Source organism: Micromonospora sp. NPDC005299 (genome assembly GCF_042872345.1).
GTDB lineage: Bacteria > Actinomycetota > Actinomycetes > Mycobacteriales > Micromonosporaceae > Micromonospora.
The window spans coordinates 393,529-449,966 of record NZ_JBIAKG010000006.1; the positions used below are offsets into that span (position 1 = coordinate 393,529).

General features: G+C 74.1%; 55 protein-coding genes and 1 riboswitch (1 of these 56 running past the window's edge). Of the genes, 46 read left to right on the forward strand and 9 right to left on the reverse strand.

What is annotated here, in order from left to right; all coding sequences use genetic code 11:
* Positions 1-24: 24 nt before the first annotated feature.
* Together aroC and ACFYPD_RS20070 are read left to right on the forward strand one after the other, a co-directional pair.
* Positions 25-1,203 (forward strand): chorismate synthase, encoded by a 1,179-nt coding sequence (gene aroC, locus ACFYPD_RS20065; protein WP_387115412.1) that lies wholly within the window; start codon positions 25-27, stop codon positions 1,201-1,203.
* A complete protein-coding gene (locus ACFYPD_RS20070) occupies positions 1,200-1,709 on the forward strand; it encodes a shikimate kinase (protein WP_387115415.1) in 510 nt (169 codons plus the stop codon). The genes aroC and ACFYPD_RS20070 overlap by 4 nt, the downstream gene beginning before the upstream one ends.
* Here ACFYPD_RS20070 and ACFYPD_RS20075 read toward each other — a convergent pair.
* Entirely contained in the window at positions 1,699-2,472 is a 774-nt protein-coding gene (locus ACFYPD_RS20075) for a cytochrome c oxidase assembly protein (protein ID WP_387115418.1), read from the reverse strand. The two genes, ACFYPD_RS20070 and ACFYPD_RS20075, sit on opposite strands and share 11 nt — an antisense overlap.
* Complete coding sequence (locus ACFYPD_RS20080; RefSeq protein WP_387115421.1) at positions 2,469-2,993, reverse strand: DUF2243 domain-containing protein; 525 nt, start codon at positions 2,991-2,993, stop codon at positions 2,469-2,471. The genes ACFYPD_RS20075 and ACFYPD_RS20080 overlap by 4 nt, the downstream gene beginning before the upstream one ends.
* Positions 2,994-3,131: 138 nt before the next feature.
* On the opposite strand from ACFYPD_RS20080, the gene aroB reads away from it, so the two are divergent.
* The 4 genes from aroB to nusB are packed head-to-tail and all read left to right on the forward strand — an operon-like array spanning position 3,132 to position 5,702.
* Positions 3,132-4,208 (forward strand): 3-dehydroquinate synthase, encoded by a 1,077-nt coding sequence (aroB, locus tag ACFYPD_RS20085; RefSeq protein ID WP_387115425.1) that lies wholly within the window; start codon positions 3,132-3,134, stop codon positions 4,206-4,208.
* The gene (gene aroQ / locus ACFYPD_RS20090) at positions 4,205-4,666 is read left to right on the forward strand and encodes a type II 3-dehydroquinate dehydratase (protein WP_387115428.1); all 462 of its coding nucleotides are present in this window, start codon (positions 4,205-4,207) and stop codon (positions 4,664-4,666) included. Before aroB ends, aroQ begins: the two co-directional genes overlap by 4 nt.
* Before the next feature lie 44 nt (positions 4,667-4,710).
* On the forward strand, positions 4,711-5,268 hold the full coding sequence (gene efp, locus ACFYPD_RS20095; RefSeq protein WP_357566182.1) for an elongation factor P: 558 nt from the start codon (positions 4,711-4,713) through the stop codon (positions 5,266-5,268).
* A 23-nt stretch (positions 5,269-5,291) separates the two neighbouring features.
* Positions 5,292-5,702, forward strand: a complete 411-nt coding sequence (gene nusB, locus ACFYPD_RS20100; protein ID WP_387115614.1) for a transcription antitermination factor NusB — start codon at positions 5,292-5,294, stop codon at positions 5,700-5,702.
* 72 nt (positions 5,703-5,774) lie between these two features.
* On the opposite strand, the gene ACFYPD_RS20105 is transcribed toward nusB, so the two are convergent.
* Positions 5,775-6,263, reverse strand: a complete 489-nt coding sequence (locus tag ACFYPD_RS20105) for a transcriptional regulator (RefSeq protein WP_013285505.1) — start codon at positions 6,261-6,263, stop codon at positions 5,775-5,777.
* Between the two features lie 285 nt (positions 6,264-6,548).
* On the opposite strand from ACFYPD_RS20105, the gene pyrR reads away from it, so the two are divergent.
* The 20 genes from pyrR to ACFYPD_RS20205 all read left to right on the forward strand — a co-directional run bounded on the left by pyrR (position 6,549) and on the right by ACFYPD_RS20205 (position 30,968).
* Positions 6,549-7,130, forward strand: coding sequence for a bifunctional pyr operon transcriptional regulator/uracil phosphoribosyltransferase PyrR (gene pyrR, locus ACFYPD_RS20110; protein WP_387115431.1), 582 nt, complete (start codon positions 6,549-6,551; stop codon positions 7,128-7,130).
* Positions 7,127-8,053, forward strand: a complete 927-nt coding sequence (locus ACFYPD_RS20115; protein WP_387115434.1) for an aspartate carbamoyltransferase catalytic subunit — start codon at positions 7,127-7,129, stop codon at positions 8,051-8,053. Before pyrR ends, ACFYPD_RS20115 begins: the two co-directional genes overlap by 4 nt.
* Positions 8,050-9,327, forward strand: a complete 1,278-nt coding sequence (locus ACFYPD_RS20120; protein WP_387115437.1) for a dihydroorotase — start codon at positions 8,050-8,052, stop codon at positions 9,325-9,327. The genes ACFYPD_RS20115 and ACFYPD_RS20120 overlap by 4 nt, the downstream gene beginning before the upstream one ends.
* Positions 9,324-10,499 (forward strand): glutamine-hydrolyzing carbamoyl-phosphate synthase small subunit, encoded by a 1,176-nt coding sequence (gene carA, locus ACFYPD_RS20125; RefSeq protein WP_387115440.1) that lies wholly within the window; start codon positions 9,324-9,326, stop codon positions 10,497-10,499. The genes ACFYPD_RS20120 and carA overlap by 4 nt, the downstream gene beginning before the upstream one ends.
* Positions 10,492-13,839, forward strand: coding sequence for a carbamoyl-phosphate synthase large subunit (gene carB / locus ACFYPD_RS20130; protein WP_387115442.1), 3,348 nt, complete (start codon positions 10,492-10,494; stop codon positions 13,837-13,839). The genes carA and carB overlap by 8 nt, the downstream gene beginning before the upstream one ends.
* A 94-nt stretch (positions 13,840-13,933) precedes the next feature.
* Positions 13,934-14,950: a quinone-dependent dihydroorotate dehydrogenase gene (locus tag ACFYPD_RS20135; RefSeq protein WP_387115445.1), complete on the forward strand. Its 1,017-nt coding sequence runs from the start codon at positions 13,934-13,936 to the stop codon at positions 14,948-14,950.
* Between the two features lie 28 nt (positions 14,951-14,978).
* Positions 14,979-16,253 carry an adenosylmethionine--8-amino-7-oxononanoate transaminase gene (locus ACFYPD_RS20140; protein WP_387115448.1) on the forward strand — a complete coding sequence of 425 codons (1,275 nt, stop codon included), beginning with the start codon at positions 14,979-14,981 and terminating at the stop codon, positions 16,251-16,253.
* 161 nt (positions 16,254-16,414) lie between these two features.
* The gene (gene pyrF, locus ACFYPD_RS20145; RefSeq protein WP_387115450.1) at positions 16,415-17,254 is read left to right on the forward strand and encodes an orotidine-5'-phosphate decarboxylase; all 840 of its coding nucleotides are present in this window, start codon (positions 16,415-16,417) and stop codon (positions 17,252-17,254) included.
* Between the two features lie 175 nt (positions 17,255-17,429).
* Positions 17,430-17,747: an integration host factor, actinobacterial type gene (mihF, locus tag ACFYPD_RS20150; protein WP_013285515.1), complete on the forward strand. Its 318-nt coding sequence runs from the start codon at positions 17,430-17,432 to the stop codon at positions 17,745-17,747.
* Between the two features lie 25 nt (positions 17,748-17,772).
* Entirely contained in the window at positions 17,773-18,306 is a 534-nt protein-coding gene (locus ACFYPD_RS20155; protein WP_387115453.1) for a guanylate kinase, read from the forward strand.
* A 46-nt stretch (positions 18,307-18,352) separates the two neighbouring features.
* Entirely contained in the window at positions 18,353-18,616 is a 264-nt protein-coding gene (rpoZ, locus tag ACFYPD_RS20160; protein ID WP_007075826.1) for a DNA-directed RNA polymerase subunit omega, read from the forward strand.
* 15 nt (positions 18,617-18,631) lie between these two features.
* On the forward strand, positions 18,632-19,840 hold the full coding sequence (gene coaBC / locus ACFYPD_RS20165; RefSeq protein WP_387115456.1) for a bifunctional phosphopantothenoylcysteine decarboxylase/phosphopantothenate--cysteine ligase CoaBC: 1,209 nt from the start codon (positions 18,632-18,634) through the stop codon (positions 19,838-19,840).
* A gap of 83 nt (positions 19,841-19,923) precedes the next feature.
* Complete coding sequence (metK, locus tag ACFYPD_RS20170; protein ID WP_387115459.1) at positions 19,924-21,129, forward strand: methionine adenosyltransferase; 1,206 nt, start codon at positions 19,924-19,926, stop codon at positions 21,127-21,129.
* 59 nt (positions 21,130-21,188) lie between these two features.
* Complete coding sequence (locus ACFYPD_RS20175) at positions 21,189-23,357, forward strand: primosomal protein N' (RefSeq protein WP_387115461.1); 2,169 nt, start codon at positions 21,189-21,191, stop codon at positions 23,355-23,357.
* 226 nt (positions 23,358-23,583) lie between these two features.
* The gene (locus ACFYPD_RS20180; RefSeq protein WP_387115463.1) at positions 23,584-24,567 is read left to right on the forward strand and encodes an AAA family ATPase; all 984 of its coding nucleotides are present in this window, start codon (positions 23,584-23,586) and stop codon (positions 24,565-24,567) included.
* Between the two features lie 114 nt (positions 24,568-24,681).
* Positions 24,682-25,926 (forward strand): cytochrome P450, encoded by a 1,245-nt coding sequence (locus tag ACFYPD_RS20185; RefSeq protein ID WP_387115617.1) that lies wholly within the window; start codon positions 24,682-24,684, stop codon positions 25,924-25,926.
* A gap of 42 nt (positions 25,927-25,968) precedes the next feature.
* Positions 25,969-26,529: a peptide deformylase gene (gene def, locus ACFYPD_RS20190; RefSeq protein ID WP_387115465.1), complete on the forward strand. Its 561-nt coding sequence runs from the start codon at positions 25,969-25,971 to the stop codon at positions 26,527-26,529.
* A gap of 5 nt (positions 26,530-26,534) precedes the next feature.
* Entirely contained in the window at positions 26,535-27,461 is a 927-nt protein-coding gene (gene fmt / locus ACFYPD_RS20195; protein ID WP_387115621.1) for a methionyl-tRNA formyltransferase, read from the forward strand.
* On the forward strand, positions 27,458-29,029 hold the full coding sequence (locus tag ACFYPD_RS20200) for a transcription antitermination factor NusB (RefSeq protein WP_387115467.1): 1,572 nt from the start codon (positions 27,458-27,460) through the stop codon (positions 29,027-29,029). Before fmt ends, ACFYPD_RS20200 begins: the two co-directional genes overlap by 4 nt.
* Positions 29,030-29,246: 217 nt before the next feature.
* Positions 29,247-30,968, forward strand: a complete 1,722-nt coding sequence (locus ACFYPD_RS20205; protein ID WP_387115469.1) for a M28 family peptidase — start codon at positions 29,247-29,249, stop codon at positions 30,966-30,968.
* A gap of 43 nt (positions 30,969-31,011) precedes the next feature.
* Here the strand turns inward: ACFYPD_RS20205 and ACFYPD_RS20210 are convergent, their stop codons facing one another.
* Positions 31,012-31,902: a septum formation family protein gene (locus tag ACFYPD_RS20210; RefSeq protein WP_387115472.1), complete on the reverse strand. Its 891-nt coding sequence runs from the start codon at positions 31,900-31,902 to the stop codon at positions 31,012-31,014.
* A gap of 87 nt (positions 31,903-31,989) precedes the next feature.
* Complete coding sequence (locus ACFYPD_RS20215; protein ID WP_387115475.1) at positions 31,990-32,877, reverse strand: septum formation family protein; 888 nt, start codon at positions 32,875-32,877, stop codon at positions 31,990-31,992.
* A gap of 259 nt (positions 32,878-33,136) precedes the next feature.
* On the opposite strand from ACFYPD_RS20215, the gene rpe reads away from it, so the two are divergent.
* The 7 genes from rpe to ribH all read left to right on the forward strand — a co-directional run bounded on the left by rpe (position 33,137) and on the right by ribH (position 39,336).
* Positions 33,137-33,817, forward strand: a complete 681-nt coding sequence (gene rpe / locus ACFYPD_RS20220) for a ribulose-phosphate 3-epimerase (RefSeq protein ID WP_387115477.1) — start codon at positions 33,137-33,139, stop codon at positions 33,815-33,817.
* Position 33,818: 1 nt separating this feature from the next.
* A complete protein-coding gene (locus ACFYPD_RS20225; RefSeq protein ID WP_091263806.1) occupies positions 33,819-34,775 on the forward strand; it encodes a response regulator in 957 nt (318 codons plus the stop codon).
* A gap of 82 nt (positions 34,776-34,857) precedes the next feature.
* A riboswitch (FMN riboswitch) is annotated at positions 34,858-35,030 on the forward strand.
* Positions 35,031-35,198: 168 nt separating this feature from the next.
* Positions 35,199-36,260 carry a bifunctional diaminohydroxyphosphoribosylaminopyrimidine deaminase/5-amino-6-(5-phosphoribosylamino)uracil reductase RibD gene (ribD, locus tag ACFYPD_RS20230; RefSeq protein WP_387115480.1) on the forward strand — a complete coding sequence of 354 codons (1,062 nt, stop codon included), beginning with the start codon at positions 35,199-35,201 and terminating at the stop codon, positions 36,258-36,260.
* Between the two features lies 1 nt (position 36,261).
* Positions 36,262-36,873: a riboflavin synthase gene (locus ACFYPD_RS20235; protein WP_387115483.1), complete on the forward strand. Its 612-nt coding sequence runs from the start codon at positions 36,262-36,264 to the stop codon at positions 36,871-36,873.
* Positions 36,873-37,568, forward strand: coding sequence for a nicotinamide riboside transporter PnuC (pnuC, locus tag ACFYPD_RS20240; RefSeq protein ID WP_387115623.1), 696 nt, complete (start codon positions 36,873-36,875; stop codon positions 37,566-37,568). The genes ACFYPD_RS20235 and pnuC overlap by 1 nt, the downstream gene beginning before the upstream one ends.
* Complete coding sequence (locus tag ACFYPD_RS20245; RefSeq protein WP_387115486.1) at positions 37,565-38,833, forward strand: bifunctional 3,4-dihydroxy-2-butanone-4-phosphate synthase/GTP cyclohydrolase II; 1,269 nt, start codon at positions 37,565-37,567, stop codon at positions 38,831-38,833. The genes pnuC and ACFYPD_RS20245 overlap by 4 nt, the downstream gene beginning before the upstream one ends.
* Positions 38,834-38,835: 2 nt before the next feature.
* Positions 38,836-39,336: a 6,7-dimethyl-8-ribityllumazine synthase gene (ribH, locus tag ACFYPD_RS20250; RefSeq protein WP_387115489.1), complete on the forward strand. Its 501-nt coding sequence runs from the start codon at positions 38,836-38,838 to the stop codon at positions 39,334-39,336.
* A 90-nt stretch (positions 39,337-39,426) separates the two neighbouring features.
* Here ribH and ACFYPD_RS20255 read toward each other — a convergent pair whose 3' ends face one another.
* Positions 39,427-40,137: a hypothetical protein gene (locus tag ACFYPD_RS20255; RefSeq protein ID WP_387115492.1), complete on the reverse strand. Its 711-nt coding sequence runs from the start codon at positions 40,135-40,137 to the stop codon at positions 39,427-39,429.
* A 190-nt stretch (positions 40,138-40,327) separates the two neighbouring features.
* Here ACFYPD_RS20255 and ACFYPD_RS20260 point away from each other — a divergent pair, with 190 nt between their 5' ends.
* The gene (locus tag ACFYPD_RS20260; protein WP_387115495.1) at positions 40,328-42,331 is read left to right on the forward strand and encodes a GAF domain-containing sensor histidine kinase; all 2,004 of its coding nucleotides are present in this window, start codon (positions 40,328-40,330) and stop codon (positions 42,329-42,331) included.
* Between the two features lies 1 nt (position 42,332).
* On the forward strand, positions 42,333-43,007 hold the full coding sequence (locus ACFYPD_RS20265; RefSeq protein ID WP_387115498.1) for a response regulator: 675 nt from the start codon (positions 42,333-42,335) through the stop codon (positions 43,005-43,007).
* A gap of 141 nt (positions 43,008-43,148) precedes the next feature.
* Here the strand turns inward: ACFYPD_RS20265 and ACFYPD_RS20270 are convergent, their stop codons facing one another.
* Positions 43,149-44,402: an MFS transporter gene (locus tag ACFYPD_RS20270; protein ID WP_387115501.1), complete on the reverse strand. Its 1,254-nt coding sequence runs from the start codon at positions 44,400-44,402 to the stop codon at positions 43,149-43,151.
* Positions 44,399-45,049, reverse strand: a complete 651-nt coding sequence (locus tag ACFYPD_RS20275) for a winged helix-turn-helix domain-containing protein (protein ID WP_387115504.1) — start codon at positions 45,047-45,049, stop codon at positions 44,399-44,401. Before ACFYPD_RS20275 ends, ACFYPD_RS20270 begins: the two co-directional genes overlap by 4 nt.
* A gap of 250 nt (positions 45,050-45,299) precedes the next feature.
* Here ACFYPD_RS20275 and ACFYPD_RS20280 point away from each other — a divergent pair, with 250 nt between their 5' ends.
* From ACFYPD_RS20280 to pheT, 10 genes are all read left to right on the forward strand, one after another.
* Positions 45,300-45,563 carry a phosphoribosyl-ATP diphosphatase gene (locus tag ACFYPD_RS20280; RefSeq protein ID WP_091263821.1) on the forward strand — a complete coding sequence of 88 codons (264 nt, stop codon included), beginning with the start codon at positions 45,300-45,302 and terminating at the stop codon, positions 45,561-45,563.
* Between the two features lie 43 nt (positions 45,564-45,606).
* Positions 45,607-46,452, forward strand: a complete 846-nt coding sequence (gene hisG, locus ACFYPD_RS20285; protein WP_387115507.1) for an ATP phosphoribosyltransferase — start codon at positions 45,607-45,609, stop codon at positions 46,450-46,452.
* Entirely contained in the window at positions 46,449-47,411 is a 963-nt protein-coding gene (locus ACFYPD_RS20290) for a DMT family transporter (RefSeq protein ID WP_387115510.1), read from the forward strand. Before hisG ends, ACFYPD_RS20290 begins: the two co-directional genes overlap by 4 nt.
* Positions 47,408-47,881 (forward strand): PH domain-containing protein, encoded by a 474-nt coding sequence (locus ACFYPD_RS20295; protein WP_387115513.1) that lies wholly within the window; start codon positions 47,408-47,410, stop codon positions 47,879-47,881. The genes ACFYPD_RS20290 and ACFYPD_RS20295 overlap by 4 nt, the downstream gene beginning before the upstream one ends.
* Before the next feature lie 315 nt (positions 47,882-48,196).
* A complete protein-coding gene (infC, locus tag ACFYPD_RS20300; protein ID WP_387115516.1) occupies positions 48,197-48,847 on the forward strand; it encodes a translation initiation factor IF-3 in 651 nt (216 codons plus the stop codon).
* A gap of 19 nt (positions 48,848-48,866) precedes the next feature.
* Positions 48,867-49,061 (forward strand): 50S ribosomal protein L35, encoded by a 195-nt coding sequence (gene rpmI, locus ACFYPD_RS20305; protein WP_151461610.1) that lies wholly within the window; start codon positions 48,867-48,869, stop codon positions 49,059-49,061.
* 32 nt (positions 49,062-49,093) lie between these two features.
* Complete coding sequence (gene rplT / locus ACFYPD_RS20310; protein ID WP_046564689.1) at positions 49,094-49,486, forward strand: 50S ribosomal protein L20; 393 nt, start codon at positions 49,094-49,096, stop codon at positions 49,484-49,486.
* A gap of 32 nt (positions 49,487-49,518) precedes the next feature.
* Complete coding sequence (locus ACFYPD_RS20315) at positions 49,519-50,403, forward strand: TrmH family RNA methyltransferase (protein ID WP_387115519.1); 885 nt, start codon at positions 49,519-49,521, stop codon at positions 50,401-50,403.
* Positions 50,404-50,573: 170 nt separating this feature from the next.
* The gene (gene pheS, locus ACFYPD_RS20320) at positions 50,574-51,647 is read left to right on the forward strand and encodes a phenylalanine--tRNA ligase subunit alpha (protein ID WP_387115522.1); all 1,074 of its coding nucleotides are present in this window, start codon (positions 50,574-50,576) and stop codon (positions 51,645-51,647) included.
* Positions 51,648-51,687: 40 nt separating this feature from the next.
* The gene (pheT, locus tag ACFYPD_RS20325) at positions 51,688-54,237 is read left to right on the forward strand and encodes a phenylalanine--tRNA ligase subunit beta (protein WP_387115525.1); all 2,550 of its coding nucleotides are present in this window, start codon (positions 51,688-51,690) and stop codon (positions 54,235-54,237) included.
* Positions 54,238-54,287: 50 nt separating this feature from the next.
* On the opposite strand, the gene ACFYPD_RS20330 is transcribed toward pheT, so the two are convergent.
* Entirely contained in the window at positions 54,288-56,003 is a 1,716-nt protein-coding gene (locus ACFYPD_RS20330) for a beta-1,3-glucanase family protein (RefSeq protein ID WP_387115528.1), read from the reverse strand.
* 231 nt (positions 56,004-56,234) lie between these two features.
* Between ACFYPD_RS20330 and argC the strand changes: the two genes are divergently transcribed.
* Positions 56,235-56,438: the 5' end (the start) of an N-acetyl-gamma-glutamyl-phosphate reductase gene (gene argC / locus ACFYPD_RS20335; protein ID WP_387115530.1), read on the forward strand. 798 nt of this gene lie beyond the right edge of the window; only the first 204 of its 1,002 coding nucleotides appear in the window; its start codon is at positions 56,235-56,237; the stop codon falls past the right edge of the window.

Below are 56,438 nucleotides of genomic sequence, written 5' to 3' on the forward strand. Positions count from 1 at the left end.
ACCGGGCGTGACAGACTGACCGCTGTGTTGCGCTGGCTGACTGCAGGTGAATCGCACGGACCCGCCCTCGTCGCGCTGCTGGAGGGGGTGCCCGCCGGCATCGAGGTGACCACCGGGGAGATCTCCGGCGAGCTGGCCCGGCGCCGGCTCGGCTACGGCCGGGGCGCCCGGATGGCCTTCGAGCAGGACGAGGTCGAGATCATCGGCGGGCTCCGGCACGGCGTGACGCTGGGCAGCCCGGTGGCCATCCGGGTGGGCAACTCGGAGTGGCCGAAGTGGCGCACCGTGATGGCCGCCGACCCGGTCGACGCGGAGGAGCTGGCCGGGCAGGCCCGCAACGCCCCGCTCACCCGCCCCCGCCCCGGTCACGCCGACCTGGCCGGCATGCAGAAGTACGGCCACACCGACGCCCGGCCGATCCTGGAGCGGGCCAGCGCCCGCGAGACGGCCGCCCGGGTCGCCGTGGGCACGGTCGCCAAGGCCCTGGTCAAGCAGGCCCTCGGCGTCGAGATCGTCTCCCACGTGGTGGAGCTCGGCCCGGTCGGCGTCAAGCCCGGCCTGCGCCCCACCCCGTCCGACGCCGCCCGGATCGACGCCGACCCGCTGCGCTGCCTCGACCCGGAGGCCAGCGCCCGGATGGTCGCCGAGGTCGACGCCGCCAAGAAGGCCGCCGACACGCTCGGCGGCGTGGTCGAGGTGCTGGCGTACGGGGTGCCGCCGGGCCTGGGCAGCCACGTGCAGTGGGACCGCAAGCTCGACGCCCGGCTGGCCACCGCGCTGATGTCGATCCAGGCCATCAAGGGCGTGGAGATCGGCGACGGCTGGTCGCAGGCGCGCTCCCGCGGCTCCGAGGCGCACGACGAGATCCTGCCCACCGCCACCGGCGTGCGTCGGGTGACCGACCGGGCCGGCGGGCTGGAGGGCGGCATCACCACCGGCGAGCCGCTGCGGGTGAGGGCCGCCATGAAGCCGATCTCCTCGCTGAACCGCGCGCTGTCCACCGTCGACGTGCTCACCGGCGAGCCCGCCACCGCGATCAACCAGCGCTCCGACGTGTGCGCGGTGCCGGCCGCGGCGGTGGTGGCCGAGGCCATGGTGGCGCTCGTGCTGGCGGAGGCGGCGGTGGAGAAGTTCGGCGGCGACTCGGTCGCCGAGATGCGCCGGAACCTGTCCGGCTACCTCGACGCCCTGGTGATCAAGTGAGCACCCGGCCGGTCTGCGTGCTGGTCGGGGCGCCCGGCTCCGGCAAGACCACGGTGGGGCGGGCGCTCGCCGGGGCGCTCGGCGTCGAGTTCCGGGACACCGACACCGACATCGAGCAGCTCGCCGGCAAGCCGATCCCGGAGATCTTCGTGGACGAGGGGGAGGAGCACTTCCGTACCCTCGAACGGGCCGCGGTGGCGGCGGGGCTGGCCTCGCACGCGGGGGTGCTCGCCCTCGGCGGCGGCGCGGTCCTCGCCGAGGAGAACCGCGCCGCGCTGATCGGGCACACCGTGGTGCACCTGTCGGTGGAGCTGCCCGACGCGGTGAAGCGGATCGGCCTGGGGGCCGGCCGGCCGCTGCTGGCGCTGAACCCGCGCGCCACCCTCAGGCACCTCATGGAGCAGCGCCGTCCGCTCTACGCCGAGGTGGCCACGGCGACGGTGCTCACCGACGGGCGTACCCCGGAGGAGATCGCCACCGAGATCGCGGCCCTGCTCAAGCCCTGACCGCCGCGGGCCGGGGCGCCCGCTCCGGCCGCCAGGTGACGAGCAGGGCGAGGGCGAGCAGGATCTCGGCCAGGTCGCCGCCGTAGTACATCACCGTCGCGCCGGCCCGCAGCTCGTCCCCGGTCGCCGCCACGTCCACCAGCAGGCCGGCGTAGAGGAGTTGGGCGAGCACGGCGTGCGCCGCCACCCCCGCCCCGAGCACGACCAGCCGGACCGGGACCCGGGGCCGGTGCGGCCCGGGATCCGGCCCGGCGATCGACCAGGTGAACAGGTAGCCGCTGAGCACGAAGTGCAGCAGCACCAGCCCGTGCAGCGCCGGATGGGTGAGGGTGGCCCGGTGGAGCGGGGTCAGGCACAGCAGCCACAGTCCGCCCGCGGTGAGCAGCAGCCCGGTCACCGGGTGGGCGAGCACCCGGAGGGCCGGATGCCGGAGCAGCCCCAGCGCCGCGCGACCGACCCGCCGGTCCACCGTCCGCAGCGCCAGCGTGCCGGGTGCGCCGAGGACCAGGGCCAGCGGCGCCAGCATGCCGAGCAGCAGGTGCTGCGCCATGTGCCCGGGCAGGTCGGCGACGGGCAGCAGCAGCCCGGCGGCGAGCAGCGCCGCGCCGAGGCCGAAGCTCGCCGTCCGCCGGTGGTCCCACCCGGGCCGGCCCGGGTCCCGTTGCCGCAGCGCCGCCGCGAGGTAGGCCCAGAACAGCACCAGGGGTACGAGCGCGGCGGCCGGGAAGCCGCCGGCTGCGTGCCCGGCGTGGGCGAGGCTCACCGTCGCTCCGGGGCGCAGAGGTCGACGACGGAGGCCGGCCGCTGCACCGCCCAGCCGACCGCGACGAAGACCACGCCGAGGGCCAGGAAACCGAGGTCCCACCAGAGCTGGTGCGGGCCGCCGTGCACGTGGTGGATGCCCAGGATCTGGTGGTCGACGATCCCCTCGACCAGGTTGAACAGGCCCCACCCGACCAGCGCCCAGCCCCACAGCGCGGGGGAGCGCCACAGCCGGCCCCGGGACCGGGTGACCCGGGCGTAGAGCAGGGCCAGGCCGGTCAGCACCGCCACCCAGGTGACCGTGTGGAACAGCCCGTCCCAGAGCGTGTTCATCTTCAGCCCGGCCACCGTGTCCACGGGGTAGAACTTGATCCCGACCCGGTCGCTGTCGGTGCTGCTCAGCAGGTGGTGCCACTGGAGCACCTGGTGGAGCAGGATGCCGTCGACGAAGCCGCCGAGTCCCACGCCGAGGATCGTCGCCGGCACCCGGATGTCCGCGCCGTCGATGGTGGGTCGGGTCATGCCTGCACCTCCGCCGTTGGGGGTTTCGTCCCCACCGTTACTGCCCGCTCCTGCCCGGTCAAACGCCGGTGACGCCGCGTCGGCCACGGAGTGGACAGTCGCCGCCCCGGCGCCGCCCGCTCGACTAGGCTGCCCGCGATGGACGAGGTGACCCGGATCCCGGTCGGCGGCGAGCGGCCGTACGACGTGCTGGTGGGACGCGACCTGCTCGACCCGCCGCCCCGGCTGCTGCCCGGCGCCGAGCGGGTGGCCTTCCTGCATGCGCCCCCGCTCAAGGGGCTGGCCGAGGAGCTGGCCGAGCGGGTACGCGCGGCCGGGGTGACGCCGCTGCTCATGGAGGTGCCGGACGCCGAGGCGGGCAAGCACGTCGACGTGGCCGCGGCCTGCTGGGACAAGCTCGGCGAGGCGGGCTTCACCCGTACCGACGCGGTGGTCGGGGTGGGCGGCGGCGCGGTCACCGACCTGGCCGGGTTCGTCGCCGCCACCTGGCTGCGCGGGGTGCGCTGGGTGCCGGTGGCCACCTCCCTGCTCGGCATGGTCGACGCCGCCGTCGGCGGCAAGACCGGGATCAACACCGCGGCCGGCAAGAACCTGGTCGGCGCCTTCCACCCGCCGGCCGGCGTGATCTGCGACCTGGCGACGCTGGACAGCCTGCCGCCGGCCGACCTGGCCGCCGGGATGGCCGAGGTGGTCAAGTGCGGGTTCATCGCCGACCCGGTGATCCTCGACCTGGTGGAGCGGGACCCGGCCGCCGCGCTGGACCCGACCGGGCCGGTGACCCGCGAGCTGATCGAGCGGGCGGTGCGGGTCAAGGCGGACGTGGTCTCCGGTGACCTGCGCGAGTCCGGGGTGCGTGAGGTGCTGAACTACGGGCACACGCTGGCCCACGCGATCGAGAAGGTGGAGGGCTACCGCTGGCGGCACGGGCACGCCGTCGCGGTGGGCCTGGTCTACGCGGCCACCCTGGCCCGGCTGGCCGGGCGGCTGGACGGGGCCACCGCGGAGCGGCACCGGGCCGTCGTGGCGGCGCTCGGCCTGCCCACCGGCTACCGGGCCGACGCCTGGCCGGAGCTGCTGGCCGCCATGCGGGTGGACAAGAAGGCCCGGGGCAGCCGGCTGCGCTTCGTGGTGCTGGACGGCCTGGCCCGCCCGGCGATCCTGGAGGCACCGTCGGACGAGCTGCTGGCGCGGGCGTACGAGGAGATCAGCGCATGAGGGTGTACGTGCTCAACGGGCCGAACCTCGGCCGGCTCGGCACCCGCCAGGTCGACGTCTACGGGGTCACCAGCTACGCCGACCTGGTGACCATGTGCGAGCAGACCGGTCGCGAGCTGGGGCTGGACGTGGTGGTCCGGCAGACCGACGCCGAGCACGAGCTGCTGGGCTGGCTGCACGCGGCGGCCGACGAGGGTGCGGCTGTGGTGCTCAACCCGGCCGCCTGGTCGCACTACTCGATCGCGGTCCGGGACGCCTGCGCCATGCTGCGCGGCCCGCTGGTCGAGGTGCACATCTCCAACATCCACGCCCGGGAGGAGTTCCGGCACCACTCGGTGGTCTCCGCGGTGGCCACCGGGGTGATCTGCGGGCTGGGCGTGGACGGCTACCGGCTGGCCCTGCGGCACCTCGCCGCGGCCGGTCCGGCCAGCGCCGGGCAGTCGGTTCGACACAGCTAGTAGACTTCGTGGGTCTGTCCGCCAATTGAAGATCAAGGCAGGAAATGGCCTCCACCAACGACCTCAAGAACGGCCTGGTACTCAACCTCGACGGCGAGCTGTGGGCCGTCGTCGAGTTCCAGCACGTCAAGCCCGGTAAGGGCGGTGCGTTCGTGCGTACCACGCTGAAGAACGTGCTGTCCGGGAAGGTGGTCGACAAGACCTTCAACGCGGGCACCAAGGTCGAGACCGCCACCGTCGACAAGCGCACCATGCAGTACCTCTACGCCGACGGCGAGGACTACGTCTTCATGGACCTGGAGACGTTCGACCAGATCACCGTCCCCGGCGGCACCGTCGGCGAGGCGGCCAACTACCTTCTCCCCGAGGCCGAGGCCACCGTCGCCACGCACGAGGCCGTGCCGCTCTACATCGAGCTGCCGACCTCGGTCGTGCTCGAGGTCACCTACACGGAGCCGGGTCTGCAGGGCGACCGGTCGACCGGCGGCAACAAGCCGGCCACCGTCGAGACCGGCGCGACCGTGCAGGTGCCGCTCTTCATCACCACCGGCGAGAAGATCAAGGTCGACACCCGCGACGGCCGTTACCTCGGCCGAGCCTGATGGCCGAGGGTGCCAAGCAGCAGATGCCGGCGCGCCGCAAGGCGCGCAAGCGGGCGCTGGACGTGCTCTTCGAGGCCGACCTGCGGGACCGGCCGCCCGTCGAGGTGCTCGCCGGCTACCTGGAGCGGATCGAGAAGCCCCGCCCGGAGCACATCGGCTACGCGGTCGGCCTGGTCGAGGGCGTCGCGGCGCACCTGGACCGGATCGACGAGGTGATCGCCAGCTACGCCGAGGGCTGGACGCTGGACCGGATGCCGGCGGTCGACCGCAACCTGGCCCGGATCGCGGTCTACGAGCTGCTCTACGTCGACGAGATCGACGACGCGGTGGCGATCAGCGAGGCCGTCGAGCTGGCCCGGCAGATGTCGACCGACGACTCGCCGCGCTTCCTCAACGGCATTCTCGGCCGCATCGCGGAGTACGCGACCCGCTGAGGCGTCAGTTCCGAACGCGACGAAGGGCCCGTGCCGGACGGCACGGGCCCTTCGTTCGGGCGACTGCGAAGGTCAGGACGCGAAGAACGCGCGCGGGTCGGCGACCAGCACACCGTGCTCGGTGAGCCGCTCGATCAGGCCCGACGGCGAGGCGTCGTAGACGATCGCGAGGGCGCGCAGGTCGTCGGCGCGGATGGAGAGCACCCGGCCGTTGTAGTCGCCGCGCTGCTGCTGGATGGCGCGGGCGTACCGGGCGACGTAGGCCAGGTCCTCGGAGGCCTCGTCGTAGAGCCGCTCCAGGTCCAGAACGATCTTGCTGGTGGGCTCGTGGCGCACCCCGCTGCCGTCGGGCAGCAGCTCCGAGACGGGAACGCGGTAGAAGTCGGCCAGCTCCGCCAGGCGGGACACGGTGACGGCGCGGTCGCCGCGCTCGTACGAGCCGACCACCACGGCCTTCCACCGCCCGTTCGACTTCTCCTCCACACCCTGCAGGGACAGGCCCTGCTGCTGGCGGATGGAGCGCAGGCGGGCGCCCAGCGACTTGGCGTATTCAGAGGGCATTCGGACACTCCCAGTGCTGCTCGGGGTTCTCCCAGCTATCGCTACGGAGCGTGACGGTACGGGGATTGCGACACGCGGTCAAGTGTTCGTGACGACCCCGAGCGGCCGGGCGTACGGGTTGTCCGCATTTCTCCACGCTGACCCGCTGGTCAGTCCCGACGGTGGCCGGCCCGGTGACCGCTGGTAACGTGGCGTGAAGCCCCGGTCCGGGCCCTCCGCGGCCCGCCGGAGTCAACCAGACGTCCTTTAACGACCCGTCCCGTGAGGCGGGGAAGGAGGTCCGCCGTGGCCTACCCACCGGCTGCCCACCCGTCGCCGCCGCGACAACCCTCGGTGAAGGTGATCCTCGCCGCCGCCGACGTGTCGCGGGTGGTCGACCGCATCGCCCACCAGATCCTCGAGAAGACCCAGGGCGCCGCCGACACCGTGCTGCTCGGCGTTCCCACCCGCGGGGTCCCGCTCGCGAGGCGGCTCGCCGCCCGGATCAGCACCTTCGAGGACGTGACCGTCCCGGTCGGGGTGCTCGACATCACGCTCTACCGCGACGACCTGCGCCGGCATGCCACCCGCGCGGTCGGCCCCACCGACCTGCCCCCGGGCGGGATCGACGGCCGGCGGGTGATCCTCGTCGACGACGTGCTCTTCTCCGGGCGCACCGTGCGGGCCGCCCTGGACGCGCTCAGCGACGTCGGCCGCCCGGCCTCGGTGCAACTCGCCGTCCTGGTCGACCGGGGGCACCGCCAGTTGCCGATCCGCGCCGACTACGTCGGCAAGAACATCCCCACCGCGCTCGCCGAGAGCGTCAAGGTCACCCTGGCCGAGACGGACGGCGCGGACGAGGTCCGGCTCCACGGAGGTGCCGCATGATTCGCCACCTCCTCTCGGGGGCCGACCTGGACGCGGCCACCGCCATCCGGATCCTGGACACCGCGGCCGAGATGGCCACCGTGGCCGGGCGCGAGGTCAAGAAGCTGCCCGCGCTGCGCGGCCGGACCGTGGTCAACCTCTTCTACGAGGACTCCACCCGGACCCGGATCTCGTTCGAGGCGGCCGCCAAGCGGCTCAGCGCCGACGTGATCAACTTCTCCGCCAAGGGCTCCAGCGTGGCCAAGGGGGAGAGCCTGAAGGACACGGCGCTCACCCTCCAGGCCATGGGGGCCGACGCGGTGGTCGTCCGGCACCCCGCCTCCGGCGCCCCGCACCGGCTGGCCAACTGGGTGGACGGCTCGGTGGTCAACGCCGGCGACGGCACCCACGAGCACCCCACCCAGGCGCTGCTCGACGCCTACACGATGCGGTCCCGGCTGGGTCGCCTGGACGGCCTGCACGTGGCGATCGTCGGCGACGTGCTGCACTCCCGGGTGGCCCGGTCCAACGTGCTGCTGCTCTCCACCCTCGGCGCGAAGGTGACCCTGGTCGGCCCGCCGACCCTCATCCCGGTCGACATCTCTCCCGCCCTGGCCCCCGGCACCGACGTCTCCTACGACCTCGACACCGTTCTTCCCGGTGTGGACGTGGTGATGATGCTGCGGGTGCAGCGGGAGCGGATGAACGACTCCTACTTCCCCTCCGCCCGCGAGTACGCCCGCCGCTACGGGCTGGACGGGCCGCGGATGCGCCGGCTGCCCGAGCACGCGATCGTCATGCACCCCGGCCCGATGAACCGGGGGATGGAGATCACGCCCGAGGTGGCCGACTCGCCCCGCTCCACCATCGTCGAACAGGTCGCCAACGGGGTCTCCGTGCGGATGGCCGTCCTCTACCTGCTGCTCGGAGGGAACAACCGGTGACCGCGTACCTGATCAGGAACGTGAGTGTGGTCGGCGGCGCGCCGACCGACCTGCTGATCCGCGACGGCGTCGTGGCGGAGACCGGCGCCGGCCTGGCCGCGCCGGACGCCACGGTGCTCGACGCCACCGGCCTGGTGGCCCTGCCCGGCCTGGTCGACCTGCACACCCACCTGCGCGAGCCGGGCCGGGAGGACGCCGAGACCGTGGAGTCCGGCTCCCGGGCGGCGGCACTCGGCGGCTACACGGCGGTCTGCGCCATGGCGAACACCTCGCCGGTGGCCGACACGGCCGGCGTGGTCGAGCAGGTCTGGCGGCTCGGCCGGGAGGCCGGACTGGTCGACGTGCAGCCGATCGGCGCGGTCACCGTCGGCCTGGCCGGCGAGCGCCTCGCCGAGCTGGGCGCGATGGCCGACTCCGCGGCCCGGGTGCGGATCTTCTCCGACGACGGGCACTGCGTCGCCGACCCGAAGCTGATGCGCCGGGCCCTGGAGTACGTCAAGGCGTTCGACGGGGTGATCGCCCAGCACGCCGAGGAGCCCCGGCTCACCGAGGGCGCGCAGATGCACGAGGGCGAGGTGTCCACCCGGCTCGGGCTGACCGGCTGGCCGGCGGTCGCCGAGGAGGCGATCATCGCCCGTGACGTGCTGCTGGCCGAGCACGTCGGCAGCCGCCTGCACATCTGCCACGTCTCCACCGCCGGCAGTGTCGAGGTGCTGCGGCACGCGAAGGCGCGGGGGGTGAAGGTCACCGCCGAGGTGACCCCGCACCACCTGCTGCTGACCGACGAGAAGGCCACCACCTACGACCCGGTCTACAAAGTCAACCCGCCGCTGCGCACCGCGGCCGACGTCGCCGCGCTGCGGGCGGCCCTGGCCGAGGGCGTGATCGACATCGTCGCCACCGACCACGCGCCGCACGCCGTGGAGGACAAGGAGTGCGAGTGGGCGTACGCCCGGCCGGGCATGCTCGGCCTGGAGACGGCGCTCTCCATCGCGCTGGACGTCCTCGGGCCGCAGTGGGACCTCATCGCCGAGCGGATGTCCCGCGCCCCGGCCCGGATCGCCGGGCTGGACGGGCACGGCCTCGATCCCGCCCCCGGCGTGCCGGCCAACCTGACCCTGGTCGACCCGGCCGCCCGCCGCGTCGTCGAGCCGGCGGAGCTGGCCAGTCGCAGTCGCAACACCCCGTACGCCCGCATGACGCTGCCGGGTCGCATCGTGGCGACCTTCCTGCGCGGCGAGCCGACGGTCCTGGACGGAAAGGCTGTTCGATGACCAAGCGGAGACCCGCGATCCTCGTCCTCGAGGACGGGCGCACGTTCCACGGCGAGGCGTACGGCAGCGTCGGGGAGACCTTCGGTGAGGCGGTCTTCAACACCGGCATGACCGGCTACCAGGAGACCCTCACCGACCCCTCCTACCACCGCCAGGTGGTGGTGCAGACCGCCCCGCACATCGGCAACACCGGCGTCAACGGCGAGGACGACGAGTCCGGCCGGATCTGGGTGGCCGGCTACGTGGTGCGCGACCCGGCCCGGATCGGCTCCAACTGGCGGGCCACCGGCGGGCTGGAGGACCGGCTCGCCGCCGAGGGCGTGGTCGGCATCAGCGGTGTGGACACCCGAGCGCTCACCCGGCACCTGCGCGAGCGCGGCGCCATGCGGGTCGGCATCTCCAGCGTCGACGGCGACCCGGTCGCCCTCCTCGACCGGGTCCGCCGCGCGCCGCAGATGGTCGGCGCGGACCTCTCCGCCGAGGTGACCACCCCCGAGCCGTACGTCGTGCCGGCGCAGGGCGAGCACCGCTTCACCGTGGCGGCGCTGGACCTGGGCATCAAGCGCAACGTGCCCCGCCGGCTCGCCACGCGCGGCGTGACCACCCACGTGCTGCCCGCCGGCTCCTCCATCGAGGACCTGATGGCCACCGGCGCGGACGCGGTCTTCTTCTCGCCCGGTCCGGGCGACCCGGCCACCGCCGACGGGCCGGTCGCCCTGGCGCGGGAGGTGCTGGGCCGGCGGATCCCGCTGTTCGGCATCTGCTTCGGCAGCCAGATCCTCGGCCGGGCGCTCGGCTTCGGCACCTACAAGCTCGGCTACGGCCACCGCGGCATCAACCAGCCGGTGCTCGACCGGGCCACCGGCAAGGTCGAGGTGACGAGCCACAACCACGGCTTCGCCGTCCAGGTGCCGGGCGCGCAGGCCGGTGTGGTCGTCCCCGACCAGGTGATCGACACCGAGTTCGGCGGCGTCCAGGTGTCCCATGTCTGCCTCAATGACAACGTGGTCGAGGGGCTGCGGGCCAAGGACGTGCCCGCCTTCACCGTCCAGTACCACCCCGAGGCGGCGGCCGGCCCGCACGACGCGGACTACCTCTTCGACCGTTTCGCCGAGCTGATCGAGGGCCGCGGCCTCGACCGGAAGCAGAGTGAGGGGCGCACGGATGCCTAAGCGGACCGACCTGAAGCACGTTCTGGTGATCGGCTCCGGGCCGATCGTCATCGGCCAGGCCTGCGAGTTCGACTACTCCGGCACGCAGGCCTGCCGGGTGCTGCGCAGCGAGGGGATCCGGGTCAGCCTGGTCAACTCCAACCCGGCGACGATCATGACCGACCCGGAGTTCGCCGACGCCACCTACGTCGAGCCGATCACCCCGGAGTTCGTCGAGCTGGTCATCGCCAAGGAACGTCCCGACGCGCTGCTGCCCACCCTGGGCGGGCAGACCGCGCTGAACACCGCGGTCGCCCTGCACGAGGCCGGCGTCCTGGAGAAGTACGGTGTCGAGCTGATCGGCGCCAACATCGACGCCATCAACCGGGGCGAGGACCGGCAGCTGTTCAAGGACATCGTGGCCAAGGCCGGCGTACGCCTCGGGCTGGACGACCCGTCGTCGCTGGTGCCCCGCTCCCGGGTCTGCCACTCGATGGACGAGGTCCGCGAGACCGTCGGCGAGCTGGGCCTGCCGGTGGTGATCCGGCCGTCGTTCACCATGGGCGGCCTCGGCTCCGGCATGGCGCACACCGACGAGGACCTGACCCGGATCGCCGGGGCCGGCCTGGCCGCCAGCCCGGTGCACGAGGTGCTCATCGAGGAGAGCGTGCTCGGCTGGAAGGAGTACGAGCTCGAACTCATGCGCGACCGCCACGACAACGTGGTGGTGGTCTGCTCGATCGAGAACGTCGACCCGATGGGCGTGCACACCGGCGACAGCGTCACCGTGGCGCCCGCCATGACGCTGACCGACCGGGAGTACCAGCGCCTGCGTGACCTGGGCATCGCGGTGCTCCGCGAGGTCGGGGTCGACACCGGCGGCTGCAACATCCAGTTCGCGGTGAACCCGGCCGACGGCCGGATCGTCGTGATCGAGATGAACCCGCGGGTGTCCCGCTCCTCGGCGCTGGCCTCGAAGGCCACCGGCTTCCCGATCGCCAAGATCGCCGCGAAGCTGGCCATCGGCTACACCCTCGACGAGATCCCCAACGACATCACCCTGAAGACCCCGGCGGCGTTCGAACCGACCCTGGACTACGTGGTGGTGAAGATCCCCCGGTTCGCGTTCGAGAAGTTCCCCGGCGCGGACCCGGAGCTGACCACCACCATGAAGTCGGTCGGCGAGGCGATGAGCCTCGGGCGCAACTTCACCGAGGCGCTGAACAAGGCGATGCGCTCGATGGAAACCAAATCATCGGGTTTCTGGACCACCCCGGACCCGGTGGGGGCCACCAGGGAGAACACCCTCGCCGCGCTGCGCATGCCGCACGACGGCCGGATCTACACGGTCGAGCGGGCGCTGCGGCTCGGCGCGTCGATCGCCGAGGTGACCGAGGCGTCCGGCGGGATCGACCCCTGGTTCCTGGACCAGATCGCCGCGCTCGTGGAGCTGCGGGCCGAGATCGTGGACGCCCCGGTGCTCGACGCCCAGCTGCTGCGCCGCGCGAAGCGGGCCGGCCTGTCCGACCGGCAGCTCGCCGCGCTCCGGCCCGAACTGGCCGCCGAGGACGGCGTCCGCACCCTGCGCCACCGGCTCGGGATCCGACCGGTCTACAAGACGGTGGACACCTGCGCGGCCGAGTTCGAGGCGACCACGCCCTACCACTACTCGACCTACGACCAGGAGACCGAGGTCGGGCCCTCGGACCGGCCCAAGGTGCTCATCCTGGGCTCCGGGCCGAACCGGATCGGACAGGGCATCGAGTTCGACTACTCCTGCGTGCACGCCGTCCAAGCGCTGCGGGAGGTCGGCTACGAGACCGTCATGGTCAACTGCAACCCGGAGACCGTCTCGACCGACTACGACACCGCCGACCGGCTCTACTTCGAGCCGCTCACCTTCGAGGACGTGCTGGAGGTCTGGCACGCCGAGGACACCACCGGCAAGGCGGCCGGTGGCCCCGGCGTGGTCGGGGTGATCGTGCAGCTCGGCGGGCAGACGCCGCTCGGCCTGGCCAAGCGGCTCAAGAACGCCGGCGTGCCGATCGTCGGCACCTCGCCGGAGTCGATCCACCTCGCCGAGGAGCGCGGCGCGTTCGGCGCGGTGCTGTCCCGGGCCGGGCTGCGCGCCCCGGCGCACGGCATGGCCACCTCGTACGACGAGGCCAAGGGGATCGCCGACGAGATCGGGTACCCGGTGCTGGTCCGCCCGTCGTACGTGCTCGGCGGCCGGGGCATGGAGATCGTCTACGACGACGCCACCCTGCGCGACTACATCGGCCGGGCCACCGACATCTCGCCGGACCACCCGGTCCTCGTGGACCGCTTCCTCGACGACGCCATCGAGATCGACGTGGACGCCCTGGTCGACGCCGACGGCGCGGTCTACCTGGGCGGCGTGATGGAGCACATCGAGGAGGCTGGCATCCACTCCGGCGACTCCTCCTGCGCGCTGCCGCCGATCACCCTGGCCGGCTCGCACCTGGCCCAGGTGCGCCGCTACACCGAGGAGATCGCCCGCGGGGTCGGCGTGAAGGGCCTGCTCAACGTCCAGTACGCGCTCCAGAACGACATGCTGTACGTGCTGGAGGCCAACCCGCGCGCCTCCCGGACGGTCCCGTTCGTCTCCAAGGCCACGGCGGTGCCGCTGGCCAAGGCGGCCGCCCGGATCGCGCTCGGCGCCACCATCGCCGAGCTGCGCGCCGAGGGGATGCTGCCGCCCACCGGGGACGGCGGGACGATGCCCGCCGACGCCCCCATCGCCGTCAAGGAGGCGGTGCTGCCGTTCAAGCGGTTCCGCACCCCGTCCGGCAAGGGCATCGACGTGCTGCTCGGCCCGGAGATGAAGTCCACCGGCGAGGTGATGGGCATCGACACCAACTTCGGGCACGCCTTCGCCAAGTCGCAGTCCGCCGCGTACGGGTCGCTGCCGACCGCCGGGAAGATCTTCGTCTCGGTGGCCAACCGGGACAAGCGCGGCATGATCTTCCCGATCAAGCGCCTGGCCGACCTGGGCTTCGAGATCGTGGCCACCACCGGCACGGCCGAGGTGCTGCGCCGGCACGGCATCGCCTGCGAGCAGATCCGCAAGCACTACGAGGCCGGTGAGGGCGAGGACGCCGTCTCGCTGATTCTCGGCGGCGACGTGGCGCTGGTGGTGAACACCCCGCAGGGCTCCGGCGCGAGCGCCCGCTCCGACGGCTACGAGATCCGCAGCGCCGCCGTGACGGCGGACATCCCCTGCGTCACGACGGTGCCCGGCGCGGCGGCGGCGGTGATGGGCATCGAGGCGAGGATCCGCGGCGACATGCGCGTCCGCCCCCTCCAGGAGCTCCACGCCGCCCTCCGGGCCGGCGAGTGACCGCCCCACTGCCGTTGATCATGAGGTTGGCTGCGGTGGAGGAGATCGACTTCGCCGTCAACCTCATGACCACCACAGCGGGGGTGGCGGGAGAGTGATCTTCGAGAAGGTCGTTCGGCCCTGGCTGTTCCGGATCGGGGGCGGGGACGCCGAGGCGGCGCACGAGTGGACGCTGGAGCGGCTGGCCGGGGTGGCTGGGCGGCCGGGCGTGTTGGCCGGGCTGCGGGCGCACTATGCGGTGCGCGCGCCGCGGACCGTGTTCGGGGTGGACTTTCCGAATCCGGTCGGGTTGGCGGCCGGGATGGACAAGAACGGGGTGGCGCTGCCGGCCTGGCCGGCGCTGGGCTTCGGCTTCGTCGAGGTCGGCACCGTCACCGCGCACGCCCAGCCGGGCAACCCCCGGCCCCGGCTGTTCCGGCTGCGCGACAGCGAGGCCGTGGTCAACCGGATGGGCTTCAACAACGCCGGCGCCGAGACCCTCGCGGCCCGGCTGGCGGCGCTTCCGCGCCCGCTCGGCGTGCCGCTGGGCATCTCGCTGGGCAAGTCCAAGGTGACCCCGCTGGACGAGGCCGTCGAGGACTACCTGGCGTCCTACCGGGCGTTGAAGGGGCGCGGGGACTACTTCGCGGTCAACGTGTCCTCACCGAACACGCCCGGGCTGCGGTCCCTTCAGGACCGGTCCCACCTGGACGCGCTGCTCGGGGCGCTGGTGGGGGAGAAGCCGGTGCTCGTGAAGATCGCCCCGGACCTCACCGAGCCGGCCGTCGCCGAACTGCTGGAGGTCTGCCTCGACCGTGGCGCGGCCGGGGTGATCGCCACCAACACCACCCTGGCCCGCGACGGGCTCGCCCCGGCCGACCGGGCGCGGGGCGCGGAGACCGGTGGCCTCTCCGGCCGCCCGCTGACCGCCCGCGCCCGCGACGTGGTCGCCTTCGTGCACCGGGAGACCGGCGGCCGGCTGCCGGTGATCGGCGTCGGCGGCATCCTCGACCCGGACGACGCGACCCGGATGTTCGACGCCGGCGCGAGCCTCGTCCAGCTCTACACCGGTTTCATCTACCGGGGCCCGGCCCTGGTCCGGTCGGTGGCCCGGGCGGCCGCCCGGCGCTGACCCGGCACGGACACCACGAAGGAGAACCGTGACGCCCGAGGAGATCCTCGCCGCCGACCGGCGGCACGTCTGGCACCCGTACGCGGCCCTGCCGCCGGCCAGCCCACCGTATGTGGTGGACAGTGCCGAGGGCGTGCGGCTGCGGCTGGCCGACGGCCGGGAGCTGGTCGACGGGATGTCGTCCTGGTGGGCGGCGATCCACGGCTACCGGCACCCGGTGCTGGACGCCGCGGTCACCGACCAGCTCGGCCGGATGAGCCACGTCATGTTCGGCGGCCTCACCCACGAGCCCGCGGTGCGCCTGGCGCGGACCCTGGTGGAGCTGGCCCCGGACGGCCTGGAGCACGTCTTCCTGGCCGACTCCGGCTCGGTCAGCGTCGAGGTGGCGATCAAGATGTGCCTGCAGTACCAGCGGGCCCTGGGGCGGCCGGAACGCCGCCGGCTGGGCACCTGGCGGGGCGGCTACCACGGCGACACCTTCCACCCCATGAGCGTCTGCGACCCGGAGGGCGGCATGCACCACCTCTGGGGCGACGTGCTGCCCCGGCAGGTGTTCGCGCCGGTGCCACCGGCCGGCTTCGACACCCCGCCGGACCCGGCGTACGAGGCGGCGCTGGTGGACGCGGTGGAGCGGCACGCCGGTGAGCTGGCCGCGGTGATCGTCGAGCCGGTGGTCCAGGGCGCCGGCGGGATGCGCTTCCACCACCCGCACTACCTGCGGGTGCTGCGCGAGGTGACCCGGGCGCACGGGATCCTGCTGGTCTTCGACGAGATCGCCACCGGCTTCGGCCGGACCGGCACCATGTTCGCCGCCGAGCACGCCGGGGTCGCCCCGGACGTGCTCTGCGTCGGCAAGGCGCTCACCGGCGGCTACCTCACCCTGGCCGCGGCGCTCTGCACCCCCGAGGTGGCCCGGGCCATCTCCGCCGACGGGGTGCTGGCGCACGGCCCGACCTTCATGGGCAACCCGCTCGCCTGCGCGGTCGCCAACGCCTCCCTGGACCTGCTGCGGGCCGGGGACTGGGCCGGCCGGGTGGCGGGCATCGCCGAGGGGCTGCGGGCCGGCCTGGCGCCGCTGCGCGACGTCCCCGGGGTGGCCGACGTGCGGGTGCTCGGCGCGATCGGCGTGGTGCAGCTCGACCACGAGGTGGACCTGCCCCGGGCGACCGCCGCCGCGGTGGCGCAGGGCGTCTGGCTGCGCCCGTTCCGGGACCTCGTGTACACCATGCCGCCGTACGTCTGCGACGACGCGGACGTGGCGCGGATCGCGGCCGGCGTGGCCGCGGCGGTCAAGGCCGGCTGAGCCGGAGGAAGGGCCCCTTCTTGACGCATCCGGTGGAGGAGGAGCGCTCCTGACCGCGCAGCCACAGGGGGCGCGGCGGCCCGGACGGTACGACCGGCGGCGGGACGCCGTCGCCGGAACACGACGCGGCGCGACGCCGCGCCAGGAGAGGGAGAGACGCGATGGAGACCTTCGGCGCCCGCCTGCACCGGGCCGTGGCCGAGCGGGGACCGCTCTGCGTGGGAATCGACCCGCACCCCGGGCTGCTGGCCCGCTGGGGGCTGTCCGACGACGTCGAGGGCCTGGACCGGTTCTGCCGGACGGTGGTGGAGGCCATCGGCGACCGGGTGGCCGTGGTCAAGCCCCAGTCGGCGTTCTTCGAGCGTTTCGGGGCGCGCGGGGTCGGAATCCTTGAGTCAACTATCCGACAGTTGCGAAATGCCGGCTCGCTCGTTCTCCTCGACGTCAAGCGCGGCGACATCGGCTCGACGGTCAGCGCGTACGCCTCGGCGTACCTTGATCCATCCAGCCCGCTGTATGTCGACGCGGTCACCGCGAGTCCCTACCTGGGGGTGGGTTCGCTCGCGCCGATGTTCGAGCTGGCGGCCGCGCACGGCGGCGGCGTCTTCGTCCTGGCGCTCACCTCGAATCCCGAGGGAGCCGCCGTGCAGCGCGCCGTCGGGTCCGACGGGCGCACCGTGGCGCAGACCGTCATCGACGAGATTTCCCAGCTCAACCGGGGTGCCGAGCCGCTCGGCAGCTTCGGGCTGGTGGTCGGCGCGACGATCGGTGACACCGGTCACGACCTCACGGCGGTGAACGGTCCGCTGCTCGCCCCGGGGCTCGGCGCGCAGGGTGCGACGGCCGCCGACCTGCGTACCGTCTTCGGCTCCGCCCTGCCCTCGGTGCTGCCGTCGTACTCCCGCGAGGTGCTGGGCGCGGGGCCGGAACCGGCCGCGCTGCGGGCCGCCACCGACCGCGTGCTGGCCGAGTGTCGGGCCGCCCTGGCCACGCGTGACTGACTGACGGCTCGGTCACTTTCCGTTGATCTTCGCGCGCCCACGTTGCCGAAAACGCCGTTGACCGCTAGTTTTCCCCGCGCTGGGAACCACTGACCCCTTTGGTTGCCAGCGACACCACGTTTCACAGCTGCGGCGGTGCGCCCCGCCCGCCGTACAAGGGACCTGAGGAGAACTGGTGCCGCTCCCGTCACTGACCCCCGAGCAGCGCGCTGCCGCGCTGGAGAAGGCCGCGGAGATCCGCAAGGCCCGTGCTGAGCTGAAGGAGCAGCTCAAGCAGGGCAAGACCACCCTCGCCACCGTCCTCGAGCGGGCCGAGTCCGACGACGTCGTGGGCAAGCTGAAGGTTTCGGCCGTGCTCCAGGCGATGCCGGGCATCGGCAAGATCCGAGCCACCCAGATCATGGAGAAGCTCAAGATCGCTGACAGCCGTCGGCTGCGTGGCCTGGGCGAGCAGCAGCGCAAGGCGCTGCTTGGAGAGTTCGCCGCCAACTGAACGGCCCACCGTGTAGAAACAAGCGGTGAGCACGGATGACGAGGCGCGCCCGGCGGCTCGGCTCACTGTCCTGGCCGGACCTTCGGGTGCCGGCGGGGAGAGTGTCGTCGAGCTGGTCCGGGCGCGCTTTCCGTCGGTGTGGGTGCCGGTGGCCGCGACCACCCGGCCGGCGTGCCCCGGCGAGCTGGACGGCGTCGACCGGCTGTTCGTCGACGCGACCGACTTCGACCGCATGGTCGCGGCCGACGAGCTGCTGGAGTGGAGCCGGGTCGGGCCCTACCGGCGCGGGGTGCCGCGCGCGGGCGTGCGGTCCCGGCTCGCCGAGGGGCGGCCCGTGCTGCTCCCGCTGGACCTGCCGGGCGCGCTCGCCGTCCGGGCCGTGGCGCCGGACGCGCAGCTCGTGCTGCTCAGCCCGCCCGCGTACCGGCCGGACCCCGCCGTCGCGGCCGCCTTCGCACACGCCGTGGTGCACGACCGGACCGAGCGCGCGGCCGACGAGCTGGTAGGCTTGCTCGGTTCTTCCTTCCTGGCTCCGGCCCGACCGCGCCCGAGCGGTTGAGAGGCCACCGCCCCCGGGCGGTGCACAACGACGCAGAGGTTAATTCGTGGGATCCATCGCCAACCCCGAAGGCATCACCAACCCGCCGATCGACGAGCTCCTCGAGAAGACCACCTCGAAGTACGCGTTGGTCATCTTCGCCGCCAAGCGCGCGCGCCAGGTCAACGCCTACTACAGCCAGCTCGGTGAGGGCCTGCTGGAGTACGTCGGCCCGCTGGTGGAGACCACCCCCCAGGAGAAGCCGCTCTCCATCGCCATGCGCGAGATCAACGCGGGTCTGCTCACCGCCGAGCCGACCGACCAGCCGTAAGCCCCGCCCGCGCCGATGGCCGCCGAGATCGTCCTCGGGGTCGGCGGCGGCATCGCCGCCTACAAGGCGTGTGAGCTGCTCCGGCTCTTCACCGAGTCGGGCCACCGGGTCCGGGTCGTGCCGACCGCGTCGGCGCTCCGTTTCGTCGGGGCGCCGACCTGGGCCGCGCTGTCCGGCCAGCCGGTCGCCGACGACGTCTGGTCCGACGTGCACGAGGTGCCGCACGTCCGCCTCGGGCAGCACGCCGACCTGGTCGTGGTGGCGCCCACCACCGCCGACCTGCTCGCCAAGGCCGCTCACGGCCTCGCCGACGACCTGCTCACCAACACCCTGCTGACCGCGCGCTGCCCGGTGGTGCTGGCGCCGGCCATGCACACCGAGATGTGGGAGCACCCGGCCACCGTCGCCAACGTGGCCACCCTGCGGTCCCGCGGCGTCCGGGTGATCGAGCCCGCGGTCGGCCGGCTCACCGGCAAGGACACCGGCAAGGGCCGGCTGCCCGACCCGGCCGAGATCTTCGCGGTCGCCCGCCGGGCCCTGGCCCGCGGCGGCGCCGCCCCGGCCGACCTGGCCGGCCGGCACGTGGTGGTCACCGCCGGCGGCACCCGGGAGCCGCTCGACCCGGTCCGCTTCCTCGGCAACCGCTCCTCCGGCAAGCAGGGCTACGCGTTCGCCCGCGCCGCCGTGGCCCGGGGCGCCCGGGTCACCCTGGTCTCGGCCAACGTCGCGCTCGCCGACCCGGCCGGCGCGGATCTGGTCCGGGTGGGCAGCACCGAGGAGCTGCGCAAGGCGACCCTGGAGGCGGCCGCCGACGCGGACGCCGTGGTGATGGCCGCCGCGCCCGCCGATTTCCGCCCCGCGACGTACGCGCCCGGTAAGATCAAGAAGTCGGACGACGGCAGCGCGCCCACCATCGAACTGGTCACCAACCCGGACATCGCGGCCGAGCTGGGCCGGTGCCGGCGGCCGGAGCAGGTGCTGGTGGTCTTCGCCGCCGAGACCGGCGACGCCGAGGCCAACGGCCGGGCCAAGCTCGCCCGCAAGCGCGCCGACCTCATCGTGATCAACGAGGTCGGCGTGGACAAGGTCTTCGGGGCCGAGACCAACGCCGCCACGGTGATCGGGGCGGACGGGTCGGTGCACCGGATGCCCGAGCAGCCCAAGGAGGACCTGGCCGACGCCGTCTGGGACCTCGTGGTCGCCCGGTTGCCGGGGCGGTCCTGACGGTTGGTCACTCTCCGGTTCCCCGGGTCACCCTGGGAGCACGGTGACTAAACTGCCGCCGAGCGACCTTTAAAAGTCTTCACATGCTTAGGAGTGCCGTGACACGTCTCTTCACGTCCGAATCGGTCACGGAAGGCCACCCGGACAAGATCGCCGACCAGATCAGTGACGGCATTCTCGACGCACTGCTCGCCCAGGACCCGCACAGCCGCGTCGCGGTCGAGACGCTGATCACCACCGGCCAGGTGCACGTCGCCGGTGAGGTGACCACGAAGGCGTACGCCGACATCCCGACCATCGTGCGGGACACCATCCTGTCGATCGGCTACGACTCGTCGAAGAAGGGCTTCGACGGCGCCTCCTGCGGCGTGAGCGTCTCCATCGGCGCCCAGTCGCCGGACATCGCCCAGGGCGTCGACAACGCGTTCGAGCTGCGTACCGGCTCGTCGGAGAGCGCGCTGGACGCGCAGGGCGCCGGCGACCAGGGCATGATGTTCGGCTTCGCCTGCTCCGAGACGCCCGAGCTGATGCCGCTGCCGATCGCGCTCGCCCACCGGCTGGCCCGCCGGCTCGCCCAGGTCCGCAAGGACGGCACGATCCCCTACCTGCGGCCCGACGGCAAGACCCAGGTGACCATCGAGTACGACGGGCTGCGCCCCGTCCGGCTCAACACGGTCGTGGTCTCCAGCCAGCACGCGGCCGACATCTCGCTGGAATCCCTGCTCACGCCGGACGTCCGCGACCACGTCATCACCCCCGAGCTGGAGGGCCTCGGCCTGGACACCGAGGGCTACCGGCTGCTGGTCAACCCGACCGGGCGCTTCGAGATCGGTGGCCCGATGGGCGACGCCGGCCTGACCGGCCGGAAGATCATCGTGGACACCTACGGCGGTTACGCCCGCCACGGTGGCGGCGCGTTCTCCGGCAAGGACCCGTCCAAGGTGGACCGCTCCGCCGCGTACGCGATGCGCTGGGTCGCCAAGAACGTGGTCGCCGCCGGCCTGGCCGAGCGCTGCGAGGCGCAGGTCGCGTACGCGATCGGCAAGGCCCACCCGGTGAGCCTCTTCATCGAGACCTTCGGCACCGAGACCGTGCCGGTCGCCTCGATCGAGAAGGCCGTCGCCGAGGTCTTCGACCTGCGCCCGGCCGCGATCATCCGGGACCTCAACCTGCTCCGCCCGATCTACCAGCAGACCGCCGCCTACGGCCACTTCGGCCGCGAGCTGCCGGACCTGACCTGGGAGAGCACCGACCGGGCCGCCGACCTCAAGTCGGCCGCGGGAGCCTGACCGCCACCAGGCGCGGCGACCGGCGACCCGCCGAGGGGTCGCCGGTCGCTCGCGTCTGCGTGGACGTGCCCCTGCCGCACCTGGACCGCCCCTTCGACTACCTCGTTCCCGACACTCTGGACGCCGACGCCCGGCCCGGGGTGCGGGTGAAGGTCCGCTTCGCCGGGCAGCTCGTCGACGGCTGGCTGCTGGAGCGCGTCGCGGAGTCCGCGCACCCCAAGCTGGCGTACCTGGAGAAGGTCGTCTCCCCGGTGCCGGTGCTGGCGCCGGAGGTGGCCGCGCTGGCCCGCGCGGTCGCCGACCGCTACGCCGGCAGCCTCGCCGACGTGCTCCGGCTCGCCGTCCCGCCCCGGCACGCCCGGGTCGAAAAGGACGTCACGGCGACCGACGCGCCCGGCACCGACGAAGCCCCGCCGGCCGCCGCCGACCCGGCACCCGCTGACGCCGCCGACCCGGCACCCGCTGACGCCGCCGGGCCGGCGTCCGCCGACCGCGCCGCCGAGCCGGCGTCCGGTGACGCCGCCGACCCCGCCGCCGGGCCGGACTCCGCCGACGCCGAAGACCTCGCCGCCGGGCCGGCGTCCGCCGACGCCGCCGGCCCGACCCCCGGCTCGAAGGCCCCCGTGGCCGAGCCGGCCGGCGCCCCGGGCGAGCCCGTGGCCGCCCCCACCCAGGTCGACCCCCGCGGCTGGCGGGACTACCCGGCCGGACCGGCCCTCCTGCGCGCCCTCACCGCCGGCCGGGCGCCCCGGGCCGTCTGGTCCGCGCTGCCCGGCGAGGACTGGGCCGACCGGTACGCCGACGCCGTGGCGGCCACCGTGGCCGGCGGCCGGGGCGCCGTGGTCGTGGTGGCCGACGCCCGGGACCTGGACCGGCTGGACGCCGCACTGACCGCCGTCCTCGGGCCCGGGCGGCACGCCTGCCTCTCCGCGGCGGCCGGACCGGCCCGCCGCTACCGCGCCTTCCTCGCCGCCCGCCGCGGCGACGTGCCCGTGGTGATCGGCACCCGGGCGGCCATGTTCGCCCCGGTCGAGCGGCTCGGCCTGGTCGCCGTCTGGGACGACGGCGACGACCTGCACGCCGAGCCCCGGGCGCCCTACCCGCACGCCCGGGAGGTGCTGCTCACCCGCGCCCAGGTCGGCGGGACCGCCGCCCTCGTCGGCGGCTACGCCCGCACCGCCGAGGCCCAACTGCTGGTGGAGACCGGCTGGGCCCGCGAGGTGGTCGCCGACCGGGCGACCGTGCGGGCCCGCATGCCGGCCATCGCGCCGACCGGGGACGACCCGCACCTGGCCCGGGACCCCGGGGCCGCCTCCGCCCGGCTGCCCAGCCTGGCCTGGACCACCGCCCGGGACGCGCTCCGCGCCGACCTGCCGGTGCTGGTGCAGGTGCCCCGCCGTGGCTACCTGCCCTCGGTGGCCTGCGCCGACTGCCGGGCCCCGGCCCGCTGCCCGCACTGCGCCGGACCGCTGGGCCTGCCGTCTGCCGAGGGGGTGCCCGCCTGTCGCTGGTGCGGCCGGGTCGCCGCCGCGTACGCCTGCCCGGAGTGCGGCGGGCGGCGGCTGCGGGCGTCGGTCACCGGGGCCCGGCGCACCGCCGAGGAACTGGGCCGGGCGTTTCCCGGGGTGCCGGTGCGCACCTCGGGGCGGGAGGAGGTGCTGGCGACCGTGCCGGCCGGCGCGGGTCTGGTGATCGCCACCCCCGGGGCGGAACCGGTCGCCGAGGGCGGCTACGGAGCCGTGCTGCTGCTCGATTCGTGGGCCCTGCTCACCCGGGCCGACCTGCGGGCCGGGGAGGAGGCGCTGCGCCGCTGGCTGGCCGCCGCCGCGCTGGCCCGGCCCGGCCCGGCCGGCGGCCGGGTGGTGGTGGTCGCCGACGGCGCCCTCGCGCCCGTGCAGGCGCTGCTGCGCTGGGACTCCGCCTGGTTCGCCAGCCGGGAACTGGCCGAGCGCCGCGAGCTGGGCTTCCCGCCGGCGGTACGGATGGCCAGCGTCACCGGCGTGGCCGACGCGGTGGCCGACCTGCTGGCCGGCACCCGGCTGCCGGACGGCGCCGAGGTGCTCGGCCCGGTGCCGGCCGACGAGGGGCGCGAGCGGATGCTGGTCCGGGTGCCCCGGGCCCGGGCCGCCGCCCTGGCCGGGGCGTTGCACGCGGCTGCCGGGCAGCGCAGCGCCCGCAAGGCGGCGGACCCGGTCCGGCTCCAGATCGACCCGCTCAGCCTGTTCTGAGCCCGCCCGCCACCCGTGACGTGTCGCACCGGGACCGTCGCGTACGGTCGTGAGCAGGGGTTTGTCGCACACCTCGTCCGGCAAATGGGTGGAGAACGCGTGATAGCATCGCCCGTCATGCCCAGGCGCACGACGGTTCAAGGTCGCGGCGCGGCGAAGCGGGAGTGCGTCGAGCCGACGCGGATTCGATGATGTCAATCAGCCGGTGATCAGGGGTGGACCAGTCGTGACCGTTCGTCAGTCGATCGTCTTCAACGGTGACCTCGGCAGCGGCAAGAGCACCGTTTCCGTCGAGATCGCCAAGCGGCTGGGGCTGCGCCGGGTCAGCGTCGGCGACCTCTACCGCCAGATGGCCCAGGAGCGGCAGATGACCGCCCTCCAGCTCAACCTGCACGCCGAGCTGGACCAGGCCGTCGACGGCTACGTCGACCAGCTCCAGCGGGACATCGCCGCCTCCGGCGAGAGCCTGGTGATGGACTCCCGGCTGGCGTGGCACTTCTTCACCGACGCGCTCAAGGTGCACATGATCACCGAGCCGACCGAGGCGGCCCGGCGGGTGCTGGCCCGCCCGTCCGGCCCGGCGGAGAGCTACACCTCGATGGAGGAGGCGAAGGCCAAGCTCCGCGAGCGCAGCGAGAGCGAGCGCAGCCGGTTCATCCTGCGCTACGGCGTCGACAAGGCCCGGCTGCGCAACTACGACCTGGTCTGCGACACCACCCGGGCCACCCCGGAGCAGGTGATCCAGCACGTCGTCGACGTCTACGAGGGGCGGCTCGGCGCGGAGGTGCTGCGCGACGGCCAGCCGCTGCTGCTGCTCGACCCGGCCCGGGTCTACCCGACCGAGGACATCGCCACCCTGCGCGGGCTGTGGGACTCGGAGTTCGTCGGCGAGGTGGCCGGGTCCGGCGACGAGTCCTTGGAGCCGCTGACCATCGGCTACACCGGCGAGTACTTCTTCGTGGTCGACGGCCACCGCCGGCTCAGCGCCGCCCTGCAGAGCGGCTTCCCGCTGGTCCCCGCCCGGCTGGTCGCCGAGGTCGACGAGCCGGTGGTCGGCGGGCTGAGCGCGGTCGACTTCTTCGCCGCCCAGGCCCGGCCCAGCCTGATCCACGACTGGGAGGCCGCGCACGGCCTCGCGCTGCCGCTGCCCGAGCACGCCCTGCTGGGCGGGGACGCGGTGCTGGCCGGGGAGCCGGGCACCGGCGCCTGACCGGGCCGCGGGCGGGGCGACGGGATCGCCCGATCCGGCGGACCGGAGCATGATGAAGGTCTCCGATGCCTGGGGAGGCCGACCGTGGATCCTGCTGACGCCCTCGCGCTGCTGATGTCGCCCTCGGGACGGGTCGACCCGTACCCGACGTACGAACGGTTGCGCGCGCACGGCACGGTGGTCCAGGCCGGGCCGGTCTTCTCCGTGGTGACCGGCTACGCCGAGGCCGATGCGATCCTCCGCGACGCCCGGTTCGGGGTGATGGACGACGATCTGCGCGACCAGTTCCTGCCGGGCTGGCGGGAGAGTCCCGCGGTCCTGTCGATCTCCCGGTCGATGCTGCGCACCAACCCGCCGGACCACAGCCGGATGCGCCGGCTGGCGGCCGGCGCCTTCACCCCGCGCCGCATCGCCGCCATGCGCGACGTGGTCGAGGCGCAGGCCGACCGGCTGGTCGACGGGATGCTGGCCCGCGGCCGGGACGGCGCGCCGGCGGACTTCATGGCCGAGTTCGCGTACCCGCTGCCGGTGGGGGTGATCTGCGCGCTGCTCGGCGTGCCGGCGGCCGACCGCCCGCTGTTCCGGCGCTGGGCCACCGACCTGACCGGGGTGCTGGAGCCCGAGATCACCCCCGAGGAGCTGGCCGTGGCCGACCGGGGCGCGGGCGAGTTGCGCGACTACTTCACCGAGCTGGTGGCGGCCCGCCGGCGTTCTCCGGCCGACGACCTGACCACCGCACTGGTGCAGGCGCACGACGGCGACGGCGATCGGCTCTCCGGCGACGAGCTGCTGGCCAACCTGATCGTGCTGCTGGTGGCCGGCTTCGAGACCACCACCAACCTGCTCGGCAACGGCCTGGTGGTGCTCCTCGACCATCCGCGCGACGCGGCGGCGCTGCGCGACCACCCCGAGTTCGCGCCCGGCTACGTCGACGAGCTGCTGCGCTACGACTCACCGGTGCAGCTCACCTCCCGGATGAGCACCGAGCCGACCCGGCACGGCGGCGTGGACCTGCCCGCCGGGAGCTGGCTCATCGTGATGCTCGGTGCGGCGAACCGGGACCCCGGCCGCTACCCGGAGCCGGAGCGGTTTGACCCGTGGCGTCCCCAGGTGCACCCGCTGTCCTTCGGCGCCGGCCCGCACTACTGCCTCGGCGCGGGCCTGGCCCGGCTGGAGGCGCAGGTGGCGTTCCCGCTGCTGCTGCGCCGGCTGCCCGGCCTCGCCCTGGCCGGGCGGGGCGAGCGGCGGGTCCGGCTCACCCTGCGCGGATACGCCACCCTGCCGGTCACCGTCGGTGACGGGGCGTCGCCGGTCACCGATCGCGGTACGCCGGCCGGGGCGACCGGATCGACTCCGTAGACTGGTACGGCACCACTCGTCCCAGACAAGGAGCCACTCCGCGTGACCGTCCAGCCCATCCGTCTGTTCGGCGATCCGGTGCTGCGCACGCCGGCCGACCCGGTCGTCGACTTCGACGCCGAGCTGCGCAAGCTGATCGCCGACCTGACCGACACGATGCGCGAGCAGAGCGGCGCCGGCCTGGCCGCGCCGCAGCTCGGGGTGGGCCTGCGGGTGTTCACCTTCGACGTCGACGACGTCCTCGGGCACCTGGTAAACCCGGTGCTGGAGTTTCCCGACGAAGAGGAGCAGGACGGCCCGGAGGGCTGCCTGTCCATCCCGGGGCTCTACTTCGACACCAAGCGCCGGCAGAACGTCATCGCCAAGGGCTACAACGGCTACGGCGACCCGCTGCAGATCGTCGGCACCGGTCTGATGGCCCGCTGCGTGCAGCACGAGACCGACCACCTCGACGGGGTGCTCTTCGTCGACCGGCTCGACCCGGCCGGCCGCAAGGAGGCCATGAAGGCGATCCGCCAGGCCGAGTGGTACGACGAGGCCGCCCCGCCGACCGTCAAGCTCAGCCCGCACGCCGCCGGCAACCCCTTCGGCCTGGGGCGGTGACCCGGATGCGCCTGGTCTTCGCCGGCACGCCGGCCGTCGCCGTCCCCGCGCTGGAGGCGATCGCCGCCTCCGGTCACGAGCTGCTCGCCGTGGTCACCCGCCCCGACGCCCCGGCCGGCCGGGGGAGGGGCCTGGCCCGCTCCCCGGTCGGCGCCTGGGCCGACGCGCACGGCGTCGAGGTGCTCACCCCGGCGCGGCCGCGCGAGCCCGAGTTCCAGGACCGGCTCCGCGCGCTGGCTCCGGACTGCGTGCCGGTGGTCGCCTACGGCGCGCTGGTGCCGCCGGCGGCGCTGGAGATCCCCCGGCTCGGCTGGATCAACCTGCACTTCTCGCTGCTGCCCGCCTGGCGCGGCGCGGCGCCCGTGCAGCACGCCGTGCTGCACGGCGACGAGCTGACCGGGGCGAGCGTCTTCCAGTTGGAGGAGGGGCTGGACACCGGCCCGGTCTACGGCACCGTCACCGACGAGGTGCGGCCCGCCGACACCTCCGGCGACCTGCTGGAGCGGCTCGCCCACTCCGGCGCCGAGCTGCTGGTCGCCGTGCTCGACGCGCTCGCGGCCGGCACGGCCCGGGCCGAGCCGCAGCCGGCCGACGGGGTCTCCCTCGCGCCGAAGCTGACCGTCGAGGATGCCCGCGTCCGCTGGGCCGACCCGGCCTTCGCGGTGGACCGCCGCATCCGCGCCTGCACCCCGGCCCCCGGCCCGTGGACCACCTTCCGGGGTGACCGGGTCAAGCTCGGCCCGGTCACCCCGGTGGCCAACGGCCCGGAGCTGAAGCCCGGCGAGCTGCTGGTGGAGAAGTCGCGGGTGCTCGCCGGCACGGGCACCGTCCCGGTGCAGCTCGGCGAGGTGCGCGCGGCCGGCAAGAAGGCGATGTCGGCCGGCGACTGGGCGCGCGGCGCCCGGGTCGTCGCCGGCGAGGTGCTCGCGTGACCGGGCCGTCGGAGTCCCGCGGCGAGCGTTTCTCCGCCGACGGTCCGCGCGGCGGCCGCTCCGACGCCGGGCGGTTCAGCGGCGGCGAGCGGTCCTGGGACGGTGGCCGGCCGGAGCGCGGTGAGCGTCCGGGGCGACGGGGCGACGGGCCCCCGCGCGAGGGGCGCTTCGGCGCCGACCGGCGCGGTGGGGTCCGGCGGCCGGCCCGGCCGGCCGTGGACCTGCCCCGGCACGTCGCGTTCGAGGCGATCGCGGCGGTGCACCGGGACGACGCGTACGCCAACCTGGTGCTGCCGGCGATGCTCCGCGACGAGGGGCTGACCGGCCGGGACGCCGCCTTCGCCACCGAACTGACCTACGGCACGCTCCGCCACACCGGCACGCTGGACGCGATCATCACCGACGCGGCCGGCCGGGACGTGCAGCGGATCGACCCGCCGGTGCGGGACGCGCTGCGGCTCGGGACGTACCAGCTCCTGCACACCCGGGTGCCCGCGCACGCGGCCGTGTCGTCCACCGTGGACCTGGTCCGGACCGTCGGGCCCGGGGCGACCGGCTTCGCCAACGCGGTGCTCCGCGAGGTGGCGAGCCGCGACCTCGACGGCTGGGTGACGAAGCTCGCCCCGTCCGAGGAGACCGACCCGATCGGCCACCTCGCGCTGGCGTACAGCCATCCGCAGTGGATCGTCCGGGCCTTCGCCGAGGCGCTCGGTGGCGACCTGCGCGAGACCGCCCGCCTGCTCATGGAGGACAACGAGCGTCCGCCCGTGCACCTGTGCGCCCGGCCCGGGCTGGCCGACCCGGTGGCGCTGGCCGACGAGGTCGGCGGGGCTCCCGGCGCCTTCTCGCCGTACGCGGTCTACCTCTCGGGTGGCGCGCCGGGTGAGCTGGCGGCGGTGACGGAGGGCCGCGCGCACGTCCAGGACGAGGGCTCGCAGCTCGTGGCGAACGCCCTCGCGGTGGCGCCGCTGGACGGCCCGGACGGCCGCTGGCTCGACCTGTGCGCCGGCCCCGGCGGCAAGGCCGGCCTGCTCGGCGCCCTGGCCGCGGAGCGGGGCGCGCGGCTCACCGCGGTGGAGGTCGCCGAGCACCGGGCCCGGCTGGTCGCCCAGGCCACCCGGGGGCTGCCGGTCACCGTGGTGCACACCGACGGCCGCACGGTCGGCGCCGACCCGAAGCTGCCGGAGGGGCACTTCGACCGGGTGCTGGTCGACGCCCCGTGCACCGGTCTCGGCTCGCTGCGCCGCCGGCCGGAGTCCCGCTGGCGCCGCCAGCCGTCGGACCTGCCGCCGCTGACCCGGTTGCAGCGGGAGCTGCTCACCGCCGCGCTGCGCGCGGTCCGGCCGGGCGGCCTGGTCGCCTACGTGACCTGCTCGCCGCACACGGTGGAGACGCACGTGACGGTGACCGAGGCGTCCCGCCGGTGCGGCTTCCCGGTCGACTTCGTCGACGCCCGCCCGCTGCTGCCCGCGGGCATGCCCGGGCTGGGGGACGGCCCCACGGTCCAGTTGTGGCCGCAGCGGCACGGCACGGACGCGATGTTCCTGGCGGTGCTGCGCAGGGGCTGAGCGCGGGCCCGATCGACGGGTCGGATGTCCACAGGTGAACGCGGAGCGGGGCCGGCGATGCCGGCCCCGCTCCGCGCCATGTGACACCCCCGTTGACTCTTACATCGATACATGTAACTGTTCCGATCACCGGTCCGCCGACGCCGAGGCTCCCACCGGGGCCCACGGGTCGCGCCACCCCGCCAGCACGTCCCGCCGACCCCCACGAGGAGTCCCCATGAGACGCAGAACGCCGACCGCGGGCCTCGCGCTCGCCCTCTTCGCCGCCGTGACGGCGACCCTGGCCGCCCCCGCACCGGCCGGCGCCGCCCCCGCGCTCGCCGCCGCCGCGCCGGACATTTCGGTGACCAACGTCCAGGCCCACCTCACCCAGCTCAACATGATCGCCAGCAGCAACGGCGGCAACCGGCGGGCCGGCTCGGCCGGCTACACGGCCTCGGTCGCCTACGTGAAGGCCAAACTCCAGGCCGCCGGCTACACGGTCAGCGAGCAGATCTGCACGACCTGTACCTACCGGTCGAACAACCTGATCGCGGAGTGGCCGCAGGGCCCGGCCGACCAGGTGGTCATGTTCGGCGCGCACCTGGACAGCGTCTCCGCCGGCCCGGGCATCAACGACAACGGCTCCGGCTCGGCCACCCTGCTGGAGAACGCGCTGGTCCTGGCGAGTCAGAACCCGAGCATGACCAAGCGGGTCCGGTTCGCCTGGTGGACCGACGAGGAGCAGGGCCTCAACGGCTCGGAGTTCTACGTCAACTCGCTCAGCGCCACCCAGAAGAGCGCCATCAAGGGCTACTACAACTTCGACATGGTCGGCTCGACCAACGGCGGCTACTTCATCAACCGGCTCACCTCCACCACGGCGGCGCCGCTGAAGGCGTACTGGGACTCGCTGAACCTCCAGCCGGAGGAGAACGTCGAGGGCCAGGGCCGCTCCGACGACTACTCCTTCCAGCAGGCCGGCATCCCCACCTCCGGCTACGCGGCCGGCGCCAGCGCGCGCAAGACCACCGCCCAGGCGAGCAAGTGGGGCGGCACCGCCAACTCGGCGTACGACTCCTGCTACCACCGCTCCTGCGACACCACCGCCAACGTCAGCGCGACGGTGCTCAACCGCAGCGCCGACGGTGTGGCGTACGCGATCTGGCAGCTCGCGGTCGGCGGCGGCACCCCGACCAACGACTTCTCCGTCGCGGTGAGCCCCACCTCCGGCAGCGTCGCCCGGGGCGGCTCCACCACCGCGACGGTCAGCACCGCCACCACCAGCGGCAGCGCCCAGACGGTGAGCCTGTCGGCCACGGGCGCGCCGAGCGGGGTGACGGTGAGCTTCAGCCCGTCCTCGGTCACCTCGGGCGGCTCGGCCACCATGACGGTCAGCGCCTCCGCGACGGCGACCACCGGCACCTTCACCATCACGGTCACCGGCACCGGCTCGGTCGCCCGCACCACCGGCTACACCCTCACGGTGACCGGCACCGGCGGCTGCGCCGGCGGCCAGCTCATCGGCAACAGCAGCTTCGAGTCGGGCAGCACCCCGTGGACGGCCACCTCGGGGGTCATCACGAACTCGTCGAGCCAGGCGGCCCGGACGGGCTCCTACAAGGCGTGGCTGGACGGCTACGGCAGCACCCACACCGACACGCTGTCGCAGTCGGTGAGCATCCCGGCCGGGTGCGCCAGCTACACCCTGTCGTTCTGGCTGCACGTCGACACGGCGGAGACCACCACGAGCACGGCCTACGACCGGCTGACCGTGCAGGTCGGCACGACCACCCTGGCGACGTACTCGAACCTCAACGCGGCGAGCGGCTACGCGCAGCGCAGCTTCAACCTGGCGGCGTACGCCGGGCAGACCGTCACGCTGAAGTGGACCGGGACGGAGGACTCCTCGCTCCAGACCAGCTTCGTCGTTGACGACGTGACGCTCCAGGTCGGCTGAGCGACCCGGGCGGGGTGGACCCGCGGGCCCACCCCGCTCCCGCTCAGGTGACCGGCAGCGCCCTGCTGCCGCCGCCCTTGAGCGAGCGGGTCAGCGTCCGGTCCGAGACCCAGAGGAAGCACTGGACGCCGCGGTCGCCGTCCTGCCACTCCTCCTCGTAGGGGTGGTAGATGATCGTGCCGGCCCGGTAGACCATGTCGCCGTTGTTCGGCACCTTGACGTACTTCGCGATCAGCCCGCGGCAGCCCTTGTGCGCCCGCAGCGTGGTGCGCTGGAACTCGGCGTAGCTCAGGTCGGGGAACCGGTAGACCCCGACGAACTCGGCGTGGTGCTTGGCCGTGCAGGAGACCGGCCGCATCTCCTCCACCTCGTCCTTGCTGAGCTTCGGGTTGAAGCAGCCCAGCGCCAGCGGCGAGCCCGCCTTCAGGGCGTTGCGCAGGCTGCCGCGGCGCGCGATGACGCTGCCGTCGTCCAGGCTGGCCACCTCGGAGACGTCGCAGCGGAACCAGCGGGCCCCGCCGGTCCAGGCCAGGGCCGACGGGAAGACCACCGACAGCCGCAGCCGCCCCGAGCGCCACTCGGCGCCGACCGCCTTGTTGACCTGCTTGGCGCACTCGGCGTGGGCGGTCCGGGTGCCGGACGACCCGGCCCGCGGGGGAGTGCCGCGCCCGGCGTCCGGGCCGGTCAGGGTGCCCACGTGCAACGTCTCGGCGCGGTGCGCGGCGGCGCAGTCGACCGGGTTCCAGCCGCTGAGGTAGCCGACGTCCTGGACGGTGGGGTGGCAGGCGCCGGCCTGGGGCACGAAGGCCACCGGGGCGCCGAAGGCGGGCCAGTCGTCGGCCAGGTCGCGGTCGACGCCGGCCGGCGCACCGCAGCCGCCGAGCGCCAGCACCGCGGTGACACCCACGGCGATCGCCGCCCTCCATCGCCGCATCCCGACCGACCTCCCCGTCGTCCGTGGTCGCCCGACCGGCGCGGAGCACCGGGTACGCCTCGGCGGTGCAGCATACGACACCGGGGCTCAGCTGACCGGTAGTCCCTCGGGACCGGCCCCGCGCATCGACCGGGTCAGCTTCCGGTCGTCGCTCCACAGGAAACAGCGCACCCCCCGGTCGCCCTCCTCCCACTCCCGCTGCGACGGCGGGTAGAAGATCGAACCGGCCCGGTACGGCAGTTCCGGGTTGTTCGGCACCGCGGCGAAGGCGGCGATCAGCGCCATGCAGCGGCGGTGCACCTCCGGGGCGGACCGGCTGAAGTCCGCCCAGCTCATGTCCCGTTCCTCGAAGACGCCGACGAACTCGGCGCGGTGCGGCTCGGTGCAGAGCACCGGGGCCATGTAGTTCAGGTTGTCGCCGATCAGCTTCGGGTCGAAACAGCGGTGCACCAGCGGGCTGTCGCCCACCATGGCGCCGCGCAGGCTGCCCACCCGGTTGATCGGCCGGGTGTTGTCGATGCTGTCGGTCTCGGCCAGGTCGCAGCGGAACCAGCGGGCCCCGGCCACCCAGGCGGTCACCGGGGGCAGCGCGATGTTCAAGGTGAGCCGCGCGGAGTGCCAGTCGCCGCCGATCACCTCGCGGGCCCGCTGGTCGCACTCGGCGCGGGCGGTGCGCAGCCCGGGCGAGCCCGGCTCCGGCCGCGCGCCCTGCGCCGCCGGCCCGGTGAAGGTGCCGACGTGCACCGTCTCGGCCAGATGGCTGCCCGCACAGTCCACCGTCTCGTAGGTGGCGGCCTGCACCACGGCGGTGAGCCGAGGCAGGCAGGCGTCCGTGGCGGGCACGAACAGGCGCGGCGCCGGCAGCGCGGCCCAGTCGTCGGTGAGGTCCCCGTCGGCCCGGTGCGGTGGGACACAGCCGGCCAGGGCCACCGTCGCCGTGCCGGTCAGCGCCAGCGCCAGGAGCCACCGTCGCATCGTCCGCCCTTCCCGGGAGATGACAGCCGGTCGCCGCGGCCCGTGCGGCGTTCCCCACGACCGGGCGTGCAGCATACGTGACAGTCCCTCTAGGAGTTTCGCCCGGTTTCGATCGATCGGCCAGCCGCGGATGCCTTTTCGTGCCGACTTTCCGCACCGGACCGGCCGATTCTGCACGGCGGGTCACGGCCGGGTCACAGCGGGCTCCCGGCGGTGCCGCGCTGCGGACGCCGGGTGACCGCCTTCGTACACTGGCCCGGTGACCGTACCGCCGCTGATCGTCGCGCCCAGCATCCTGGCCGCCGACTTCGCCCGCCTCGCCGACGAGGTCCGCGCCGTCGAGCACGCCGCGGACTGGTTGCACGTGGACGTCATGGACAACCACTTCGTGCCCAACCTGACCATCGGGCTGCCGGTGGTGCAGAGCCTGCGCGCGGCGACCCAGCTTCCCTTCGACGTGCACCTCATGATCGAGGACCCGCGCCGCTGGGCACCCGGATACGCCGACGCCGGGGCGTACAACGTGACGTTCCACGCCGAGGCGTGCGACGACCCGGTGGCGCTGGCCAAGGACCTGCGCTCGGCCGGGGCGAAGGCGGGGCTGGCGATCGACCGGGACACCCCGATCGAGCCGTACCTGGACCTGCTGCCGAGCTTCGACACGCTGCTGATCATGACGATCAAGGCCGGCTTCGGCGGCCAGCGGTTCATTCCCCAACTGCTCGACAAGGTGCGCGCCGCCCGCCGGCACGTCGCGAGCGGCCACCTGGAGCTGCGCATCGAGGTGGACGGCGGGATCGCCGCGGACACCATCGAACAGGCCGCCGCGGCGGGCGCCGACGCCTTCGTCGCCGGCACCGCGGTCTACGGGGCCGACGACCCGGCCGAGGCGGTCCGCCGGCTGCGCGGCCTGGCGGAACGCGCGACGACCGGGGCCTGAGATGGATCCGGCCGGCGACCGACCCGACGTGATCCTGGTCGTCGACGACGACGAGGACATCGCCCGCTTCGTCGAGTTCAACCTGCGGTTGCACGGCTTCGAGGTGCTGCACGCCGGCGACGGCCAGGAGGCCCTGGAGGTCATCGAGCGGCACCGGCCGGACCTGGCCGTGGTCGACCTCATGATGCCGCGGATCGACGGGCTGGAGCTGACCCGCCGGCTGCGCGCCGACCCGATGACCTCGGCCCTGCCGGTGATCATGCTGACCGCCAAGGGGATGACCTCCGACAAGGTCAACGGCCTCAGCGCGGGCGCGGACGACTACCTGGTCAAGCCCTTCGACACCGCCGAACTGGTCGCCCGGGTGAGCTCCACGCTGCGCCGCAACAAGGAGTTCCGGGAGGTCTCCCCGCTGACCGGGTTGCCCGGCAACAGCCGGATCCGGCGGGAGATCAGCGACCGGGTGCGCAGCGGCGTCGACTACGCCGTCGGCTACATCGACATCGACCGGTTCAAGAGCGTCAACGACCGGTACGGCTTCGTCCGCGGCGACGAGTTCATCTCCGCGCTGGCCCGCAGCCTGCACCGGGCGGTGGTCTCGATCGGCCTGCCGCCGGCCTTCCTCGGCCACGTCGGCGGCGACGACTTCGTCATCGTCTGCACCCCGTCCCAGGTCCGGCCGCTGACCAGCCGGGCCGTGGTCGACTTCGAGAAGGCCGCCGACGCCCTCTACGACCCGACCGACCGGGAGCGCGGCTTCGTCGAGCTGAAGGACCGGCGGGGCAACATCCGCCGGGCCGCGCTGGTCACCCTCTCCATCGGCGTCTCTCTCTCCGACTCCGGCAAACGCTTCACCGACCCCCTGGAGGCGATCGCCGTGGCCTCCGAGATGAAGACGGTCGCCAAGAGCCAACCCGGGTCATACGTCGCGGTCGACCGCCGTCGGGGCGTGACGTGACGATCCGCCCGGGGCTGTGAAGTAGCTCGCCTCTGTGGCGCGACCCGCCTCCCGACGTGTAAGACTTCCCGTGTAACCCACCACGCGCTGGCGGGGCTCGGTGAAATTCCGAACCGGCGGTGATCCACGGTCCGACCGTGGTAAGCCCGCGACCCGGACGGCTTCGGCCGGACGGTGGACCTGGTGAGAATCCGGGGCCGACGGTTGGGGTGCGGCTCGTCCGCCCCCAGACAGTCCGGATGGGAGACAGCGCGCGGGACGGGGAGAGCCCTGCCGGGCGCTGAGCACCCTCAGCCGCCGCGTGGGCTCCCCGGGGTCGGCTGCGCCGTCCCCGGATCTCCGCCGCCGCGTGTCCGCGGCACCCGTGCCGCCTCTCCCTGACCCGCCCGCGCGCGACCGGCGAGCGAGAGGGCAGGGCTGGCGATGACGAGCGTCTCCGTGGATGAGGCGATGCGTCGTGCGATCGCGCTGGCCGCCCGCGGCCTCGGCGCCACCAGCCCCAACCCCGTGGTCGGCTGCCTCCTGTTGGACGCCGACGGCGAGGTCGTCGGCGAGGGCTTCCACGCGTACGCGGGCGGTCCGCACGCCGAGATCGTCGCGCTGGCCCAGGCCGGCCGGCGCGCCCGCGGCGGCACCGCCGTGGTCACCCTGGAACCCTGCGACCACACCGGCCGCACCGGCCCCTGCAGCCACGCGCTCATCGCGGCCGGCGTCGCCCGCGTGGTGGTCGCCGTCCCGGACCCCAACCCGGTCGCCTCCGGCGGCGCGGCCACCCTGCGCGCCGCCGGCATCCAGGTCGACCTCGGGGTACGCGCCGACGAGGCCGAGGCCGGCAACATCGCCTGGCTCACCTCGATGCGCCGCGGCTGGCCGTACCTGATCTGGAAGTACGCGGCCACCCTCGACGGGCGCTCCGCGGCGGCCGACGGCACCAGCATGTGGATCACCTCCGAGGCGGCCCGGATCGACGTGCACGCCCTGCGCGGCACCGTCGACGCGGTGATCGCCGGGGTGGGCACCGTGCTCACCGACGACCCCCGGCTCACCGCCCGCAACCTGCGCGACGGCACCCTGGCCATCCGGCAGCCGCTGCGGGTGGTGGTGGACAGCTCGGGGCGTACCCCGGCCGAGGCCCGGGTCCGCGACGGCGCCGCCCGGACCTGGGTGGCCACCGCCGCGGAGGTCGGTGCCGGGCCGGACGGCCGGGTCGACCTCGCGGCGCTGCTCGCGGAGCTGCACCACCGCGGCGTGCGGGCCGCGCTGCTGGAGGGCGGCCCCACCCTGGCCGGCGCGTTCCTCGCCGCCGGCCTGGTCGACAAGGTCGTCGGGTACGTCGCGCCGAAGCTGCTCGGCGCCGGCCCGACCGCGCTGCTGGACGCCGGCGTGACCACCATCGCCGACGCCATCGACCTGGAGCTCACCGACGTTACGCAGGTCGGTCCCGACCTGCGGATCACCGCGCTGCCCCGGAAGAGGGAGGCCTGACATGTTCACCGGCATCGTCGAGGAACTGGGCGAGATCGTCCGGACCACCGACACGGGGGGTGACTCGGCGCTGGTCGCGGTCCGCGGCCCGCTGGTCACCTCGGACGCCCGGCACGGCGACTCCATCGCGGTCAACGGGGTCTGTCTCACCGTGGTCGACGTCGACGGCGGGATCTTCACCGCCGACGTGATGGGCGAGACGCTGCGCCGCACCGCGCTCGGCGCGCTGCGCCCCGGCGACCCGGTCAACCTGGAGCGGGCCGCCGCGCTGAACAGCCGCCTCGGCGGTCACCTGGTGCAGGGGCACGTCGACGGGGTCGGCGAGGTGCTGTCCCGGGAGCCGGCCGCGCAGTGGGAGACGGTCCGGTTCCGGCTGCCCGCCGGGCTGGCCCGCTACGTGGTGGAGAAGGGCTCGATCACCGTCGACGGCATCTCGCTGACCGTCGCGGAGGTCGGCGACGACTGGTTCTCGGTCGGGCTGATCCCCACCACCCTCAAGCTCACCACCCTCGGCGCCAGGGGCGTCGGCGACCCGGTCAACCTCGAGGTCGACGTGCTGGCCAAGTACGTCGAGCGGCTGCTCGGCGACCGTGCGGCGGGAGGCGACCGGTGATGGGCCCGCTCGGCTGGCTGCTCGACGCCCAGGTGCACGTGGCCGGCTCGCCGGTGCTGGTCCGGGAGATCGTCGGCAACGTCTTCGGCCTCGCCTCCGCGCTGCTCGGGTTGCGCCGGCTGGTCTGGGCCTGGCCGGTCGGCATGATCGGCAACGCGCTGCTGTTCACCGTCTTCCTCGGCGGGGTGTTCGCCACCCCCCAGGCGCACGACCTCTACGGCCAGGCCGGCCGGCAGGTCTTCTTCTTCGCGGTCAGCGTCTACGGCTGGTGGCGCTGGTCGCGCAACCGCCGCTCCAGCGGCGGGGAGCAGCCGGCCGTGGTCCCGCGCTGGGCCACCTGGCGGGAGCGGCTCGGCCTGCTCGCCGCCGCGGCGGTCGGCACCGCGGCCGCGTACCCGCTGCTGGCCGCGCTGGGCTCCTGGGGGCCGCTGCCGGACGCCTGGATCCTGGTCGGCAGCCTGCTCGCCACCTACGGCATGGCCCGCGGCTGGGTGGAGTTCTGGCTGATCTGGATCGCCGTCGACGCGGTCGGCGTGCCGCTGCTGCTCCAGGGCGGCTTCTACCCGTCGGCCGCCATGTACCTGGTCTACGGCGGGTTCTGCGCCGCCGGCATGTACGCCTGGTGGCGCACCTCCCGGGCGACCCCGCCCGCCCGCACCCCGATCCCGCCGACGTACTCGGAGGCCGTGGCATGAGCAGCACCTTCGGCAGCATCGAGCAGGCGGTGGCGGACATCGCCGCCGGCCGGCCCGTCGTGGTGGTCGACGACGAGGACCGGGAGAACGAGGGCGACCTGATCTTCGCGGCCGAGCTGGCCACCCCGGAGCTGGTCGCGTTCATGGTCCGCTACACCTCCGGCTACATCTGCGTGCCGCTCACCGAGAGCGAGTGCGACCGGCTGGACCTGCCGCCCATGCACCACACCAACCAGGACCGGCGGGGCACCGCCTACACAGTGACCGTGGACGCGCGGGAGGGGATCAGCACCGGCATCTCCGCGGCCGACCGGTCGCACACCATCCGGCTGCTCGCCGCCGCGTCGACCGACCCGACCGACCTGGCCCGCCCCGGGCACGTGGTGCCGCTGCGCGCCCGCCAGGGCGGGGTGCTGCGCCGCCCCGGGCACACCGAGGCGGCCGTGGACCTGACCCGGCTGGCCGGGCTGCGCCCCGCCGGGGTGCTCTGCGAACTGGTCAACGACGACGGCACCATGATGCGCCTGCCCGACCTGGAGAAGTTCTGCGCCGAGCACGGGCTCACCCTGATCACCATCGCCGACCTGATCGCCTACCGCCGGCGCACCGAGAAGCAGGTCGAGCAGGTCGCCGAGGCGCGCATGCCCACCCCGTACGGGGTGTTCCAGGCGCTCGGCTACCGCGCCGAGCACGACACCGCCGAGCACGTGGCGCTCGTCATGGGCGACCTGGGCGACGGCGAGGACGTGCTGGTGCGGGTGCACTCCGAGTGCCTGACCGGGGATGTCTTCGGCTCGCTGCGCTGCGACTGCGGCCCGCAGTTGCAGGCCGCGCTGGCCCGGGTCGCCCAGGAGGGGCGCGGGGTGGTGCTCTACGTGCGCGGGCACGAGGGGCGCGGCATCGGCCTGCTGCACAAGCTGCAGGCGTACCAGCTCCAGGACCAGGGCCGGGACACCGTGGACGCGAACCTCGACCTGGGGCTGCCGGCCGACGCGCGGGACTACGGCACCGGCGCGCAGATCCTCTACGACCTCGGCGTCCGCTCCATGCGGCTGCTGACCAACAACCCGGCCAAGCGGGCCGGCCTGGAGGGCTACGGCCTCACGGTGAGCGGCCGGGAGGGGCTGCCCGTGCGGTCCAACCCGGAGAACGTGCGCTACCTGCGGACCAAGCGGGACCGGATGGGCCACCTCCTGGAGGGGCTGGACGAGGTGACCGAGGCGCCGATGGGCCGCCCGGTCGCCGGCGACGAGATCGGAGCATAGACATGGCGGGATTCGGCGAACCGGGCGTGACCGCGGTGGACGCCGCCGGGCTGACCGTCGGCATCGTGGCCGCACGCTGGCACGGCGACCTCACCGACCACATGGTCGACCGGGCGGTGGCCGCCGCCGAGGCGTGCGGCGCGCGGTCCGTGGTGGCCCGGGTGGCCGGGTCGGTCGAGCTGCCCGTGGTGGCCCAGGCGATGGCCCGCCGGTTCGACGTGGTGGTCGCCCTCGGCGTGGTGGTGCGGGGCGCCACCGCCCACTTCGACTACGTCTGCCAGTCGGTCACCGAGGGGCTGACCCGGGTGGCGCTGGACGAGGGCAAGCCGGTGGCCCACGGCGTGCTCACCGTGGAGACCATCGAGCAGGCCCGGGACCGGGCCGGGCTGCCCGGCTCGGCGGAGGACAAGGGCTGGGCGGCCACGGTGGCGGCGCTGGACGCCGCGCTGGCCGTCCGCGGCCTGGACGCCACGAACGGCCAGCGGGTCGGCTTCGGCATCTGAGCCCACGCGACACGACTCCCCACACACACGGCTGACGGGCCGCCCTCGGGCGGCCCGTCGACGTTTCCGCGCTGCCCGGGTGTCAGCGCCTCACCGGCGTCGGCGACGCAGGCGCACCGCGAACGCGATCGACGCGAGCAGCGGCCACAGCACCCAGGCGTAGAGCCCGACCAGCCAGGTGGTCTGGAAGACCGGCGACGGCACGACCAGCCCGAGCACGCTGCTGAGGCCGATGACGGCGAGGACGATGCCGAACCAGCACAGCCAGCGGGCGACGATCCCGCCGCGCAGGGCGGCCAGGGAGAACGCCCCCATCAGCAGCGACTGGGTCACCACGGCGATCTCACCGAGCATCTGGCCGACGTGCGCGGTGGCGTACCAGGTCTGCACCGTGGCGTCGTCCAGCGCCGCCAGGTCGGGCAGCACCCAGAGCAAGGTGAAACCGGTGACGACCGTGTTGATCGCGGCCAGCAGACCGCCGCCGAGCAGCGTGAGCCCGCCGAGCACCGAGTTCGGGGCGGCCTGCCGGACCAGGCCCGCCAGCGCCGCGGTGAGCACCAGCAGCGCGACGATGGCGAGGACCCCGGCGAACGCGTTGAGCTGAAGGGTAAATCCGGCGTCCGCGGCCCAGGCCCGGATGCCGGCGGCGTCCGTCCGGCCCACCTCCGGCGACTCCGGGGTCCAGGTGCCGAACATCGACGCGAAGAGGGCGAGCGCGGCGCCGGCGGCGACGCCCAGCCCGCGGGCGGGAGCCTGCGGCGTGACCGGCGTGACCTCGGCTCCGGTGGTGACGGTTGACATGCGAACTCCAACGTGGTGAGAGGGTTCTGGCTGCCCCTGGACTCTCCGCCGGCCCGCGCCCCGGGTGCGATGGACGCCCGTCCCCGCCGTGCCCGGCCGACCGCCCGGAGGAAACGGGACGAACGTCCCGCGACAGTGGGACGCCGGCGACGTTAGGGTCGTCCGCACCGTTGCGAGCAAGGAGAGTCCCGTGCCAGGTCGCGGCACCGCCCGGGTCGTCGCCGTCGGCGGCCTCGGATTGTCGATCGCCTGCTACGGCCTGACCGCCGTAGGGGCGAATCTCCTCTCCGGCGTCACCCCGCCGACCGCCGCCGACCTCGTCTGGTTCACCGGGTTCCTGGCCTTCCCGCTGGTGGGCGCGGTGATCGCGGTGCACCGCCCGGCCAACGGCGTCGGCTGGCTGTTCCTCGCCGTCGGCGTGCTCCAGTTCGGCGCCGCGCTCCTCGATGGGCTCGCCCAGCACACCCTGGCCACCTGCCCGGGCTGCGCGACGGGTCCGGTGCTGGTCCTCGCCCAGAACGCGCTGTTCGCGGTCGCGTGGGTCTGCGCCACCACCTACCCGCTGCTGCTGTTCCCGGACGGCCGTCCGCCGTCGCCGCGCTGGAGCTGGATCCGCACCGCCACGACCATCGCGCTGGTGGTCATCGTCGTCTCGGTCGTGGTCACCCCCGGCCGGGTGATCGAGGACGACGCGGCGGCCAACCCGTTCGGCGTGCCGTCACTGGCGGGCCTCGCCCCGCTGATCACGAACGTCACCCTGTTCGCCCTGCTCGCCCTGACCCTGGCCGCGATGGCGTCGTTCATCGTCCGGTGGCGCCGGGCCGGCGGCGTGGACCGGCGACGGCTGGCCTGGCTGGCGCTGGCCGCCGTGATCTTCATCGGCACGACGGTGATCGGCCTGCTGGTCGACCGGTGGACCGCGCCGTGGGTGGGCGCCCTTTTGGAGAGCATCGGCATCGCGGCCCTGCCGGTGGCCACCGGGATGGCCATCCTCCGCGCCAACCTGTTCGACATCGCCGCCGTGCTCGACCGCACGCTCACCTACACCGCCCTGTCCGCGATCGTGGTGGTCACCTACCTCGGCTGCCTTGCGGCCACCTCGACCCTGCTCGATCCGGCGGGGAGCCGGGGTTCCTCGCTGGTGGCGACCGCCGTGGTCGCGGTCTCCCTGAATCCGGTCAAGGACCGCCTGATGAGCGGGATCGACCGGCTGCTCTTCGGTGACCGGAACCGGCCCTACGAGGTGGTCACCGGGCTGGCCGAGCGGCTGTCCCGGACCGAGGCGCTGGACGAGCTTTTTCACACCGTCACGGAGACCCTCACCACCATGCTGCGCGTGCCGTACGCCCGGGTGGTGCCGGGTGAGGCGACCGACCCCCCGGCCGACGCGCACCCGTTCCCGCTGGTCAGCAACGGCCGCCAGGAGGGCATCCTGCTGGTCGGGCGGCGCAGTGGCGGGACGCCGTTCGAGCCGCGCGAGTTGGACCTGCTGGGCGACCTCGCCGGGCAGATCGCGGTCGCCGTACGGGCGGCCCGGCTGGAGGAGGACCTGCGCGAGTCGCGGGAGCGCATCGTCCGGGCCCGGGAGGAGGAGCGGCGACGGTTGCGCCGGGACCTGCACGACGGGCTCGGACCGCTGCTCGCGGCGGCCAGTCTCCAGGTCGACGTGCTCGCCGAGCGGGTCGCCGCGGACCCGGCCGCCCAGCCGCTGGCCGCGAAGATCAAGTCGGTGATCGGCCAGTCCGTCTCGGACGTGCGGGAGATCGTGCACGGACTGCGCCCGCCGTCCCTGGACGATCTCGGGCTGCCGGGCGTGGTCCGCGAACACGCCGCCGCCTTGCTAGCCACCGGGCTGGACGTCGAGGTGGACTGCGGCGACGACCTGCGGGTCACCAGCGCGGCCGTGGAGGTCGCCGCCTACCGCATCGTCACCGAGGCGATGACGAACGTGGCCCGCCACGCCCGCGCCACCACGTGCCGGGTCCGGATGGGCCTGCGGGACGGGTGGCTGCGGCTGGAGATCACCGACGACGGGTGCGGGCTCGTCGTCCCGCACCGGGACGGCGTCGGCCTGTCGTCGATGCGGGAGCGGGCCGACGAGCTGGGCGGCACGTTCGCCATCGAGCAGCGGGTCGACGGGGGTACGAGGGTCCGGGCCGAACTGCCGGTGCCCGTCGTGGCGGGGAGGAGTTGACATGCCGGACCCCGTGCGGGTGCTCCTGGTGGACGACCACCCGATCTTCCTGGACGGGCTGTGCACGGCGCTGGACGGGCTGCCCGGGATCGAGATCGTCGGCACCGCGGCCGACGGCGAGACGGCCGTGGTCGCGGTCGGGGACCTGCGCCCCGACGTCGTGTTGATGGACCTCGCCATGTCGGGGATGGGCGGCGTCGAGGCCACCCGGCGGATCACCGCCCGGGGCGACGCTGCGGTGCTCGTGCTGACCATGCACGCCGACGACGAGTCGGTCTACGCCGCCATCCGCGCCGGCGCCGCCGGCTACCTGCTCAAGGGCGCCGCCCGGGCCGACGTGACGCGGGCGGTCGCCGCCGTGGCGGCCGGCGAGGCCGTCTTCGGCACCGAGATCGCTCAGCGCGTCCTGCGCTTCTTCGCCGTGGGGCCCCGGTCGCCGTCGACCCGGCCGTTCCCGGAACTCACGCCGCGGGAGATGGAGATTCTCGACCTCGTGGCGCACGGGCTCGGCAACCAGGCGATCGCCCGGAAGCTGTCGGTCGCCCCGAAGACCGTTCGCAACAGCGTCTCCACCATCCTCGGCAAGCTGCACGCCGCCGACCGGAGCGAGGCCGTGGCTCGGGCCCGTGCCGCCGGGCTCGGGCAACTGCCCGGGCGCCGGCGGCCACCGGGGTGAGGTCGGCGCCGGCGGGGGGCAACCGGCGGTGACCCGCCGCGACGCGGCCAACCAGGGATGGCGGAGACCCGAGATGTCCGTTCTCCGCCATCGACCATGACGGCCAACCGGACACCGCCACCTCGGCGAGGTGGAGTGCCGCTACCCGGCGCCGACGCCGGTGGGCGAGGCGGGTCCGACGACCGGCGTCGGCCCGGCCGGGGCCGTCAGACGGCGGCCGGTGAGCAGGTAGGCCGCGACCGCCAGCAGCAGCGCCCCGATCGCCGCGTACAACAGCCGGTAGTCGACCAGGGCCACCAGCAGTGCGCCCGCCCCGATCGCCACCGCCTGCGGTCCACTGGCGAGGGCGTCCATCGCGGCCGAGACCCGGCCGACCAGATCCGGCGAGGTGTGCCGCTGCACCAGTGTCATGGTGCCCACCATGGCGACCGGCAGCCCCAGCCCGATCAGCACGGCGGCGGCGACGGCGGCCCCGAGCACCGGCCAGACCGGGGCCAGGAAGCCCAGGGCGACGGTGGCCATGCCGAGCGCCATGCCGCCCAACTCCCCGAGCCGGCGCACCAGCGCGGCCGAGCCCAACCCGCCGAGCAGGCCGCCGATGCCCTGCAGGGAGACCAGCACCCCCAGGAAGGCGGGCTCCCGCCCGAGCCCCTGGTCGACGTACGCGAACCACAGTGTCTCCCCGAAGCCGAGGCCGATGGTGCCGACCACCAGTGCCACCAGCGTCCGGCGCAGCGTCGGCTCGCCCACCAGGTGCCGGATCCCGGCGACCAACTCACCGCGGCGCCCATGGCCGGGGGCCGTCCGGGCCGTGGCGGTGGCTCGGGCGACCGGTGCCGGGCGCAGGGCCAGCCCGACGGCCCCCGCCGCCAGGAAGCCGATCGCGCACGCGGCGGCCAGTGCCGGTCCGCCGAGCAGCACGTAGAGGCCGGCGCCGAGTAGTGGCCCGGCGAGCCGCAGCCCCTGCTTGACGGTCTGGGACGCGCCGTTGGCGTCGGGCAGTAGCTCGGCGGGGACCAGTTCCTGCACGAGCGCGGTGACCGTCGCGCCGAGCGCGATGTAGGAGAGCCCGTAGCCTCCGGCGACCGTGTAGACCACCCAGAGCCGGCCGACATCGTGCACGGCCAGCAGCGGCAGCAGCAGCCCGGCGGTGACCACGTTGAGCACCACGAAGAGGGTCCGGCGGGGCGTCCGGTCGACCACCCAGCCGACCAGCGGGGCCAGCACCATCGGCGCGGTCAGCGCGACGAAGGTGGCACCGGCCAGTCCGTCGGAGCCGGTCAGATCTTTCACCCACACCGCCAGAGCGAGGAGGAGGACCGACTCGGCGACCAGGCTGACGGTCAGCGCGAGGAAGAACAGCCGGAAGTCCGGCCGGCGCAGCAGTTGTCTCACCGTTCCCCGCTCCCCTCCGCGTCGGCGTCGCCGATGACCGGTCCGCGTTCCGTGTTCCCGTCGGCGGCGACGATCGGTCCGTCCACCTCGGGCACGCCCCAGGCCATCAGCCGTACCGGCCGGGAGCCGGGCGGGCGGGCCGCCGGGTCGCCGAGCCGGTTCAGGTGGCGACCGAGCAGCCCTCGGATCTCCTCCTGCAGCTCGTGCAGTTCGTCCGGCGTGTACCAGCCGATGAACTGGTTGAAGAAGGCGGCGTCGCGCCAGACGGGGGACTGCTGGCGCCGAACGGCCATCCAGTCCCGGAGCTTGCGGTACTCCAGGTCGAGCAGGACCCGGACGGCCATGTCCCCGGCCTGCGCCAGCTCCGGGCTCTCCTCACCGTCGCCCCACCGGTGCCCGTCGGTGACCAGCCGCCACGGCCGTTGCCGCCCCGTGCCCCCGCCCGCCTCGGTGACGAAGCCGTACCTGGCGAGCTGGCGCAGGTGCCAGGAGCAGTTGGCCGGGCTCTCGCCGACCCGCTCGGCGACCTCGGTGGCGGTCACCGGGCCGTACAGGGCGACCGCGTCGAGGATGCGCAACCGCAGCGGGTGCGCGAGGGCGCGGAGTGTGTCGACGTCGGTGATCTGCCGGAGCGACTGGCTGGTCACGCATCGAAGACTAGCGTCGAAAGACTCCTTTCGAAATACCCCTTTCCAGAAACCCCTTCATCCTGCTCGGCCTGCGGCTGCCGCCCCGTCCCCGGCGCTGGTGATCATGAAGTTGTTGCCGGCCCCGCCCGGCGTGTCATGACAACAACTTCATGATCACGCAAGCGGGTCGTCCAGCATGTGGTCGAGGTTGGAATGCGGCGGACCCGGGGCGAGGGGTCACCCCGGGGGGCTGGAAGAATCGCCTTCCGTGAAGACGTTCGAGGAGTTGTTCGCCGAGTTGCAGGCCAAGGCCGCCGCCGGCGCCCCGGGCTCGGGCACGGTCGCCGCCCTGGAGAAGGGCGTGCACTTCATCGGCAAGAAGGTCGTCGAGGAGGCGGCCGAGTCGTGGATGGCGGCCGAGCACGAGGGCCCGGAGCGGGCCGCGGAGGAGATCTCCCAGCTGCTCTACCAGGCCCAGGTGCTGATGCTGGCCACCGGTCTCGAGCTGAAGGACGTGTACCGACATCTGTGAGTGCCCCGTCCGCTGATCACTCGTCGATCGAAGGAGCACTCCCATGCTGCGTGTCGCCGTACCCAACAAGGGCGCCCTGGCCGAGTCGGCCGCCGGGATGCTGCGCGAGGCGGGCTACCGCCAGCGCACCGACCCGAAGGACCTGGTCTGCCGGGACGAGCCCAACGACATCGAGTTCTTCTACCTCCGCCCCAAGGACATCGCCACCTACGTCGGCTCGGGCGACCTGGACGTCGGCATCACGGGGCGGGACCTGCTGGTCGACTCCGGCGCGCCGGCCGAGGAGGTCGTCGACCTCAACTTCGGCCGGGCCACCTTCCGGTTCGCCGCCCGCCCCGACGACGTGGACTCGGTCCAGCAGCTCGGCGGGCACCGGATCGCCACCGCGTACCCGGGGCTGGTCGAGCGGCACCTGGCCGAGCTGGGCGTCAAGGCGGAGGTGATCCGGCTGGACGGCGCGGTGGAGAACGCCATCCGGCTCGGCGTGGCCGACGTGGTCGCCGACGTGGTGGAGACCGGCGCCACGCTGCGCCAGGCCGGCCTGGTGGTCTTCGGCGAGCCGCTGCTGCGCTCCTCGGCGGTGCTGGTCCGCCGGGCCGGCGCCGCCGGCAGCGCCCAGCAGGAGCAGCTGCTGCGCCGGCTGCACGGCGTGCTGGTCGCGCGCCGCTACGTGATGCTCGCCTACGACGTGCCGGCCGGCCTGCTGGACCGGGCCAGCTCGCTCACCCCGGGCATCGAGTCGCCGACCGTCTCCCCGCTGCACCGGGAGGGCTGGGTGGCCGTGCAGGCCATGGTGCTCCGCGACGACGTGCACCGGATCATGGACGAGCTCTACGAGCTGGGCGCGAGGGCCATCCTGGTCACCGACATCCACGCCTGCCGGCTGTGAGGCCGCTGCCGGTCCCGGCCGCCCTGGCCGTGGTCGTCCTGGGCGGGGTGGCCTCGGCCGCGCAGGGCGTGGTCAACGCCGAGCTGGGGGAGCGGGCCGGCGATCCCCTGGTGGGCGCCGTGGTCAACAACCTCGGCGGTTGCCTGATCGTGCTGCTCGGGCTGGTCGCCGTCCCGTCCATGCGCGCCGGGCTGGCCGGGCTGCGCCACTCCGGCCTGCCCTGGTGGGCCTACCTGGGCGGGCTGGGCGGCGCCGCGATCGTGGTGATCGGCCCGTTCGTGGTGCCGGCGCTCGGGGTGGCGGTCTTCACGATCGCCCAGGTGGCCGGCGGCAGCCTCGGCGGGCTGGCCGTCGACCGGGCCGGCCTGGCCGCGACGGGCCGGCTGCCGCTCACCGCGCCCCGGGTCGTCGGGGCGCTGCTCGGGATCGGCGCGGTGACCATGGCCCAGCTCGGCCGGCCGGTCGGCGACCTGGCGGTCGGTCTGGTGCTGCTCTCGGTCGCCGGCGGCCTGGCGGTGGCGCTGCAGTCCGCGCTCAACGGGCGGGTCGCCGCGGCGATCGGGCCGGCCGCCGGGCTGGCGGTGAACTTCGCGGTCAGCACCTCGGCGATCGCCGCGGTGGCGGCGCTGGCCGGGGCGCTGGCCACCCGCCCGAACTGGCCGACCCAGTGGTGGCTCTACGTCGGCGGCCTGTTCGGGGTCGGCATCGTGCTCGCCCTGCTGGTCGGCGTCCGCGCCGCCGGGGTGCTGCGCACCGGCCTGGCGCTGGTGGCCGGCCAGCTCGGCGGGGCCCTGGTGCTGGACGTGGCGCTGCCCGGCGGCGCCGGGTTGCGGCTGCCGGTGCTGGCCGGGGCGGTGCTCACCGGGGCGGCGGTGCTCGTGGCCGGCGTGCGGCGGCGCCGCCCGGTCCGTGTGGCGGCGGAACGTGAGCCCGAGCCGGATGGCAGACTGGTTTCGTGAGTGATTCAGTGGTGACCGTGCGGCCGCGGCGGGTCCGGGTGGTCTGCTGGGCGTCGGCCGTCACGCTGCTGGTGGTGTTCAGCCTGGTGGCCACCTCCCTGACCGGCGCGACCGGCGACGGCTACGGCAGCTTCCAGCGGGGCGACCAGCTCGCCATGGTGGGGCTGGGCGTCTTCGGGGCCCTCGGCTTCCTGCTCTTCACCCGCCCCCGGGTGGTGGCCGACGTCCGGGGCGTCCGGGTCCGCAACGTGATCAGCTCGTACGAGCTGCCCTGGGAGGTGATCCGCGGGGTCCGGTTCGACCGGGGCGCCCCGTGGGCCAGCCTGGAGCTGCACGACGACGACCTGCTGCCGATGGTCGCCCTCCAGGCCGCCGACAAGGAGCGCGCGGTCGAGGCGGTCCGCGCCCTGCGCCGCCTGCACCAGGCCCACCTGGCCGCCCTGGCCGGCCACCCGGCCACCCCGCGCTGACCGCCGCGCCCCGGGTTGGGGAGGGCTGGTCCGAGGGTGTAGTGTTGCGGAGTCGACCAGACTGCCCTCGGGCGGTCCTGAAGCGGAGCGCCTGCTCCCACCCGAGTCGCCCCCTAGGTGGCCGGGTCCCGGTCTGCCGGTTCCGGGCACGTCCCGGTCCCGGATGCGCGATCCTGTGATCGTGCCGACCGGTCGAGTGGGCCCTGGCATGCGCCGGGGCCTTCTGCTTTCCGGGTCGGCTCCCGTCCGGGAGCCCGCGGAGTCGGCACCACGGAAGACTCGACTCGAGGAGGCCCCATCAGCGTCGAACCACGCGTGAACGAGCAGATCCGGGCACGTGAGGTCCGACTGGTCGGCCCTGAGGGTGAGCAGGTGGGCATCGTCCCGCTTGAGCGCGCCCTGCAGCTGGCCGCGGACGTCGACCTGGACCTGGTCGAGGTTGCGCCGATGGCGCGCCCGCCGGTGTGCAAGCTCATGGACTTCGGCAAGTTCAAGTACGAGAGCGCACTGAAGGCGCGCGAAGCGCGGCGTAACCAGCAGCAGACCGTCATCAAGGAGATGAAGCTCCGGCCGAAGATCGACCCGCACGACTACGAGACCAAGAAGGGTCACGTGGTGCGGTTCCTCAAGGCGGGCGACAAGGTCAAGGTGACGATCATGTTCCGCGGTCGCGAGCAGAGCCGCCCGGAGCTGGGTTACCGGCTCCTGCGCCGGCTCGAGTCCGAGATCACGGACCTGGGATACGTCGAGGCCGCGCCGAAGCAGGACGGTCGAAACATGATCATGGTTCTCGCTCCGCACCGGGCCGTGAAGGCCTCCGCGGTCGCCGCCACGGCGTCCCGTGGTGGACCGCGCGACCGGGCCGCGGAGGAGTCCGGTGCCCCGGCAGGTGGCGAGACCCCGGAGGCCGGCGAGACCGCAGCAGCCGGCGAGACCGGCCCGACCGCTGACACCAGCGGCCAGTAACAGGGAGAAGACGTTCCACATGCCGAAGATGAAGAGCCACACGGGTACGGGCAAGCGGGTCAAGGTCACCGGCACGGGCAAGATCGTTGCCCAGCAGGCTGGCCTGCGTCACAAGCTGGAGAAGAAGCCCTCCACCCAGACCCGCCGGCTGACCGGCACGGTCGAGCTGGCCAAGGCTGACACCAAGCGCATCAAGAAGCTGCTCGGCCGCTGACGCGCGCCACCTGAACCGACAGAGGAGTTGAGATGGCACGCGTCAAGCGGGCTGTGAACGCCCAGAAGAAGCGTCGTACCCTGCTGGAGACCGCGAGCGGTTACCGCGGTCAGCGCTCCCGGCTGTACCGCAAGGCCAAGGAGCAGGTGCTGCACTCGATGCAGTACGCCTACCGGGACCGTCGCGACCGCAAGGGCGACTTCCGGCAGCTCTGGATCCAGCGGATCAACGCCGGCGCCCGGGCCAACGGCCTGACCTACAACCGGCTGATCCAGGGCCTGCGCCTGGCCGGCATCGAGGTCGACCGCAAGATCCTGGCCGACCTGGCCGTCAACGACGCCGCGGCGTTCGCCGCGATCGTCGAGCTGGCCCGCGCCGCCGTGGCGGCCGAGGGCACCGGTGGCGCCGCGGCCCAGGCCGCCTGATCCACCCGCACCAGCAGATCGAGGCGTCTCCCATGCCGTCACCACCGCCCGGGAGGCGCCTCGACGCTGTTCCCGGCCCGTTCACCCCGCGTACCCCGCGGGTGGTCGCCGCCCGCCGGCTCCAGCGCCGGCGGGACCGGGAGGCCACCGGCCGGTTCCTGGCCGAGGGGCCGCAGGCCGTCCGTGAGGCGCTCGCCCGCGCCGGCACCGTGGTCGAGCTGTTCGGCACCCCGGCCGCCCTGGACCGGCACGCCGACCTCGCCGCGCTCGCGGCCCGGGCCGACGTGCCGGTCTCCGAGGTCACCGACGAGGCACTCGCGGCGCTCGCCGAGACCGTCGCCCCGCAGGGCCTGGTCGCCGTCTGTGGGCACCTCGACGTACCCCTGGACGACGCCCTGGCGCGCGGACCGCGCCTGGTCGCGGTGCTCGCCGAGATCCGTGACCCCGGCAACGCCGGGACCGTGCTGCGCACCGCCGACGCGGCCGGCGCGGGCGCGGTGATCTTCGCCGGTGACGCCGTCGACCCCTACAACGGCAAGTGCGTGCGGGCCTCCGCCGGCAGCCTGTTCCACGTCGACGTGGTCCGCGCCACCGACCCGGTCGCCGTGGTCGCGGCGCTGCGGTCCGCCGGGCTCACCGTCCTCGCCACGACCGGGTACGGCGACAGCGACCTCGACGACCTCGCCGACGCCGGCCGGCTCGCCGCCCCGACCGCCTGGCTCTTCGGCTCCGAGGCGCACGGGCTGCCCGAGGAGCTGACCGCCGCGGCCGACGCCCGGGTCCGGGTGCCGCTGCACGGGCGCGCCGAGAGCCTGAACCTGGCTGCGGCCGCGGCCGTCTGCCTGTACGCTTCAGCCAGAGCACTGCGCCGACCCGCGGGTCCGCGCGGCCACACAGCAGGGGAGTCAGCCGGATGATGAACGCGCCTCGGCGTTCGTTTAGCCAGCCCGCCGGTGTCGGCGGGCGGCGGGCCTGACCCTTCCTCCTGCTCGACTCCCACCGGCGGGCTGCGGCGAAGCCGCGCGTCCGTAGACTCGCCTAGCCGCCCGTGAGGGCCGGCGCCGCCGTGAGGGAGTGCCCGTACGCCATGAGCTACCGCAACGATCCGTACGACCCGAAGCAGGTCGCCCTGCTCGACCCGGACGCCCTGGCCGAGGCCGTGGCCGACGCCGAGAAGGCGTTCGCCGCCGCCGCCGACCCGGACGCGCTGACCGCGCTGCGCCCGGCGCACCTGGGGGACCGGTCCCCGGTGTCCCTGGCTCGCCGGGAGATCGGCGCGCTGCCGCCGGCCGCGAAGTCCGACGCCGGCAAGCGGGTCAACGAGGCCCGCCGCGCCATCGAGACCGCGTACGCGGCCCGGCAGGAGATCCTGGAGCGCGAGCAGGCCGAGCGGGTGCTCGTCGAGGAGCGGGTCGACGTGACCCTGCCCTACGACCGGCGGCCGCGCGGCGCCCGCCACCCGCTGAGCACGCTGATGGAGCAGATCAGCGACCTGTTCGTCGGGATGGGCTACGAGGTGGCCGAGGGACCCGAGGTCGAGCTGGAGTGGACCAACTTCGACGCCCTCAACATTCCCGCCGACCACCCGGCGCGCGGCCTCATGGACACCTTCCACATCGCCCCCTCGCCCGGGGCGGAGAGTTCGGGCCTGGTGCTGCGCACCCACACCTCGCCGGTGCAGGCGCGCACCATGCTGACCCGCAAGCCGCCGATCTACGTGGTGGTGCCCGGCCGGGTCTACCGCACCGACGAGCTGGACGCCACCCACGCCCCGGTGTTCCACCAGGTCGAGGGCCTGGTGGTCGACAAGGGCATCACCATGGCGCACCTGCGCGGCACGCTGGACCACTTCGCCCGGGCCATGTTCGGCGAGGGCGCGAAGACCCGGTTCCGGCCGCACTACTTCCCGTTCACCGAGCCGTCCGCCGAGTTCGACGTGTGGTTCCCGGAGCACCGGGACGGTCCGCAGTGGGTCGAGTGGGGCGGCTGCGGCATGGTGAACCCGCGGGTGCTGCGCGCCTGCGGCATCGACCCGGAGGTCTACTCCGGATTCGCCTTCGGCATGGGCATCGACCGGACCGTGATGTTCCGGCACGGGGTCAGCGACATGCGGGACATGGCCGAGGGCGACGTGCGGTTCACCCGCGCGTTCGGGGTCTGACGGTGCGGGCACGAGTTACGGAGACGGTGGTTTAACAGTCATGCGAGTTTCTGTCAGTTGGCTGCGGGAGTACGTCGACCTCCCGGCCGAACTGCCCACCGGCGACCTGGAGCAGGCGCTGGTCGACCTCGGCATCGAGGTCGACTCCGTGGTGGACCTGCGGGAGACCGTCACCGGCCCGCTGGTGGTCGGTGAGGTGCTGGAGATCGAGGAGCTGACCGGCTTCAAGAAGCCGATCCGGTTCTGCCGGGTGGACGTCGGCGCCGCCAACGGCACCGGCGAGCCGCAGGAGATCGTCTGCGGGGCGCGCAACTTCGCCCCGGGCGACCGGGTCGTGGTGATCCTCCCCGGCGGCGTGCTGCCCGGCGACTTCCACATCGGCGCGCGCAAGACGTACGGGCGCAACTCCCACGGCATGATCTGCTCGGCCAAGGAGCTGGGCCTGGGCGACGACCACTCGGGCATCATCGTGCTGCCCGAGGACACCCCGGCCAAGCCCGGCGACGACGCGCGCCCGGTGGTCGGCCTCGACGACGTCGTGGTCGAGCTGGAGATCACCCCGGACCGCGGGTACGCGCTCAGCGTCCGGGGCATCGCCCGCGAGCTGTCGCACGCCCTCGGGGTGCCGTTCCGCGACCCGGCCGACATTCCGGCGCCGGGCGGGACCGCCGAGCCGGCGTACCCGGTCGACGTGCGCGACACCGTCGGCTGCGACCGGTTCGCCGCCCGGATGGTCCGCGGCGTCGACCCGACCGCGCGGACGCCAGGCTGGATGTCCCGGCGGCTCAGCGTGGCCGGCGTCCGCAGCATCTCCCTGCCGGTCGACATCACCAACTACCTGATGCTCGAACTCGGTCAGCCGATGCACGCCTTCGACGCCGACCGGATCAGCGGCCCGCTGGTGGTCCGCCGGGCCGAGCCGGGGGAGAAGCTGACCACGCTGGACGGTGTCACCCGCACGCTGGTCGCCGAGGACATGGTGATCTGCGACGACACCGGGCCGATCTCGCTCGCGGCCGTGATGGGCGGCGAGACCAGCGAGGTCGTCGCCTCCACCACGGACGTGCTCTTCGAGGCGGCGCACTGGGATCCGGCCATGGTCGGGCGCACCGCGCGGCGGCACAAGCTGTTCAGCGAGGCGGCCAAGCGCTGGGAGCGGGGCGTCGACCCGGCGCTGCCGCTGGTCGCGCTGGAGAAGGCCGTCCGGCTGCTCACCGAGCACGCGGGCGGCACGGTCGGCGCCGAGATCCTCGACCTCGACCACGTCCGGCCGCGTACCCCGGTGGCGCTGCCGGTGGACCTGCCGTCGCGGCGGGTCGGCGTGGCGTACCCGCCGGAGCGGGTGGTGGAGCTGCTGGAGCAGGTCGGCTGCACGGTCACCCGGGGCGCCGACCGGCTCGGCGAGGATCCGGGCGAGACCGGCGTGGCCGCCGCGGCGGGCGGCGAGGTGTTGAGCGTGACCCCGCCGACCTGGCGGCCCGACCTCGCCGACCCGGCCGACCTGGTCGAGGAGGTGGTCCGCCTCGACGGCTACGACCGGGTGCCGTCGGTGCTGCCCACCGCGCCGCCCGGCCGCGGCCTCACCGGGCAGCAGCAGCGTCGCCGGGCGGTCGCCCGGTCGCTCGCCGAGCGCGGGTACGTCGAGGTCCTGGCGCACCCGTTCGTCGCCGCGGAGCTGGCCGACCAGCTCGGCCTGCCGGCCGACGACCCGCGCCGCCGGGCGGTGCGGGTGGCCAACCCGCTGTCCGAGGAGGAGCCGCTGCTGCGCACCACGCTGCTCGGCCCGCTGCTCGGCATCCTCAAGCGCAACGTCGGCCGGGGCCAGCGGGACCTGGCGATCTACGAGATCGGCACGGTGTTCCACCCGCGTCCCGGCGCCGGCGCTCCGCCGGCCATGGGCGTGGATCGGCGGCCCACCGACGAGGAGTTCGCCCGCGCCGACGCCGTGGTCCCGGACCAGCCGCGGCACGTCGCCGTGGCCCTCACCGGGGAGATGGAGCCGACCGGCTGGTGGGGCGCGGGCCGCCCGGCCGGCTGGGCGGACGCCGTCGAGGCCGGCCGGACGGTGCTCGCCGCCGCCGGCATCCCGGCCGACCGGGTCACCGTCCGGGCCGCCGAACGCGCGCCCTGGCACCCCGGCCGCTGCGCCGAACTGCTGGTGGACGACACGGTGGTCGGGTACGCCGGTGAGCTGCACCCGAACGTGGTGGCGACCCTGGAGCTGCCCCGGCGCACCAGCGCCATGGAGCTGAACCTGGACGCGCTGCCCGCCGCGCCGGTGGTGGCCGGCCCGGCCGTCTCCACCTTCCCGCCCGCCCTCATCGACGTGGCGCTCGTGGTGGACGAGTCGGTCCCGGCCGCCGAGGTGGAGCGCGCCCTCGCCGAGGGGGCCGGCCCGCTGCTGGAGGACGTCCGGCTCTTCGACGTCTACGCCTCGGAGCAACTCGGCGCGGGCCGCCGGTCGCTGGCGTACAAGCTGACGTTCCGGGCCCCGGACCGTACCCTCGCGGGCGAGGAGGCGGTGGCCGCCCGGGACGCGGCGGTGGCCGAGGCCGCCCGCCGCTTCGGCGCCACCCTGCGCGGCGCCTGACGGCGGACCGGACGGGCCTCACCCACCACGGGTGGGGCCCGTCCGCGTGTTCAGCCGGTGTACGGCATGGTGATCCGGGAGGAGTCGCCGACGCCCAGCGTGGTCGGGGTGCCGCCGATGGCGTTCCACACCTCGACGCGCACCGTGCCGCCGGTCAGGTCACCGAGGGTGCCGGTGGCCGAGCGCAGCCCCTGGGTCTGCCGGTAGTGCTCGCAGCCGGGCACCGGGTCGGTGGCGAAGTAGGCGTAGGTCTCCACCCGGTCCCAGCCGCCGTCGCCGGTCCGGTCGTAGGAGATCCGCACCTGGACCCCGTCGCCCACCGCGGTGCCGGCGTCGACGGAGAGGTCGAAGGCGGTCGCCCCGCCGGTCCACCGGCCGGTGAGACCCCGGGCCGTGAAGACCTGCGGGTTGGTGGGCGTGCCGTCGTGGTTGCCCCCGGCCGCGGCCAGGCTCACCGTGCCGGCCGCGCCGGTGGCCGGGTCGAGCGCGCCGCCGGCCCGCAGGTAGCGGGTGGCGCTGAACGGGCCCTGGGTGGCCGTGGTCGACGGGCTGGGTGAGGGGCTGGGGCCGCCGCCGGGGCCGAACGGGCTGAGCGTGATCGCGGCGGCCCGCGGGTCGCCGTCGTGCACCAGCGACTCCTGGTTGAGCACGTCGTCGAAGGCGAACCCGTACGCCTTCCCGTCGGCCATGTTGGCGTGCACGATCCGGGAGTAGTGGTTGGTCAGCGCGCCCCGGTAGAAGTCGGCCGGGCCGCCGGAGGGCTGCAGGTCGAGGGTGCCCAGCGTGGAGCGGTGCAGGGCGGCGCAGAGGGTCCGGGCGATGGGGCCGACGACCAGGTCGTTCGGGGCGGCCAGCGCGCCGTCGCAGCCCCACACGTCGGCGCTGGACGGCCGGCGGAAGGTGGCCACCTGCCGGCCGCCGCCGTCGGTGAAGGTCAGCACGTCGCCGCTGGTCCGCCCGTAGTAGCGCACGGCCGGCTGGTCGGTGAAGGGCGCGACGGTCAGGGTCCTGGTCGCGTACGCCTGCCAGGCCGAGGCGATGTAGGGGTCGAGGTAGGTGCGGCTGAACAGCCCGGCGTCGGCGGCCTTGCCGGGGGCGAGCACCCGCAGCACCGTGCCGTCGGAGCGGGTCTGCACGGCGCCGCTCCAGCCCGACTGGGCGCGGATCGCGGCGATGACCTTGTTGCGCCCGTCGTCGACCGGTTGCCCGGTCCGCCGGGTGGTCCCGGTGGCGCCGGTGACGCTCACCGCGTGCGGCACGGCGAATATGTCCACCTGCGAGCTGTTGAGCCAGAGCCCGGCGTCGTTGTAGGTGAACTCGGACCAGTCGAACAGCAGGTCCCGGTTGGGGTCGCCGGCCGCCCAGGGCGCGGGTTGGACCAGGCCGTCCGGGGTGAGGAACAGCTTCAGCTTGGCGCCGAAGGAGAAGTAGACCCGTCCGGAGAGGTTGCGGGGCAGCCGCAGCACGGTGCTCGCCCCGTTGGCCGGGCCGGGCACGGCGACGTCCGGTGCGGGGGTGGGGGGCAGGCCGCCGGCCGGCCAGGGGGTGAAGGCGCCGCCGGCGTTGACGTAGCCGAGCCGGCCGGTGGCCAGGTCGGTGCCGAGCACGTACAGCCAGGTGGCGTCGGTGCGGCCGGTGGCGTTGGTGACGGTCAGCGGGAGCAGGGCGGGGCCGGTGGCGTGGGCCAGCGAGGCGGCCGCCACCGCTCCGGTGGTGGCCAGCGCGAGCGCGAGCAGGGCGCGCAGCAGTGTCCTGGGGGTGGGCACGGGAGGGCTCCTTCCACCCGCCGCGGCCTGCGGCGGGCGCGGGGTGGTGGGCGTGGTGGGAGTGCGCCTACGCGGGCGGGACGGCCCGTGAGAGCGCTCTCTCAGGATCTGCCACACATGGGCGGCTGTCAATGCGCGGCGAGTCCATGCAGGTTCATACGCCACACCGCATGAACTTGCAGAAGCGGATCATCGCTGCTAGCCTCGTTGCATAGTCATGCGGAGGTGAGTATGGGCATTCGAGTCGCGGTCGCGGGCGCGAGCGGGTACGCCGGGGGCGAACTGCTCCGGCTGCTCGCCGGGCACCCCGAGTTCGAGCTGGTCGCCGCCACCGCCCACGCTTCGGCCGGCCGGCCCGTCGCCGCCGTACACCCGCAGCTCGCCGGGCTGGACCTGGTCTTCGGGCCGACCGACCCGAGCACCCTGGCCGAGGCG

Coding starts and splice junctions, on each gene's coding strand:
- ACFYPD_RS20080 (WP_387115421.1), bottom strand. CDS start 2,993: ATGACCCGACCCACCATCGACGGCGCGGACATCCGGGTGCCGGCGACG.
- aroB (WP_387115425.1), top strand. CDS start 3,132: ATGGACGAGGTGACCCGGATCCCGGTCGGCGGCGAGCGGCCGTACGAC.
- aroQ (WP_387115428.1), top strand. CDS start 4,205: ATGAGGGTGTACGTGCTCAACGGGCCGAACCTCGGCCGGCTCGGCACC.
- efp (WP_357566182.1), top strand. CDS start 4,711: ATGGCCTCCACCAACGACCTCAAGAACGGCCTGGTACTCAACCTCGAC.
- nusB (WP_387115614.1), top strand. CDS start 5,292: ATGCCGGCGCGCCGCAAGGCGCGCAAGCGGGCGCTGGACGTGCTCTTC.
- ACFYPD_RS20105 (WP_013285505.1), bottom strand. CDS start 6,263: ATGCCCTCTGAATACGCCAAGTCGCTGGGCGCCCGCCTGCGCTCCATC.
- ACFYPD_RS20115 (WP_387115434.1), top strand. CDS start 7,127: ATGATTCGCCACCTCCTCTCGGGGGCCGACCTGGACGCGGCCACCGCC.
- carA (WP_387115440.1), top strand. CDS start 9,324: ATGACCAAGCGGAGACCCGCGATCCTCGTCCTCGAGGACGGGCGCACG.
- carB (WP_387115442.1), top strand. CDS start 10,492: ATGCCTAAGCGGACCGACCTGAAGCACGTTCTGGTGATCGGCTCCGGG.
- pyrF (WP_387115450.1), top strand. CDS start 16,415: ATGGAGACCTTCGGCGCCCGCCTGCACCGGGCCGTGGCCGAGCGGGGA.
- coaBC (WP_387115456.1), top strand. CDS start 18,632: ATGGCCGCCGAGATCGTCCTCGGGGTCGGCGGCGGCATCGCCGCCTAC.
- metK (WP_387115459.1), top strand. CDS start 19,924: ATGCTTAGGAGTGCCGTGACACGTCTCTTCACGTCCGAATCGGTCACG.
- ACFYPD_RS20185 (WP_387115617.1), top strand. CDS start 24,682: ATGTCGCCCTCGGGACGGGTCGACCCGTACCCGACGTACGAACGGTTG.
- fmt (WP_387115621.1), top strand. CDS start 26,535: ATGCGCCTGGTCTTCGCCGGCACGCCGGCCGTCGCCGTCCCCGCGCTG.
- ACFYPD_RS20205 (WP_387115469.1), top strand. CDS start 29,247: ATGAGACGCAGAACGCCGACCGCGGGCCTCGCGCTCGCCCTCTTCGCC.
- ACFYPD_RS20210 (WP_387115472.1), bottom strand. CDS start 31,902: ATGCGGCGATGGAGGGCGGCGATCGCCGTGGGTGTCACCGCGGTGCTG.
- ACFYPD_RS20215 (WP_387115475.1), bottom strand. CDS start 32,877: ATGCGACGGTGGCTCCTGGCGCTGGCGCTGACCGGCACGGCGACGGTG.
- ACFYPD_RS20225 (WP_091263806.1), top strand. CDS start 33,819: ATGGATCCGGCCGGCGACCGACCCGACGTGATCCTGGTCGTCGACGAC.
- ribD (WP_387115480.1), top strand. CDS start 35,199: ATGACGAGCGTCTCCGTGGATGAGGCGATGCGTCGTGCGATCGCGCTG.
- ACFYPD_RS20235 (WP_387115483.1), top strand. CDS start 36,262: ATGTTCACCGGCATCGTCGAGGAACTGGGCGAGATCGTCCGGACCACC.
- pnuC (WP_387115623.1), top strand. CDS start 36,873: ATGGGCCCGCTCGGCTGGCTGCTCGACGCCCAGGTGCACGTGGCCGGC.
- ACFYPD_RS20245 (WP_387115486.1), top strand. CDS start 37,565: ATGAGCAGCACCTTCGGCAGCATCGAGCAGGCGGTGGCGGACATCGCC.
- ribH (WP_387115489.1), top strand. CDS start 38,836: ATGGCGGGATTCGGCGAACCGGGCGTGACCGCGGTGGACGCCGCCGGG.
- ACFYPD_RS20255 (WP_387115492.1), bottom strand. CDS start 40,137: ATGTCAACCGTCACCACCGGAGCCGAGGTCACGCCGGTCACGCCGCAG.
- ACFYPD_RS20265 (WP_387115498.1), top strand. CDS start 42,333: ATGCCGGACCCCGTGCGGGTGCTCCTGGTGGACGACCACCCGATCTTC.
- hisG (WP_387115507.1), top strand. CDS start 45,607: ATGCTGCGTGTCGCCGTACCCAACAAGGGCGCCCTGGCCGAGTCGGCC.
- rpmI (WP_151461610.1), top strand. CDS start 48,867: ATGCCGAAGATGAAGAGCCACACGGGTACGGGCAAGCGGGTCAAGGTC.
- rplT (WP_046564689.1), top strand. CDS start 49,094: ATGGCACGCGTCAAGCGGGCTGTGAACGCCCAGAAGAAGCGTCGTACC.
- ACFYPD_RS20315 (WP_387115519.1), top strand. CDS start 49,519: ATGCCGTCACCACCGCCCGGGAGGCGCCTCGACGCTGTTCCCGGCCCG.
- pheS (WP_387115522.1), top strand. CDS start 50,574: ATGAGCTACCGCAACGATCCGTACGACCCGAAGCAGGTCGCCCTGCTC.
- pheT (WP_387115525.1), top strand. CDS start 51,688: ATGCGAGTTTCTGTCAGTTGGCTGCGGGAGTACGTCGACCTCCCGGCC.